This is a genomic window from Neobacillus pocheonensis, from assembly GCF_050477905.1.
Lineage (GTDB): Bacteria > Bacillota > Bacilli > Bacillales > Cytobacillaceae > Neobacillus > Neobacillus pocheonensis_A.
In genome coordinates, this window is record NZ_JBCNAD010000036.1 from 1 (window position 1) to 57,671 (window position 57,671).

A 57,671-nucleotide genomic window follows, 5' to 3' on the forward strand; every position below is an offset into this window, starting at 1 on the left:
GTCTTTTTCTCAAGAAGTCTTTCATAAAAGTTTCCCTTGCAGCAACTGATCGATTTGCCGAACTTTCCGTTCAGGACAATGGTTCTGGAATTGCCGAAGAAAATCTGCCTTTGATTTTCGACCGTTTTTATCGTGCTGATGTTTCCCGTGCAAGAAGGACTGGAGGAGCAGGACTCGGGTTATCGATCACCAAGTCGATTGTTGAAGCACATGGCGGAAGAATTGACGTTGAGAGTTAATTAGGAACCGGCTCGAACTTTATTGTCCACTTGCTGTTATTAAGTACAAAGCCATCAAGTTAATTTGCTCATTTTTCAATTTCATGATTGAGTGCTTTAAAATCCTTGAATCTCAATTCTGGTAAAAGCTAAACAATAATCTGAAAAACACATGGGATCACACTTCCCATGTGTTTTCCTTATTAATCATTTTCCTCCAAAGTGCCTTTCGTTTCGATAAAAAAGATTTCCTTTATGAAAATAAAATTCTTAAGAAGTTCACTTTCATTGATTGATATACTTTTCGATAAATCTTTCGTTCTCAATACAAACTCTTTAACCCCAATAAATTCTGATTCTGCAATCAAGTAAAATTGTGTTCCTTTTTTATATTCATTGAATTGCTTTTTAAGTGTATATAACTTCATTGATTACCTCTATTGTAAAAATCAAATGATTTTGTTTCTGTTATTTTATTATAAAGAGAATTATACCATTTAATAATAGCGGTGGAATTGTAAACCTTCCTTCAACTAATCTGCCCTGTTAGCCCAATAACAAAAAAGGATTTCCGAGCAATCACTGTTCTTCAACTCTAGAACCTGTTTAATAGGAAGTAAGTTACTCATTGACGCATAATTTTCTCCATCTGTTTAACATCTTTATGTCAATTTTTGTGGCAAAATTTACTTTGTAATTTTCAACCAGAGCTATATAATTAAGGTATTAAACGAGAGGAGAATAAAAATGAAACAAGTTGCTCTCCATCAATGGCATAAAGAACATAATAAACGAATAGCAGAATTTCATAAGAACCACGAAATGAAAATACAACGTGGTGAAGATAGAAACGGTTTGTTAGCTAAATGGGAAAGTTTTTTTTATAACAATGTCATTTCCCCTCTTAAAAAATAAAACACTAATTAAATGAACTGTATAGTACAGTTCATTTTTTTTCGCATTTTGAGTCAAAAATACGCATTAAACGTTTTTTCTTCTTCAACCAAACTGCCGGGTTAGTGGAAGAAGAAAAGGGGTTGCCGCAACAACCCCCTTGATCGACTAACGCACCTGTTAACTTAATAACACCTCTGTATATTTAATTAATGTTTCATTAAAAAATTCACCATTTTGCTAAATGCTTTTTGTGCTGATTTTTCATTATATTGTGGAGAGTAAGGGTCACTGAATCCGTGTTTTCCGTTAAATTTATGTATTTCTATATTTTCTAAAGTTGAAATTAACTCGTCCACATTAAATGATTTTTCTTCTTGCGGGAGGAATAGCATTGTAGGACATTGTGGTGTTAATTCCACATAATTCCTAATACGTGAACCATAGTATCCAACTACCCCATCGACACATTCTTCGTCACTACACAACCAAGCAACAGTTGCCCCTACACTAAATCCGATGATAAATATTTTTTCGTATTCATCTTTAACATCTGATAATATATCTTTTATTTTATCCATAGCGTAAGCGAATCCAACGTTCTCCATAAAATTACGATAAGCAACTTCCTCTTGAAAATAATCGAAAGGTGTATCTCGTTCTAATAAATTTGGGCAAATGACATCAAAACTTTGTTTTGATAATAATTTACAAAAACACTGCATATGTTGGTTAATTCCATAAATTTCGTGTATTACAATAATTACAGTACCAGACTTTTTGTGTATTTGAATCATTTTGTACCTCCTTGAACAGCTACTCCTTTATACAAATTAATACCATATTATATCATTTCTTGTTCAACTAACCTTCGTTAGCGCAAAAAAGGAGTTGCCGCAGCAACTCCTTGTTCAGTTCAAACCTCATTTCAACAATGATTCGGTACTTTATTCTATGCTAAAGGCACGTATTCCTTCTTCAACTTCAAGCCCCTCCAGCCTCTTCATTTCTCTATTAAACATCGTAAGGAAAGGTTATTCCTAGGATGAAATGAGTAGGTAGGTTCCTTTACTCCCCTTTGAATCGCGGGACCCTTTTTTCATTAAAAGCCCTAATTCCCTCTTTGGCATCCCAGCTTCTTAGCGCCTCCTGTGCAAATTCCCATTCCACTTTAAAGGCATCTTCCAAAGGTAAATTTTGCAAGCTGACCACTGCTTTTTTAGTTGATTGAACCGCTATGGGTCCATTTTGGATGATTAGATTGGCATATCTATTGACTTCCTCCATTAACGAGTCTAAAGGAACCACTTTATTTATCAAACCGGCCTTTTCCGCTTCTGCAGCGGTTAGTTGCCGGCCCGTTAATAAGATTTCCATTGCCCGGCAGTAAGGGATTTGCCTGACCAGCCTTGCCAGCGATCCACCTGCAGCCATGATCGACCATCTTGGTTCGGGCAGACCGAAAACTGCATGATCAGCCGCAATTCTTATGTCGGTTGCTTGCAACAACTCTGTTCCACCCGCTAAACAATAACCATTTATCGCTGCAATAATCGGCTTGGTAATCGGATTAAATTTCATCATGGCATGATTGATACTTGACTCAAGCTGTTCGTCCCTCTGTTCTCCAAGTAATCGTGGAACCGTCATTTTTAAATCGGCACCAGAGCAAAAGGCCTTATCACCAGTTCCAGTAATAATCACAACCAATATGTCGGGGTCGTTTACGGCCCTTTGGAATGAATCACCTAAAAATTTCCATCCGTCCGGCGTTAAGGCATTATGGGCATCAGGCCGATTGATGGTTACAATCGCTCGATTCCCTTTTTTTCAAAGGTTAGTTCCTTTTCCATGATTCCTCCTTAACTTCGCCTCATTTTTTAATCGTAAAATTCAGACTAACTTAAGGGGTTCCATTCTGGAGAATAACTACCCATTATTCCTAACCTCCACCCCATTGAATTGCTCCCTCAAGCGGTATTTAAGAATTTTACCGCCCACCGTTTCAGGCAAACGATCGGTGAAGATGATCTTTTTCGGTGTCTCGTATCCGCCCAGTCTTTCACGGCAGAAATGAATCAACTCCTCATCCACTACACTTGCTCCGCTCTTAAGGACAACCACGCCCGTGACCATTTCCCCCCATTTCTCATGTGGTAAGGCGATAACCGCAACCTTTTCAACAGAAGGATGAAGCCTTAAAACGGCTTCCACTCTGATACTTGAGACGTTTTCACCTCCTGATTTGATGATATCCTTATAGCGGTCGACCATGATGGCTAAGCCATTTTCATCGTACATGCAGCTATCTCCTGAATGGAACCAGCCATATTTAAAGGCATTGCGGGTCGCTTCTTCATCCTTATAATATCCTGACATGATCGCAGGGGAGCGATAAACTGCTTCGCCAGGTATCCTTGACTCTGTAATCAGCTTCCCATTTTCATCCATGATGACAGAGGCCAAAAGAGGATTTGGCACCCCTACATAATTAACAGCTGGAGCTGTCTGTTCATGCAGTTCCGGCCATTTATCCGGCCAAAAACGAAAACAGGAGATGGCCTCTGTTTGACCAAAAATTTCAAAAGTCACCAAATCATAGCCGCAAATTTCCTTTAGCTTTTTCGTATAATCAGGGCTTAAAGCAGACCACCCATAGACAATGACTTTTAAACTTACAGGATCATATTTGTCGTTTTCCTTTATAAACAAATCAGTAAGCGCTGTCAAAAATGCCGGGGATCCTGACCAAAGGGCGGTTACCTTTTCATTTGTAATCGCATCAGCGATGTCAGTCGTATTCAGCGCCCTGCCGATAATAAATGTTCCCCCTGAAAGGAAGGGAGAAAAAGCGAAAATCTGATCTGCGACATGGAAGATAATTGGCAGAAAACTGCAAACCCTTAACTGATTTTCAAGCTGGTGTCCCCTGGTCAAGGACAAAGCGAAACTGTATGCAGCCATATAGGTATTTGTATGGGAAACCATCACGCATTTCGGCATCGTTGTGGTACCTGACGTGAACAGCATCTCCCAGATATCGTCCCCATGAATTTCCACGTCAGGTTCATCTATCGGCTGTCCCGCGTAGAACTCCTCAAATGACTGACTTCCGGGGACTACTTCTCCGCCAATCGGAATGGTAATATCAAGTTGAATATTATGGTTATTGAACACCGGCTCAATTTTTTTCCAATGTTCCGCGTCCGCAATATACAGTTTGGGTTCCACGAGATTAATTAAGTAGGATATGACATCGGGAGCCATCATCGTATTCATCGGTACGGCCACAAGCCCAGCCTTTGCAACTGCAATTTTGGCCAAAAATGCTTCTACCGAGTTATCGCAAAATAACAACACTTTATCGCCCTTATTTAAGCCCTTTTGCAAAAGAGCATGGGCAAATTGATTGGCCTTATTATCTGCTTGCAGATAGGTAAGTCTGGCATTGTCTGGATGGGAATACGCGCCCTCCCACCCGACCAAAGCTTCTTTATCTGGGAAACTGTACCTTAACCGTTCCAGCATATCCCCTACGCTGACCCGTTCCCATCTGTTTACTCTTCTTCTGTTATAAAGCGAAGTAACATCCAGTTTCATCCTCTTCACTCCCTAAAAAAGTGGGTCCTGCTTACGTTCTGATTACGATTCCTTGAATTCCTCTAATGAAAGGCCAAATCGTTATTTTTCAAAAAATCTTCCAATTGCTTCTCCGAATTCTTTACTCTTGAATCTTTCCGTTTGAATGATGGTTTCCAGATTTAATATTTGATCTAACGAGTAGTTCCTGTTTTTGATCAGTTGTTTAATATGCCTAAAGACTTGAGGAGCCATATTTTCGAATTGACTGGCATATTCAAACGTTTGTCGTTTCAAGTCCTCACCTTCCGCGACTTGATGAATTAATCCTATTTTTAAAGCCTCCTCACTAAGGATAGGCCTGCCCGTATATAGTACTTCTAAACTATTGGCTTCCCCAATGAGTAGAGGTAAGAAATAATGAGCACCCATATCTGGAATTAAACCAATTCGGGAAAAATTAAATTGGATGTTCGTTTGTTTGGCAGCTATTCTGATGTCGCATGCCAATGCAATGGAGGCACCCCCACCAGCGACTGCTCCATGTAAACTAGCAATTGTTGGAATTGGCAATTCATATAAAACTTTTGATAATCGTAGAAATTTAGAAATATAGTTTTCAATTGTACTATGATCTTTCTCGTAAATACCTAAAAATTCCTTTAAGTCCCCTCCACTACAAAAAGCACGGCCGGCGCCGGAAAAGATGATGGCATGATACTTATCCAATAAAGGGCCTCTAAGTTCACTTGTTAAATGAAAAAGTTCATCTATCATTAACATATTTAACGCATTGAGTTGTTTGGGCCGAGACAAAGTAACCTCTAATAATCCATCCTTCGGTTCCGTAATTAATAGGGTCTCATAATGATACAAACTATCACCTTCAATCAAATAATTACTTTGAAATTTAGTTTTCTATTTAATTAGGGTTTGATTACTAGAGTAGCTTTCACGAAGAATAAATTTTTGTATCTTTCCTGACTGTGTTCTTGGTAAGGTGGAGACAAAGTTAACATATTTGGGCTTCTTATAACTTCCTAAATTGGTGCGGCAATAATCAATTAATTCTTGTTCCGAAATTTCAGCGTTGTCTATTGGTTGGACAATGGCCATAATCGATTCACCCCAACGCTCATCGGGTACCCCAATAATGGCACAATCGTTAATACTCGGATGCTTTCTTAATGTCAGCTCTATTTCTTCCGGATAAATATTCATTCCGCCGCTGATAATCATGTCCTTTTTTCTTCCAACGATAAAAAGGAAATTTTCTTCATCCATTCTGCCGATATCTCCCGTATAGTACCAGCCATTTTTAAGGGCATTTTGAGTAGCTTCCGAATTGTTCCAGTATTCTTTTATTACTGCCGGTCCCTTTACGGCAATCTCACCCGGTTGTCCCGGTAGAACCGGCTGGCCATTTTCATCGACAATGGCAATCAAATTATGCAAAGTCGGCTTTCCGCATGACCCTATTTTCCTGATTGAATCTTTCTTCTTCAGTGCTGAAACAGTACCTCCTGCCTCGGTTGATCCATATACTTGGATAACATCGACATGTGGACAAACTTCCATTGTTTTCTCAATTAACGGAACAGGTACGGGAGCTCCCCCACACATGATCATTTTTAAACTCTTTAATTTTTCATTGAGGGAGCCGCTTCTTTGATGCATATCGTGTAACATGATTGGAACCAATAGAATCAAACTAATTTTATGTTTTTCGATATAATCGACTGTTTCATTTATTTCATAGTCGCCCATCCGCCGAATATGAACCGTTCCCCCCTGATGAAAAACGGACATGGTAAATTCATGACGACCCCCAATGTAGTTTAATCCGAGCAGAACATAGACACTATCTTCACTCGTTATGTTATAGTCCAAACTTTGCTGAATGGAATTCCAGAGAATCGTTCCGTGTGTCCAAACAGCTCCCTTAGGAAATCCCGTTGTTCCTGAAGTATAAATGATTTCGGCAGGATCATTGGCATCTACAGGAATATTAAGTGGTTCCGAATGAGCTCCAGCTAAAATAGAGTCATATTTTTTATAAGGAAGATCATTCACTTCACGTTTACCTAAATGAACGAGAATCGCATCCCTATATTCATTTAAACAACACTTAATATGATCAATATGGTCTTCCCCAAATACTATGACTTTAGGTTCTGCATGCTTTATTAAATGAGTAATTTCTTGTGGGGATAAACGGCTGTTTAGCGGGACAACAATAGCACCTGTTTCATAAATGGCAAAATTTATTTCCCAAAATTCTAAACAGTTTTTTGTTAGGACTACAACTCTATCCCCTTTACGAACTCCCAGATCATATAGCCCATTGGCAAATCTCATCGATCTTTCTTTCAATTCTTTGTAGGTTAAACTTTCTCCTTCGAACACAATGGCCTTTTTATCGAGGTCTAATCCTTCTCTTTTAATTAAGTAAGAAACATTCAAATGGTCAGTGAACCCCATGTCATTACCCCCAACCAATTTTATAGTTTAGTATGGAAAAAACGTGATTCCATGTCCTAAGGAGTTACCGCCATCAATGATAATATTTTCACCCGTGATATACCCACCTGCATGACTGGATAAAAAGGTTGCCAGCCACCCGAGTTCTTCAAGATTTCCTACTCGCTTTAAGGGCACAGCTTTTGTTGTATTATCAATAAAATGAGGGTCTGCAGCCGCCATCTCTTCTTGCATCCCCTCTGTAATGAATAATCCAGCCCCAATAGAATTAATCCGGATCTTGTATCTGGCCCACTCTAATGCCAGGTTTTTCATTAAACCATATACCCCGTTCCGGGCGGCAACCGAATGAGCTATACCAGGTGCCCCCCGGTGAAGGAAGGAAACGAGAATGTTTGTGATGGCTCCCCCATTCCCCTGTTTGATCATTTGTTTTCCCACTGCCTGGGTGACATAGAAGGTCCCATTTAAATTCGTCCGAATGACGGCATCCCAGCCGTTTTTCGAAAGTTCCTCGGCCCTTTTAGGAAATTGCCCGCCGGCATTGTTGATGAGGATATCGACCTTGCCAAAGCGATTGACTGTTTCCGCCACCAGGTTTTCGACTTGTTCCACTTCCCTGATATCAGTAGGAACGGATAACACATCAAATCCTTGGGAAACAAATTCTGCTTCCGTTGCTTTTAATACATGTTCCCTGCGTCCGGAAAGAACAATCTTTGCTCCCGCCTTTCCTAACTGATAGGCGATTTCTTTCCCGATTCCGGTTCCTCCTCCGGTAATTATTGCTACTTTGTCTTCTAATAGCGTTTTCGAAAAAATCTCTGAATTTGCCATTTCCCCACCCCCATTTTCATCCATTAAACCGGATGTACCGGACACTTTTTCTCTCCAAATGTAATGTCCTTTGATTCATAATAATCAAAATGGACAATCGCCTCGTCACGGAGCGAATTATACGGAATGACCTCATCAATAATGAGCTCCGAGCCAAGCGCGTAAATATTAATATCCTCTGAATATTCTTCTCGTAATCTCTGAATATAGGCCGGACGTTCTTCCTCTGGCAACGATTGAATTTTATTGTAATAGACGGCATTGATGGCAGCTTCCGGCCCCATGATGGCAATGGATGCTGACGGCAGTGCGATCACCTTTTCCGGATCATAAGCAGGGCCGCACATGGCATACAAGCCTGCCCCGTAACACTTTCTGACAATGACCGTTAGCTTAGGTACGGTAGCTTCGGACACGGCAGTAATAAATTTGGCGCCATGGCGGATAATTCCCTTTCTTTCCACCGATGTGCCGACCATGTATCCTGGAACATCCGCCAAAAATAGCAGCGGGATATTAAAGGCATTACATAGTGTCACAAATCTTGCTCCTTTGTCAGCCGTATCCACAAATAAGGTTCCGCCTTTGACTTTCGGTTGATTGGCGACAATTCCTACAACCCTGCCGCCTATGCGGGAAAAGCCAACAATCAGTTCTTGAGCAAACAGCTTTTTGATCTCAAACCAGCTGCCTTCATCAATGACACGGTCGATTAATTCATACATGTCATAAGGGCGGTTCATATCCTCTGGAATAATCTCTTTAATTGATCTCCCTTCCTTAGGTGAAATCGCTTCCACCATTTCAGGCGATTGTTTATAATTTTGCGGCATATACGAGAGATATTGTTTGATGATTTCGATGGCATCTTCATCATCCTTGGCTAAGACATCCCCAAGGCCGCTTGTGGAGCAATGCATTCTGGCCCCGCCCATTTCTTCCATCGTTGTTTTTTCGCCAATCACCATTTCTACCATTCTAGTAGAGCCTAAATAGGCACTTGCCTGTTTATCGACCATGATTACTAAATCAGAAAAGGCTGGGATATAAGCAGAACCGGCTGGGGAAGGACCGAAATTAATACAGATCTGTGGAACCATTCCTGACATTTTCACCTGATTGTAGAAAATTTTTCCGCTATGGCGGCGCCCTGGAAAAATTTCAATTTGATCCGTGATTCTGCCTCCAGCAGAATCAAGCATATAGATCATTGGAATTTTTAATTTCATCGCTAATTCCTGGATCCGAATCATTTTTTCGACTGATTTCAGCCCCCACGACCCAGCTTTTACGGTAGGATCGGCCGCTAAAAAGGCCACTTTGCACCCGTTGATTTTTCCGATCCCTGTCACCATAGCGTCTGCAGCCAAATCTGGCTTTAGTGCTTCTGCTAATAAACCCTCTTCACGAAAAGAGCCTGGATCTAACAGAAGTGCCAACCTTTCACGCACAAATAACTTGTTTTGTTCCTTGACACGGTTACGGTATTTTTCAGCCCCTCCTTGTTTGATTCGCTCTTTTTCCGCTTCGATTCTGTCCTCTTTTTGCTGATTTGTCAGCCTAAACGTCTCATTATAGGTCTTTTGCATTTGATTTCCTCCTTTATACCGTGACAATCTCTACGGTTACATCTTTTTCAATCACATCCCGGTCAATCAGGCATGAATACATTCCTAATAGCTGCCGCGGCTTTCCTCCTTTACCAAGGCCACCACCCCCGAATGGCGGTCCGTTGACTGCCAATGGCGACAATAATTTTCCAAACCTTAACACATCCGTTTTTTCCTTTGTCCGAATCGCAAAATATAAATAAATTTCATTCAATAAATCGGAATCCACCTTATGGGCAAGTGGTCCATGCAGTGAATTATAGCCAATGTAGCTGGTATGAATTTCTTCTGTTTTAATTTCAAGCCTCTCCATTTGTTTTCGGAGAATTTCCTCTGCTTTTTTTGCTTTTTCCAAGGCATGAGGCCATGAATACCCCATCATTCCATCACCGGCCCAGCCATTTTCGTATCCCATTAACACCTTTAAGGTTGGTGGTGCTGGTTTTCCCTTTACGTTGGAAACGCGAACTTGATCGGGTCCTACATCCTCAAAAACGGCGGATGTAAAATCGACTACCACATCAGGAGTAATATAAGAGCGCGGATCATGGATTTCATATAAGAATTGTTCCTTTACCGTATCTACACAAACTTTTCCGCCTGTTCCTGCTGTTTTTGTCAGAATGAAGGAACCATCGGCATCCACTTCTGCGATTGGATAACCAATCTTATCTAAATCCTCAATCTCCCACCAAGCTCCTGTATGATTTCCGCCGGTCACTTGACCCGAGCATTCCATTAGATGTCCTAATAAAACAGCCGATGCGATACGGTCCCAGTCATCGTATGACCAGTTAAATTCATAGATTAATGGAGCGGCAAATTGGGCAGAATCAGTTGTCCTTCCAGTAATAACCACATCAGCCCCCTGCTTTAATGCTTCTACAATCGGCTGTGCTCCCAGATACACCGAGGCAAATAATAGACGCTCCTGATAGTGCTCCCATGATTCTTCCTCGCTTTTATTCAAAAAATAGGGACTGACCTCAGGTAACCGGTCAAAGATGTTATCCCCTTTTACGAGACCAATTTTTAAATCGGCGTACCCTAGTTCCCCGGCAATTCTTTTCACTTCTGCAACCGCCCCATCAGGGTTGATCCCTCCGGCATTGGTGATTAACTTAATTCCTTTTGGATAGCATTCAGGCAGCAATAAATTCATCGTCTGGGTAATATCTTTTGTATAGCCCTTTGTAGGATCCTTTTTTCGATCCTTTTCTAAAATGGCCATTGTTAACTCAGCGAGATCATCGAAGCAAATGTATTGAACATTTCCGTTTCTGGCAATATCGAGGGCAGGCAGTACAGAATCACCATAATATCCCATCCCCGCGCCAATTCTAACTTTTTTCGGCATTCCATTCCCTCCAAACCTACTCATTTAGTAACAAGATTCATAGTGTAAAAGTTATCTGCCTTTCCAATTCGGCTGTCTTTTTTCCAGAAAGGCCTGTGCCCCTTCCTTAAGGTCATCGCTAAGGAAGGAAATCACACGTAATGTGTTGGCATAATCCAGCTTCTTGTTCCATTCCATATCCCGCGTTTTCACAAAACAGTCCATGCCGATTTTTAGTGCTAATGGACTGGCGGAGGCCAGCTGCCCGGCAAACTCTATCGCCGTTTCCATAACCTGCTCAGGCGGGACCACTTTATTGACTAATCCATATTCCATCGCTTTTTCAGCTTTAAAAATTTCCCCCGTAAAGCTAATTTCAAGTGCCTTTTTACTGCCCATTGCCTCAATCAAGACAGGAAGGATGACAAGTGGGAATAATCCCAATTTAATTTCCGTCGTTCCGAGTTTTGCATTAGCGGAGGCAATTGAATAATGACACGCGGCCACTAACCCCAAGCCGCCACCTAATGCATGACCATTGATCGCACCAATGACTGGTTTTCGCAGGCTTGATAGCGTTTGAAACAGCTGGGTGGTCGCCTCTCCTTCTTGATGAATTTCACTGGCCAGTTTTTCTTGATACCCTGCAAATTCCTTAATATTTCCTCCGGCACAAAATGAATTACCTGCACCGGTCAGAACGATTACATGGGCCGACTCATTTGCTTCCGCCGCTTTCAGGGTATCAATCAAGGTTAAACACATTTCCTTGGACAGAGAATTTCTGCTCTCAGGGTCATTTAATTCGACAATGCCAATATGTTCTTCATTATGAAAACGGACTAGTTCACCCATGTTATCCTCCTAAAAAATCGAATAGATTTGCGGTCCTTTTATTTCGATCCCCGCCAGAATGTAATCAGGAACTTCCACTTCCATTCGGAGCAAAGCTGCACTTAGAGATTTCCCTAAATTATCCATCCGAAGAGAGGAAGCCGACCCGCCGCCAAGCGCGTCATGTAACACAAATTTTAAAGCGAGCACATTGGGCACTTCATAGCGTTCAACATTACCTGTACATAAACCGGCAAAATGTTCCTTTACCCTCTCAGGAGTGACCTCTCTTTTTAATAGCTCATAGACTTCGAGATTTTTGGCAAACAAAGAAATATCAGAAATATTTCCTTTGTCCCCGGATCTCGACAACGCGATTTGATCAAGCTTAATCCTGCTCATCTTTATACCTCCTTCCCATTTCTATCCTTGCAGTCTGACTACCGTTTCATCCTCTTGAACAAAGTCACCTTCATTTTTTAAAATCGCCTCGACAACCCCGGATGCTTCGGAAACAATCGGAATTTCCATTTTCATTGATTCTAAAATGGCTACTTCCTGTCCTTCTTCTACCTGATCACCCACATTCACTAAAACCTTCCATAAACTTCCGCTCATATTTGACCTGATATTCATATCATTCCACTCCTACTCTATTAGTTTTTGTTTGCGCTTTTTTCACGCATTTTTTTTACAAGATTGGTAGAATAAAATCCATTATTAAATTCTTCATTCTCTAATACTTCCAACAAAAAGGGAATATTTGTTTTGATTCCTTCGATTTGTGTGGTCTCCAATGCGGTCTTCATCCTTACAATCGCCTCTTCCCTGTTGGAACCCTTGGAAACAATTTTGGCAATCATCGGATCATAGAAAGGTGTAATCGTTGAGTCACTGGCAATTCCGGTATCGATTCTAATCCCATCAGGCCAAACAAGCCGGCTGATGGTTCCTGGCGATGGAAAAAATCGGACAGAATCTTCTGCATAAATCCTGCACTCGATAGCGTGCGTTTCTCTTTTTATCGCTTCCTGCTTGAGTGGTAACGGTTTTTGATTGGCGATATCAATTTGCCACTCGACCAAATCCAAGCCGGTTGTTTCTTCCGTTACCGGATGTTCCACCTGAAGCCTTGTATTCATTTCTAAAAAGTAAAAATTTCCTTGTTCATCAAAAATAAATTCCATTGTTCCGAGATTGCGGTAGCCAATTCCTTGTGCTCCCTTTAAGGCCGCCTGAATTAAGTTCTCTAATTGTAAAGGCAGAATCGAAGGAGACGGACTTTCTTCGATGACCTTCTGATGCCGGCGTTGAACCGAGCATTCTCTTTCAAATAGATGAACGGCATTCCCAAAATGATCAATCGCAATTTGCATCTCAATATGTCTTGGATTCTCGATGTATTTTTCAATGAAAATTAAGGAATCTCCAAAGAATTTTTCGGAACGGCTTTTCGTCGAGAAAAACGCTTTCTTAAGCTCTTCTTCCGAATAAACTAATTCCATGCCAATTCCGCCTCCGCCTGCACTTGCCTTTAGCATGACGGGGTATCCAATCGAACCGGCTATTTGCAATGCCTCTTCTACCGAATCAATGGCATGGCTGCTCCCGGGAACAATGGGGACATCAAGCTCCTTCATTTTCTTTCTTGCTTCGATCTTACTGCCCATCATTTTAATGACCTCACTGGATGGACCAATAAAGGTGATTCCTTCTTTTTCACATCTATCCACGAAATCACTATTTTCGGAAAGAAACCCATACCCGGGGTGAATGGCGTCCGCTCCTGATTGTAAGGCAACTTTTATGATTTCATTCATCTTTAAATAGCTTTGAAATGCCGGCGGCGGGCCAATTAAGTAGGCTTCATCCGCTTCTTCCACATAGGGCATTTGTTCATCGGCTTCTGAATAAATCGCAACCGTTTTAATTCCAAGCCTCCTGCAGGTTTTGATAATTCTGCTGGCAATCTCTCCACGGTTTGCTATCAGTAGTTTTTTTATCGTCATACATATCCTCCAATCACCCGTCATTTCAACTATCAGTTACGCAGCTTGTTTTGGGATTTCATCTTTATTACTTGCAATAATCGTGCCAAGGCCCGAAGGCGAACCAAGAAACAAAAATGAGTTCCTTTGGCCCTTTCGTGTGTAATCATTATGAGCATTTGCGTCAAAGAGATGAACAACTGTTAAATATATTTACAGCCCTGTGAATGCCGATTACGATTCCAACACCATTTTACTTTTTGCAATATTGTATAATTTCTGAATTTCGTTATAATATTAGACAACCTGTTAAACTTTTTAACATGAGAGGTGATTTGCCATTAAAGTGATGAAGGAGTTAAATATCAAGGATTATTGCTCTCCCCCATTAAAGCTGGGAGAAGACCATCCAATTTCTGAAGTAATCAGAGGATTTATAAATCAAAAAATTGATGTGGCCTGCATCGTCGATGACCTCGATTTTCCGCTTGGAATTGTAAGCAAATATTCTGTTTACCGGTCGATTTTAGAGGGGATGGAAATAAATGCACCATTGAAGGAAATCCTTCAAAGAGAAGTCCTGACCGTCAACGAACATGATACATTTATGAAAGTAAAGAATGTATTACTGCAGCATAATGTTGCCCATGGGATTGTTCTTAATGAACAGAATAAAGTAGCGGGGGTTATCAGTAAGTCGGATATCATCCGTGGGTTTTTACATGAAACAGAAATTCTTGTCAATCAATTATCCGGCTTAATTGAAAATCTAGAGGATATCGTCATCTCGATTGATCAAAATCGAAATATTGTCGCCTTTAATGGGGCGGCGGAGAGCGTTTCTTTTCGTAAGGAAGACGTCATTGGGAAAAGAATTGAGAAATACTTTCCGGAGATTTCCAATTACCTCGTGACAGCGCTAGATGATCATATGACGATTAAACAAAAAAAGGTAACCTTTGGCCCGATAAGCGGGATTGGCACCTTTATTCCGATTACATATAAAGAGAATACAAGTGGTGCTATTGCGATTATTCAAAACATGACCACATTAGAGGAATTCGCCCAAGAACTAGAAACCACCAAAAAGCTTCAACAAACTCTTCAACAGGCCATCGCCTTATCTTACGACGCTATCATTATTACAGATTTGGATGGCAGGATTACCCTTACAAATCAAGCATTTTTGGACTTATTTGAACAAACAGAGAAGAATATCATCTATCAGCCGCTTCATACAGCCCTTCCACAGCTTGGAAAATTTTCTACCGACCCAAACCTGAAAAAAGAAATTATGACCATCCATAATAAAACAGGAATATTAACGAAGGAATACATCGTTCATGCCGGAAAACAAGTGGGAATGATCATTAAAATCATCTCCAATCAGCTGGACCAATGGAAAGAATTGTTTTATCAAATTGATAAACTGGAAAGTGAATTAAATTATTACCGAAGTGAATACGAAAAATTAACCCAAAATTCCTCTTTTGATACTATTAAATCAAATAACCGAAATATGGCCAATCTCAAGCATCAGGCACTCTTAGCCGCTAAAAATAATTCGACTGTCCTGATAACTGGGGAAAGTGGAACTGGTAAGGAGCTATTTGCCGAGGCCATACATAAAGAATCAGGCAGAAAAGGCCATTTTATTCGAGTAAACTGTGCTGCCATTCCTGCTGAATTGCTGGAGTCCGAATTCTTTGGATATGCAGATGGCGCCTTTACCGGGGCGAGACGTGGGGGAAAAATAGGAAAATTTGAATTAGCTGACCGCGGAACGCTTTTTTTGGATGAAATTGGTGATATGCCTATACAGCTTCAATCCAAATTGCTGCGCGTTTTACAGGAAAGAAATTTTGAAAGAATTGGTGACCATCATACACGGACGGTTGATGTTCGAATTATTGCCGCAACCAACAAGGATTTACATCAAATGGTACTGGCAGGTACGTTTAGAGAGGATTTTTACTATCGGATTAATGTCGTAACCATCCCGATTCCTTCTCTAAGAGAACGAGCGGATGACATTCCGTTACTCTGTAATCACTTGATCCACAAACTAAATCAAAAATTAACTAAAGAAGTGATTGGCATCAGTCCTGATGCATTGATGACTCTGAAACAATATTCTTGGCCTGGAAACATTCGTCAATTGGAAAATATCTTAGAAAGAGCCATGAACTTTGATGTGAAAAACTGGATTGATGTCATTCATTTACCAACGCACTTAGTAGAAAAAAAAGTGCCGGAAAGAAAGATAGCAAACGAAGCATTCACTCCTTCTATACCTGTCAGACAGGATTCAGTAAATGAAATTGTTTCCTTAAAAGACTCAGAAAAATCGATGATCATGGAAACATTAGAGTCTGTCCAAGGAAATCGCTCAAAGGCTGCCGAACTGCTTGGCATAAGTCGGACCACCCTTTACAATAAATTGAAAAAGTATAACATTGAAACTAGCATTTCCTTCCAATTGAAATAATGAAACAGGAGACTGGGAATCCAGTCTCCTTTCTTCTATTCTATTGATTTATTTTTTCATTAGCATACAGGTTGATAAAATGATTCCGCAATACATGTTTTTGAATTTTCCCAGACGAAGTCATTGGGAATTCTTTTACAGTTACCACCCTTTTCGGAATCTTAAATCCTCCTAAAACACTCTTACATAATTGAATAATTTCTTCTTCTGGTATGTCCTGATCGTCTTTAGCAATCACAAAAGCAGTAAGTGCTTCTGTCCAGTGATCATGAGGCAGACCCACCACAGCTACATTTTGAACATTAGGATGTTTAAAGATCGTCTTTTCCACTTCAATAGAAGAGACATTGACTCCGCCTGTTTTAATCATATCTTTTTTCCGGTCAGCAAACCAGAGAATGGAATCTTCATCGAAATAGCCATAATCTCCGCTATGGAACCAGCCATGCGCAAAAGCTTCTTGCGTTTTCTTGGGGTCGTTTAAATACCCTTCCATTGTTTGCGGGCTCCGATAAACAATTTCGCCAATTTCTCCTTTTGGCAGAAATTCCCCCTGGTTGTTCATAATCTCTACTTCCACATTTACTGCCGGGGTTCCAACTGCTCCTGGTTTTATCAGCTGATGCTCAGGACGGAAAACAGTGGCAACTGGTGCCATTTCTGTTTGACCAAAAAGAAGGGCAAAATCACATTGAAATACTTCATGGGCTCTCTTAAGTTCTGTATCCGGCATGGGCGCCATGGCATATACACAAAGCCTTAATGAAGTTAAGTTATAATCGGTCCGCTTTGAATGATCCAGCAATGCACGATACATCATGGGCAAACCAAAAATTTGCGTAGCTTTTTCCTGCTCAATCAGTGACATTAGTTGCTCTGGTTCAAATTTTTTCATAATGACTGTTGTGCCGCCAGCAAGAAATACCGGGGTTGTGATGGCATTTAATTGGGCAACATGATAAATCGGTAGCATGGCAATCGAAACATCCTGCTCTGTAAACTTCAAATCATAGGCCGTTCCTAACGTATTAAAATAAACGGCAACATGACTGCTCATTACCCCTTTTGGATTTGAGGTGGTGCCGCTCGTATATAAACATTGCATCAAATCCCTGTCGGTTACCTCACAATAAACCTCAGAATCATCCTGCGCCCTCCATAAGGATTCCCAATCGTGAATACCTTTTGTTTCTGTTTGTAAAGAGATGGAATTTGGCTCCCCCTGGATGATAATCATTTCTTTAAGTGAATCTATTCCTTTACTCAGTCTTACTAAATCAAGAAATTGGGTCTCTACCACTACGGCTGTTGAGTCGGAATCTTTGAGGATATATTCCACTTCATTCGCTGTTAAACTAGTATTAATCGGAACGATCGTGATGCCTGCTTTAGCACATGCAAAATAGACGAGCAGGAATTCAATAGAATTACTGGATAGTAACGAAAGACGATCGCCCTTATTTAATCCAACTGATTGGAACCCGCGAGCCACCTTGTTCACCATTTTATTAAACTCGAAATAACTGAATCTCCGATCCCCTTCTACAACGGCTGTTTTGTTTGGGTACCTTTTCGCGCTTCTTTTTAAAATATCTCCCAAATTAACACGGTGAACCAGGTTATAATCTAACGACATGTGCATCCCCCTGCTTTTTGAAAATTTTTCCGAATATCAAAAACAGCCTTAAGATTTACGATTAAAATGTTTTAACTCCCAGAAGTTCTCTTGCAATAATTAACCGGCGTACTTCTGATGTCCCTGCACCAATTTCATAGAGTTTGGCATCTCGTAGATAACGATTTACTGGATAATCCAGCATATATCCATAACCACCATGAATCTGAACTGCCTCTAATGCTACTTTGGTAGCTGTTTCTGCCGTAAAAAGAATCGCGGAAGCTGCCTTTAAGGTTACCTTCTTCCCTTTTGCGGCCTCAGAGGCAGCATCGTAGGTTAGTAATCTTGCAGCCTGTAATGTGGTATACATATCAGCAATTTTGGCCTGAATTAATTGAAAGGTAGCAATCTCTTTGCCAAATTGACTTCGTTCCTTTGAATATTTCACAGACTCCCTAAACGCACCTTCGCCAATGCCTAAGGACAGGGCAGAAACCATGACTCTTTCAATGTCCAAACCAGACATCATAACTTTGATTCCTTTATTTTCTTCACCAAGGATATTCTCAGCAGGTACACGGCAATCGTCGAATATTAACTCTCCCGTTACTGACCCCCGATTCCCCATTTTCTCAAGCCGTTTGGATACGGAGAATCCTGGAAATCCTTTTTCAACCAGAAATGCCGTGATTCCATGAGCTCCCTTTTCTTTGTCTGTTTTGGCATACACAATCAGAACATCCGCTATAGGACCATTGGTAATAAACGTTTTACTTCCATTAAGGATATAATAATCCCCTTCACGCTTCGCCGTTGTACTCATCCCAACAGCATCAGAACCTGACCCTGGTTCTGTCAACCCTAGGGCACCGATTAAATTCCCGCTGCACAGACCAGGAAGATATTTTTCACGCAAATTTTCGTTGGCATTGTGATAAAGGTTGTGGGCACATAAATTAGAATGGGCAACATAGGATACAGCTACTGCTGCACTGTACTTTGCAATTTCTTCTGTAACAATGGCCTGTTCGACAGCTCCAAGACCTGAACCACCATATTGCTCGGGAATGGTTACACCCAGGATCCCAAGTTCCCCAAGCTTGTTCCAGATCCAGTTTGGAAATTCATCGGTTTTATCCATTTCCTCTGCAATCGGAGCAATTTCCTTTTGCACAAAACTTGAAACTGTTTTTCGTAAAATTTCTAACTCTTCTGAATATTCCACTTAAAATTCCTCCCTTTTGTCACTTCGGCTCATTTAGGATTCTTGATTTTTCCATACACTGGTCACTTTTATACTTGCAAAAATCATGCCAAAAAAAATTAGGAGATTCCCTTACATCCTAATGGGGAGGATATTAACAGTGTCCAATTATTAAACAAAGTCGTTAAATTATTGGACACCAGTTTAAAATACAAACCAGTATAAAACAAAACTAAAAATCTCGGGGAATCTCCATTGCTTTTACGAGTCTTTTGATTGTCTTCTTACTTAATTCTACAAATAAACCAATTACCCTTTACTTTTTTATGGGGCCATGGTTTAAAGCCAAAAATATAACTAACAATTTGTTAAAATAGAGTTATCGGTCCACAATTGCTTTTATTTTCTATAATCACATGGACTAGATAATCTAGTTACTCTACAACATACCATTCATAACTAAAATAAAAATGATTGAAAGAGGGATGGAATATGGGTGATATCAGAAACATTTATTGTGTTGGTCGAAATTATGTAGCACATGCAAAAGAATTAAACAATGAGGTGCCAAGCTCCCCTTTTCTATTTTCAAAGCCTACTCATGCCTTTGTGGAAGCCAACGGTCAGGAGATTCATCTGCCTGGAAATCGTGGTTCGATCCATTATGAAACAGAACTGGTCATTAGGATTGGAAGCAAACATGAAAAGGGCATGAAAGCAGATGAAGTCATAGACCGGATGGGGATTGGCATCGATTTTACTTTGCGCGATGTTCAATCTGAACTAAAGAAAAAAGGACATCCATGGCTGCTTGCCAAAGGGTTTCCTAATTCAGCAGTTGTAAGTAAATTCATTGAATTTCCTGGAATAAACGAAATAAAAGAAAAGGACTTTTCGCTTATTAGAAATGGCGAGATGGTTCAAGTAGGAAATAGTAAAAATATGATTTTTGATTTGCAGACAATCGTTGATTTCACTTCTCTTCACTTTGGTTTGGATGAAGGGGACATCATCTTTACTGGGACACCAGAAGGAGTCGGACAAATTTTTGATAGAGATCATTTGTCATTAAAATGGGATAACAAAATTATCGGTGATTGTTTTATTAAATTCACTTGAGGTCACATCGGGGTGGTTCTGCTGGCTTTTCTTAGTAAACAATATACAAATTTAAACCATTTAAATATTAAAACTCCATGTTCTTTTATTGCACCTTGAATAAAGAACAAATGTTCGTATATAATATAAAATATCACCTGTGCAGCTGTTAATTGCAGCGTCATGGCAAAACTATTTTAATAACAAAGGAGAAAGAGAAATGATTAAACCCTATTTAATGTTTAACAGAGAATGCGAAGAAGCGTTTAAATGGTATCAAAAAGCTTTTGATGGAGAAATGATTTTGATGCAAAAGTACGGTGAGATGTCGTCAGATCCTAATTTTCCGATTGCTGAAAGTGATAAAAATCTAGTATTGCATGCACAATTGAAATTAACAGATTCAGGAATTATTATGGGGTCGGATGGAAATCGTGATTTCCCAGATAGTCAGAAAGTGGTCATCAGTGTCGAGCTTAACTCTGAAGAGCGTGCGAAAAATGCATGGAATGTACTCGCAGATGGCGGAACCATCCTAATGGATCTTCAACCAACATTCTTTGCCAAGTTGCATGGTTCCGTAAAGGACAAATATGGAGTTAGTTGGATGTTTACAGTAGAGTAGATACTTTAATTCTAGGCTATGTTTTAAAATAGTGTTTTAAATTTACCGATTTTTAAGGGAAGCCCTTGAGTTTCCCTTAATTTCCTTTTAAGAATAATGCGTTATTATAGTTCTTTTTGACATTTTACCATTAAGAATTTAAATGGAGGTTTATTTTCCATATTCTTATGGGGCTCAACAATTTCCGAAAGTTCTATCAGCCCATATTTTCCAAATTCTTGTTTTATCGAATCAGAATCATAAAAAAACATTTTTACCCCTTCCATTATCTCGAAGTAGTCTTTACCTAGTTGTTTGCCTTTGCCAAACATGGGGGCTTCTTTTGAAATAGTAGTAAAAATCATATATCCGTTTGGCTTTAACTGATCATAGCAATCTTTTATAAACTTTTCTCTATCATGATTATTCAATAAGTGAATTAGTGCATAACAAAATATTCCATCATAAAGTTTATTATCAAAAGGCATATCGGTTACTGAACCATGAAAAATGTGACCATTAAGCCCATTTTGCCTTGCCAATTCAATCGCTGTTTTTGAAATCTCAATACCTGTTACATTGATTCCGTTGTCAATAAAAACCTTTGCATTTCTACCATATCCAAAACCAGGAATCAATATATCCTTAACTTTCTTTTCAAGGAAAAAGTCCTTTGTCACGATTGCGGAGTCTGAAGCTTCAAATCCCCACATCATTTGATTTTCTATAAAACTGGACTCCCAGAATTCTGTCATACCTCAATCACCTTTCTTTTAGTAACAAATCTTTGGTAAATCACACCTAATTTGTTGTGTTTAACAATAAATCCTTTTATTATTTTATAATAAGAAGGATTCAACCGAATCCACCTCTACTCTATTTTTCACCTTAATTATACTATCAACCCCAAAAAACTAACTATTTTTAAGCCATTTTGACTATCATGGTTGTAAAATATATAGTGGAAATAGGTGTTTGAGGAACTTGTTTGAACGAATATTTTTTATTTTTGGAGGAAACAAATTGGAAGTGTTTGCAAAGTATTTAACTGGTATCGATAACCTCGACCACCGCGACCGAACAGAGGAAGTTTTGGCGTGGGTTGCTAATAAATTCCCAAATTTGGAACAGCAAATCAAATGGAATACGCCAATGTTTTCCGATCACGGCACCTTTATCATCGGCTTTTCCACAGCGAAGCATCATTTGAGCGTTTCACCCGAAGAAGCAGGCATTGCGCACTTTGCCGATGCCATTGAACAAGCTGGATACAGCGCTACCAAAGGCTTGTTTCGAATTCCGTGGAATGGGCCGGTAAATTACGATTTGCTAGAGAAAATGATTGAATTTAATATTCAGGATAAAGCAGAATTTACGAATTTTTGGCGGAAATAAAACCTTAGAACATCTTTGGGTCTTCCAAAGGCCTCTGAGAGGTTAAAAAAAATAGTTAGGAGATTTAGCAATGACTACATTTGAAAAGTTAAAGCCTATTATTTCAGACCAACTGGGTGTCAAAATGGAGAATATTACTAAGGAGGCATCATTTAAAGATGACTTCGCAGCAGATTCTCTTGATATGGTAAACCTGACGATGGAAATTGAAGATGAATTCGCAATCGAAATTACTGACAAAGTTGCAGCGACGCTTCAAACGGTCGGTGATGTCGTAAACTACATAGAAAAACGTTAACAAAGTGCGTTGGGGACGGATCTGCTGGCTATTTTTTGTAAGCATTTTCCGAATTTATACCATGAGAACCGTCCCTTCGGCTTTCTAATAACCGGGATACCTATTCCACCATTCAGAGGTATCTTGATGCCCCTTAAGTAAATCATCTGCAATTTGAATGATGATTTCATTCATTTCAACATTCTTTACCCAGCTTTCAGGAATATTACTCACTCCTAAATAGGCTCCAAGAATATTTCCGGTTATGGCGCCAGTACTATCACTATCCCCACTATGGTTAACTGCTGCTACTAATGCTTTCATAAAATCATCCTGATGTTTCAAAGCACAATAGACAGAAATTGCTAAGGCTTCTTCACCCACCCAGCCTTCACCAATTTGAGTAATCGCCTCTATATCAGGAAGTTCACTATTTAAAAGTTCTATCGCTTTCTCTAAACTTCGTGTGCATTCCTCATGCTTGTCTTGGGCTTTCAGTTTCGTAATTGTTGTTTGAACGGCTGTTTCAAGGTCCATTCCTTCCATAATAGAAGTAATCAAATTCGCAAGTGCTCCTGCTGATAAATATCCTGAAGGATGCCCATGAGTAATAGCTGCAAAATCAACCGCCATATCAAATACATTTTCTTTGCCGTAAAATAGTCCAGCTGGTGCCACTCTCATGACGCCGCCACAGCCTTTGCTATTATTAATTGGTTCTTCTACGGTGCCTAGTTTTCTGCTGGATAGAGCTGATAAGCAAGAGTTACCAGGCGCTCGCCTTGCATGGAGCTCTCTAACATCAAGTAACCATCCATCATAAATCCATTCGTATTCTTCAATTTTTTGGTAACCTTGTGTCAACATCCACCTTTGATATGCAAAGAATACAACTGACGGTGGATGACAGATTCCTTTTCGATTGCCTCTGGTTTCCGCTCTTAAGATACCCTCAGCGGTGAAAAGAGTCATTTGCGTGTCATCAGTTATTTCAGCTTTTCCCGAAGAAGATATTTGCAAATCTTGAATACCTTTAGGTCCATATCGATGAGCAATTTGTTCATAGGTATTAAATTCAACAGGCCAGCCCAAAGCGTCACCTATTGCTCCCCCAAGAAGACAACCTCTAAAAAACTCTTGAGACCTTTTCAACAGGTGTTCCTCCTTTCTTAATGCTCTTACACACCGGATACAATTAGTTTCAAACTCTATGGAGTATAGGCTCCAAGAAAATTCCCTGTAAGGAAACTAGTACGATCACTGTCCTCACTTTAGTTTGCTATTTGCTCTTTACCTTAGTAACTAAAAGCGTGTTCCACATATTCTACTACCGTACCATCTGGTTGTTGTACAATCATGCTGAAGCCTGAAAAGTCTTTCGTAATATCTTGTCGTATTACGGCACCATTATCCAACAACCAAGTCTTATAAGCATGAATATCATCTACTAAGAAACAGATGGCTGAATCTCGTACATTTGCCAAAGCTTCATCAGTCCCACTAACAAGCAGAAAGTCTCCTATCGCGGCAATATCCAATCCTTTACTCCAATAGTTGAATCTTGTTGCTTTAGTCTGAAACAGTCCTTCGTAAAACTGGACAGCTTTTTCCAGGTCGGTCACATAAATCCTATTCAAGATTTTTTGATATTCATATCTCTCAATGTCCTTTCTCACGTTAATATCTTAGAAAAATATGATTTTATTAGTCAATCGCTTCAAAACTAACTCAGGTTTTGAGAGAATTATACAACTCCGCTTTCTAAAAGCTTGAAGGTCTTCTGCTCACAATCAATCTCGGCCAATGCTCCATATGGCAAAATAAATTTCGGTTCGGTATGACCAAAATTTAAGTTATAAATAATCGGCAAATCCTCTAAATTAAATTCCTTCATGACTTTTTGAATTTCGTCTTTATACTCATCATAATACTTCTCATCTTGCGGTTTACCAAAAATGATTCCCTTTGTTTTATGTAAAATGCCTTGTGCCGCATAATTTCGCAGCCAATACTTAATAAAGCGTGGTTCCGGCTTTTCTTCAGATGTTTCAAAGAAAATAATACTATCATTCCAATATTTCTTTTCAGGCCAAAGTTCTGTTCCTTTCGCAAACTCTAGTACTTCCAAACACCCTCCAATCAAATGTCCGCGTGTTACCCCTGTTCCTTGAAGTACGTCGTAACCTGAATTTAGTTGCATTGTCCGTCGGCGCTTCTTATTCTCTTCTATCCATTCTAATCGCTCACTTGTCCATTCTTTAGCCGGTTGAATTTCACCGATTACCTCATTTGAAAAGAGCGTTCGATTGATTGATTCAATCGTATATGGATCCATTTCAACGTTTTCAGCAAAATCAGTTAAAATGGCTGGACCGTAAAAAGAAGAAATTCCTGCTTTGTGACAAAATAAATGTGAAACTGTTACATCAGAGTAACCCATAAATATTTTCGGGTTTTCACGTATTACATCAAAATCAATATAAGGAAGTATACGAATACTATCTTCCCCGCCAATATTTGCAAAGATTCCTTTAATGCTTTCATCCTTAAAGGCTGTCATCAAATCTTCTGCACGGGCTTGTGGATTTTTATAAAGATAGTCACTCCCTTTCAAACTATTCGGCATGGGAATAACTTCTAGTCCAAAAACTTCTTCCAATCTCTTTACACCTTGTTCATACCGCCATCTAAGTTTTGGATCACCTGCGCCTCCCCAAGAAGGACTTACTGTTGCAACACGATCTCCCGGCTGCAATTTCTTTGGCTTTATTAACACGTTAACTCCCACCTTTATGTAAATCGATTAGCTTCCTCAAAGCTGAAGCACCCTAAATATGAATATAATTTATACAACTTGAACAAATTTACCTCCTGTTAATGAAACGATTATCCGTTTCGATAAAATCTTGGGTCGTAAACTCACCTTATTAGAGCATAATAGAACAATTTCGATATATACAATTGCATCTGTTTGTTAAAAAACAAAAGCTGCCAAAATGACAGCTCTTGTCTTCAACTCTTGCATACTCCTGGGGGTCCTTTTTATTTACCAACAATCTTTAGAGGAAGATTCTTCACTCCATGTACAATAAAACCGCTCGCCATTTCCAGAGGTTCATCATTTATCCGTTCGAATTTTGAAATTCTAGATAACAGCAACGAAAGGGCAATTTTGGCTTCCATTCGAGCTAATGGTGCACCCAAGCAAAAATGGATTCCATGACCAAATGCAATATGCGGATTCGGAGTTCGATTCATATCAAATTGTTCCGGATTGGCAAACTTATCGGGATCACGATTAGCTGAACCAATCCAAGCGATGATTCGACTTCCTTCTGGAATTGTTGTACCGCTTATTTCGATATCCTGCTTCGCAAAGCGGAACATGGCTTGCACAGGAGAACGATAACGCAGCGTCTCTTCAATTGCAGAAGGTAAAAGTTCCATGTTGTTGCGAAGGCGTTCGAACTCACTCGGATGTTCCAATAAGGTAAGGACCGTATTGCTAATTAGATTTGTTGTGGTTTCGTTACCGGCAACCAGTAAGAGCCAGCAAAATGATAGTATATCTTCCTCGCTTAAATGATTATGATCCTCTTCAGCCTGGATTAAGGCGCTAATAAGATCGTCTTGTGGGTTCTCTTTTCGTTTCATTATAATCTTTCGGAAATACTCATTCATTTCTTGGTGTACTTTTGTCGAGTCAGCACCCGTTCCACCAATTGCTTGATCTGCTGAGGCAACGACAACATCTGACCAATACTTAAATTGTTCACGGTCATCACTTGGAATTCCGAGCATTTCGGCAATAATGATAACTGGCAGAGGATAAGAGAGATCTTGTACAAGATCAAACTCTTCTTTGTCTGCAATTCGATCAATCAGTTCATTGGTAATGGCATAAATCCGTGGCTCAAGTGCTTCAATAGCTCTCGGAGTAAATGCCCGGCTGACGAGGGAACGCAATTTTGTGTGTCGTGGTGGATCACTCGTTATCAGACTAGAGTTCATTCTTGTTTGCATGGAGGCACTTGCTTGAGGCAAGTTTTTATCAACGTATTGAGATGAAAATCGAGTATGATCTGATAGGACTGATTTAACATCATCATAGCGAAACACAGACCAGATGTTATATGGTTCAAAATATAATACCGGTTGTGTCTCACGCATCATTTTGTACATTAGATAAGGATTTCGGCGAATTTCTGGTGAAAAGAATGAGTCCATCGAATCAACCCCATTTATCAATGATATTAAAGTCTACAAATATAAATATAACCCAATCTCATTATAAATGACTAATTTGACTGAAAAGTTAGAACAAATTAGTTCACGAAGTTTCATATCAAAAATAAAGTGTGCTGAAATAAATAGTTGTATAAAAAATCATTTTGATGTATATTTATTAAAAGTTTACTATATTTCGACAGTTTCATATTAATATAAAAAGCCATTTTATTATCCTGGGGGATTTTTGATGTTAATTCGAAAAGCGGTTATGAGTGATTCAGAGGGGATCTATAAATTAATTTCACATTATGCCAAAGAAGGAAAACTGTTAGCGCGAACCTATTCTTCCATATACGAAAATCTGCAAAGTTTCGTTGTTGCAGTTATAAATAACGAAGTTGTTGGGATTTGCAGTTTGACGATCCTTGACCGGAATTTGGCAGAGGTAAGGTCATTAGCCGTAAACCCTGCTTATGTCGGAAAAGGAATCGGGAAAGCACTCGTTCAGCAAATCATTAAAGAAACAGAAGACATACAAATTAATAAACTTATTTCTTTAACCTATCAAATTACATTTTTTTCGAAATTAGGATTTAATCAGGTAGACAAAAATGAATTACCTCAAAAAATGTGGAAAGATTGCATAAACTGTCCTAAACTCCATTCTTGTGATGAAACAGCGATGTTAATGAATGTTTTTTGATTAATAAGATTCTCCTAGCAAGGAGAATCTTATTATTATACATTAAATTTATTAATTGAAAATTAATCACGAAAAGATTTTTTGTTAAATTGATCCGCTAGATATACTCCCTCCATTTATCTTTGTAAAAAAGATAAAAACTCCGCCCTGGCGGCTGATTGATCAGCAAATACACCACGAACAGCGGAGGTGATAGTAGAGGCACTCGACTTCTTCACCCCTCTTCCACACATACACATATGTTTTGCCTCAATGACCACCATCGTTCCTCTTGGCTGGAGAATTTCCTCTATTGCATCTGAAATTTCGTTCGTGAGACGTTCCTGAACCTGAAATCTCTTTGCATATCCCTCAACTAGGCGTGCAATTTTGGACAGACCTGTTATTTTTTCATCTGGCAGATAACCTACATGGGCAACACCGAAAAATGGTGCGAAATGGTGCTCACACATCGAATGGAATTCAATGTCTTTCACCAAAATGAGTTCCTTATGAAATACATCGAACGTTTTCTCTAAATGGGTTTTAGGGTCTTCTCGGTATCCTTCCGTATACTCAAGAAAGGCTTTTAACACCCGATATGGTGTCTCTTGCAGGCCATCTCGATCAGGGGTATCTCCGCATAATTCAATCAGATCTCTAAGGGCAAATAAAATATTATTAACTTGACCCGGTTTTTGATTGGCCCCGGAGGAATGGTCATGAAAAATTCCTGGGAATTTATTAGAAATGGCCTCAAATTCTTTTATAAACATTTTTTCTCCTCTTTTGTTTTTAATGAAGTTATGATTCTATTAGGTTTACTTAATCCCATCGAATTTAGATATCCTTCCCTTTCGCTAATAGTATTCCTCTCTGAATCAGTTCCGGGTATTCCGGATGTAGCTTTTGGATGTTATCCAACTGTTGGAGAAGGACATTTTTCCAAGAAGATAACACCCTTTGTTGTTCCATGAGCTCAAGGATTTCCACTCGAAGCAGCCAATCCTCTGGAAAGTAAGCGGAAAGCTTTTCGAGGACCCTTTTCAGTCCTTCTTCTAACTCTTCACGGTTCACGACCGTCTCTCTAAATGCCCTTACCTTGCTGTATAGCTTTTCAAGTGGGGTTGCTTCCTCGTGCGTCAATGGCTTCTGTTGCAATTCAGCCATATCGGCGAAAAACTGTTCGGAGTCTGCCGCGCCGGCAAAAACAGAAGTAATCGACTCTCCTACGATTAAGTCAAAAATACCCCATTCAGGATGAAATAGGATTTCACCATTAAAAGAAATCGTACAATTCTCGAAAGAAATAACCAGAAGCTTTTCATTTTCACGGAGGAATTGGTGAACGATTCCGGACAAGGTCAAACCACTTTCATATTGAAGGGTATACTCTTTTCCAATCACCATCTCTTCTAGCGCGCAAGTCAACTCTTTCAATCTTCCAATCGGGGCACCGAATCCATCACTATGTGTTCCCCTCCCGTGACTAGGCAGTTCTTTATTATTAAAGGCTAAAGCAGATGGTCCCACGGTTCGAATATAAACCGCCTCACCATTCGCATCCTTTAAGATGGTGCTTAATGTACCCGAAAGCTGAACACCGGAATTATATTGGATTGTCGCCGTATGCTTAGAGCGGAGTGCCTTTTCGAGACTTTCTGTCCCGCCTTTATGGAATGCCATCGTGCTGGCAATTTCCTTAACCGCCTCAATTAACTGCTCAAAGCTTTCACATACAAATAATTGGGGCTGAGGTTTTGTAATATCAAAGCCCGTTTCAATCACACTTTGTAAATAAAATGGCCGCTTTTCTACCGATTCCGTTAGACTGCTTCTCCCTTCAGCCACGGATGATAGGAGGCCAGCACCGTAAATCTTGGGATCCTCCATGGTACCAATCAATCCGTATTCGACCGTCCACCAGTACAACCTGGAAATTTGCTCTGCCTCTGACAGTTCAGTGACACTGGTTTGTTTTTCTTCAAAAAGGGCTTTTGCTGCTGCAATCTCTTCTTGTGTCGCTGTACCGGATTCTAACAGATTCGAGTATGCTCTGGTCGCCTCAAACAATCCATGTTCTTCGCTTGTTGCAAGTGCCTTTGAGCCAATGCTTCCAAATAGTTTTACATATTCCGAGAATTTCTCATCTACCAGTATTGGCGCATGTCCTGCCGCTTCATGAATGATATCGGGAGCGGGAGTATATTGGATGTTCTCCAGCTTCCGAATGTCTGAAGCTATCGGTAATATGCCATGTGCTTGAAAATCGAAGAAAACAACTCCGGGAATGAAGCCATCTATGTTGGCTGCGCTCCAGCCGAAAGGTGAAAGTGACTCGTTCATTTCATGTACATTTGGAATTTTTTCAATGGAAATACCGGAGGATTTTAAGCCACCCGTGTATGCTGGATGAGCAGATTTTTTTAAGAAATGATGGTTTTGTCTCATCACATAACGCCAAACAGCCTGGTCAATCGCGGTGTATTTTTCATATTGCTGATCCACTACGTATTTTTGTAAATGCTTTGGAATTTTTGTTAAAGTTGCTTCCATTTGCTATCACTCCTTGTTGAAAAATAAAAAAGAGAGTCCTCTATCCCACATAAGGGACGAAGAAACTCTCCGCGGTACCACCCTTTTTGACCCGCCTTCATTAACATACAGGTCCACTCATAAAAATTGCCCATTTTGGTGCATGTGTAATTCATACATCTTCTTCCCTGGTCTTTCACCACCCGACCAGTCTCTATTTGCTGTTAAGAAGGTACTACTAAAATGCTAGGCTGCTATGTTTGCTATTTTACTTAAACGCTTAAACGCTTTTAGGTATTAAAGTATATTTATAAAATACTAGGATATTTATTTCTTGTCAAATGTTTTTTTGCAATAACTTTATTGCTTAAAAATTCCGACATAATCGGTTTTATGTCAGCTTCCATAAGCAAAATTTCTTAAATACGACTAATCTCCCAGAATGCTTTCTTTGTGTTCCTTTCTTACTATTCGAATATGCTATTTTTTTTCGAAACCATATATACAATCAATTTTTACCCGGGTTTAGATATTTTCTTCATCTAATAAATCGTTTACAGTTATCATTTTTACATTCAAATACTAACATTAGGAAAAATATTTATGAAAACAGCTTTTACCTTTTTATGTTGACTGTATTCAAGTTCCAAAATGATTGATGCTTTTTAATCGGAGTTTTTTATTAATATCCAATGGGACTTTATGGAATAATAATGGAAACAAGAATCCCTAATGCAATATCTATACAGGAACAAAGGAAGGTTTTTCAGATGAAGCAAATTGAACTATATGGCACGGTATTTTTTGAACCTGCGACAAATGAATGGACAGGATCAGGTACAGGCTGGTGGATTGAAAAGACGGATAAGAATATTGCCAAGATCACGTTTGAGGAACCGATGACCTTTGATCCACGGACACCGTCCAAAACAAAGAACTATAGTTTATCCATTAGTAATATCAATGACAATGGGGATGCCGAGTCCTATAATGTCGACGAAGACGGCTTTATTTTGAGCTGGAAGAATTACTCGAATGAAACCTGCATGGCTTCCTTTCATGTCATCGGAACGCAAGTCTGTTTCGTTCCCAATGACAGGGCTCTTGGAACGGATGAAAGCGTTGCCGACGTCTATGCTGCCGAGCTTTTATTCAGTTATGAAGCGAAATATGGTGTCATTTCATTAATGGGTTCTGGCACCATTTCCTGCAAAGAAATTGCCGAGGAGAAATTAGATATCCTTAACAGCCATGCAAAAAAGTTGCAGGCAGATATCGAAATGGAAAAAGACCTCTTCTGCATGGGACTGCTCCAGGACAAATTGGAAAGAACAAAGCTTCGAATTGAACGACAAAATAGAATTGTAGAAAAAAGTGCAAAATATTGGGATTCTGCCTACAAGTTCGGGGAATTATGGGGACACTATTCTGCCAACGAACAGGAAAAGGCACTGGGTGGCTGTTATGTGCCGCTTTGTACTGGCGGCGGACCGGGAATTATGCGGGCGGCAGCTCAAGGGGCAAGAAGCCAGCACGCCCATGTAATTGGGATTGACTGTCAGTTTGGTGTAGATAATTTTTTTAATTTAAAGGATACCTACTCTGTCCATTCCAATCAGCGGTTAAGGATGAACAACTTTTCGATTAGAGAGGGAGTTCTGATTAATTACTCACATGTCATCCTGTTTTGGCCAGGAGGTTTTGGTACTGCCTGGGAAGTTTACGAAACCCTTTCAAAAATTCAAACCAATCACCTGCGAAGACATCGAACAAAGGCTATTTTTGTCCATCCCGAATATTGGGAGCCACTGTTTAAATGTATCGACAATATGCGTGAACATGGGGCCATTAATAGCTATGGTGATCGGATTAAGATACCCGGTGTAGATGATCAATTACCCGATGAAGCCTATCTTGCCGAAGTGGCAGCCGGCCCAGAGGAAGCATTTGAAAAAACAAGGGCTTTTGTCGAACAATTATCCCGGAAAAATCAATTAACATTAAAGGTCTAAATTGGTTTAGTTTAATTTTTTTCTTCTCATCCATTGTGTTGCCGCCCACTTATCTCCAATGATAACTGGTGCTCCGCCATGTAAAGTTAACTCGTTTATCGTATGATCATTATAGAAATATTCAAAGTAAACAGCCATCCCTTTTTGTGGAGAGACTGAAAAATTAAGTTTTGGAAAATAAGTTTCCCCACCCTGCTCTACATCATTTAGGTACATGACGAGTGTGCTAATTCTGGGATTGTTACCTACTTTGGAAGGTGAAAAAAAATCAAAATGAGCTTTATACTCTTGACCAATTTTATAATTAAGAACTTGAAGACCTTCTCCATGTTCAACAGGTATATTCATGATATAGGATATTCTTTTTTCAATTCTAGCAACAAGATCATTTTCGCCTTGCTGAAAAAACATACTGCTGCTTGTTCTGAGTTCATTTTCTTCACGTGTATTTCCAATTTTTGAACGCTGAAGTTTATCTTTAGAGAACTTGATTAACGCATCACTTTCTTCATCACTTAAAACATTTGCTAAAACAACGATTAGTGGTTCTTCTAATCTGGCAATTATGTTAATTTCTCTATCTTCTGTTTTGATTTTATTTCCAATGTGATTAAAAATAGTTTGTTCTTTAATGGTTAATTCTTTGATATCCAATGTCAACTGCCATCACCCCTTTAATTATTTTAATTTTCAAAATAATTATATCAGGAGTCTGTTGAAGAAAGCGCCTTTTCCCAAGGATTTCTTAATTTTTTTAGAAAAAGGATTGTATTGATATCCTAATGAAAGCAACCGAAAAAAGGAGGAACCCGTCATGTTAATTGAAATGTGGACTGATTTTGCTTGACCATTTTGCTATATTGGCAAAAAGCGTCTGGATGACGCTATTCAGAAAATGGATTTTCCTGTGGAAGTCGTGTATCGCTGCTTTGAATTAGATCCATCAACAGAACGAGATGTTCCCTATAATGTCTATGAAAGTTTGTCAAAAAAATATGGAATGAATATCGATCAGGCACAGGCGAGCTGCCGTAACACGGAACGCATGGCTCGTGACGTTGGATTGGAGTATAACTTTAATTCAGTCATTTTAACTAATACCTTTGATGCACATCGACTAACGATGTTTGCTAAAAGGTATGGGTTGATGAAGGAAATGACCGAACGACTCCTGCGTGCGTATTTCACCCATGGCAAGCACATAGGTGACCATGCCACTCTCGTACAGCTGGCTGAAGAAATTGGAATGGAGGGCTCGGCCGTAAGAGAGATGCTGGCAGGCAAGGAAATGAGTGATGCCGTTTACGCAGACGAAGTTCAAGCGCAGCAATACGGGATTCGAAGCGTACCATTCTTCCTTATCAACAAAAAATATTCGCTCACCGGGGCCCAGCCTCTCGAAACATTTGTCCAAGCTCTTAATCAAGTCATGCAACAGGATGGCCCATTCACAAACTTGGGTGGACAAAGTGGCGCCAGCTGTGATGACGACGGCTGCGAGATCCCGAAAAAATAAACGCAGAAAACTGAAAAGCGCCTCCATCAGGCGCTTTCATTTTTTGGCATGCCGCTTCGTACCTTTGAAGAAATCGAGAATGTTTCAGCTATCCAAAGTTTATCGTAAGTTATTAATAATTTTACAGATAAAAAGCATAAGTATCATTCACAAGGAGGAAACAAGTGAATCAAGAAAAGCTATCTATATGACAGAACTGTTTATTCACTCATTCATCCTTTTGGTGAACAAACACTTCCTTATCTATTCTTCACCTTTTTCTTCGATATATCTGCGTTCACCGTTTTTCGGATTCACATAAACGCGTTTAATTACCTTTGATACGGGATCAATAGAAACTTCCTGGGTAGGCTCAAAATCTTGTGATAAATCATCATTATTTTCTTTATAACGTCTATCTTTACGTTTAGAAAAAACCCAAAAGAAAAGTATTAAACAAATTTGAAATACCAGGTAATACAAAACCCATTTCATATTTATTCAACCTTTTCAACTACTACAGCTGTCCCGTAAGCTACTATTTCACTCATGTTTTGCCCAATTTCTCCTGAATCAAATCGAAACATCACAACTGCATTAGCACCCATTGCATGAGCGTTTTGTGTTAATCGGTCCATTGCTTGTTTTCTAGCATCCTCAAGCATTTCTGTATATTCATGTATTTCTCCGCCTACAAGTGACCTAAACGCAGCAGTAACTTGTCCAGCAAAACCACGACTTCTTACAACCAGACCAAAACAAGCCCCTTTTATTTCTTTAATTTTATAGCCATCAATCTGTTCTTTCGTTACAACTAACATAAACACTCCCCTTTTTAATAAATAATACAAAAGTCTTATTGCAACCGTACTAATCTACTGTTCATTATAAAGGGAATATTTACAATTGTCGCTAAATATTTACAATTAAATCATATGGATCATTAAAAGAAAAATATGATCAATACTACTGTCATTTTTAGTTAAATTAAACACCAAACAAGATTCATCTCTTCAACTGGTCTTTATATTTGTTCTTTGCATATTCCAAGTACATAAGCTGGTGAATAAACCAACAACCGTTATTGTTAGGCCAGATAAGAAAAAGGTTTCCTTAGAGATTAACAATCCGCCAAGACAAACCACCAATGCATCGAAAATAAATATCATAATCCCAACATTGATTTTAAAAATCTTGGATAAAAATTGTGCTAATAGATCTGTTCCCCCTGTGCTTGTTTCATGCCGGAGCATGATACCAATACCTAATCCAACGAATATCCCTCCCAAAATAGAACTAAAAACAGGCGGGATTTGAATTTCTGGTAAAATGGATCGTGAAGGAGCCAATAGGTCAATAACAAACGAAGAAAACAACATCCCATGAATACTATTATAAAAGTAGCTTTTGTTGTGAAACCAGGCCAGTGCAAATATAGGTACACTTAAAAAAACAATAGCTAGTCCAGGTTTCATTCCAGTTAAATACTTAATAATCAACCCCATACCAATTAATCCACCATCAAGTAATTCAAATGGGACTAAAAAGAAATTAATGCCAATTGATAACAAAATACTGCCCACCAATATGACACACGTTTTCTTAAAAATATACATAGTCTCATCACTCCCTATTAACATGGGTCGAATTAATAGATGTCAAACATTAATACGCCTACTATTAAAATTATTTTTGCTATTCGTTCTTTAATCTCACAATAGGTGAACTTCCAATTAGCTCTACAATATTATCGTAGGCCACTCGAATAGAAACACCAATCATCAACAATCCAATAATAATTGTGAAAACTCCATCTAAATGATGTAAATTTGTAATCGAGGTTATTACTACTGCAATTAAAGCTAACAACGCACTTGTAACCGACACAAGATCTTCGTAGAAGACAAATCTTGTTGGAGGAGTTGCTCTGCCTACATTTTTAAATGATTCAAGGGCAATTCTGAGCCCTTTTACTGTTACCCCAGCTTCCTGACTTATTTCTTTCATAGCTTTAATTAAAACAGTTCCATCAATAACCAGGTTTAGAATTAAGATAAAAACGTTCATCATTATGCCTATACCTGGTTCAACAGGATGCTTAATTAAATGACATCCCTCACGGATCGTTTCATATGCCATCGTTAAGACAACTAATGCCGCTATTATGCTAAAAATATGGTTCAAACGTTCAAAACCATTTGGAAACCGTTTTGACGGTTGTTTTTGGGATATAACACTTCCAATAAAAATGAATCCTTGGTTCACTGCATCTCCTAAAGAGTGCATAGCCGCCGCAAACATGACTCCACTTCCACTAATTGCTCCTGCTATAAACTCAGTAACCGCAATAACCGTATTACCTATCATGGCTAATGCAGAAGATTTGTTACCTTGTTTAATTAGACTCAAAAAATTTTCAATCACTTGCTTAATCTCCACATCCTAACCTCCCCCATCTCTTTTCTCTTTCTAGTGTTCCAATGGGAATGGGAAATATTGATAAAAATGATTTTTTATTATTTTTTTTATAATCAAATATTTGAAAAAAGTTTAAAAGCAGAGAGTTTCAATATAATAGATGTGTATTTAAACGAAAAGAAAAGTCAGCTTCCAAATCTCGGAAGCTGACTTTTTATTTTATTATCTTAATATTTCCTCTATCGATCCATTTTCGAAATGAATTTTTCATAAAGAATTTAACTAGCTTTCTTGTGGGCCGAAAAAGCATTAGCAATCCAAATAAATCCGTGATAAATCCTGGAGTCAAAAGTAGTGTACCGCCAATTAGAATACAAATCCCATCTAAAACAGATTCACTAGGAATTTGTCCGTAACGCAGTTCCTCCTGTGCCCTGCGAATCGTTTGCAGTCCCTCTCTTTTCGCTAAATAGGCTCCAATTATTCCTGTTAAAATAATAAAAATCAATGTCGGCCAAACACCAATTGTTTTACCAGAAAACAACAAAACACCTATATCCATTGCAGGAATAATAATGATTAATAAAAATAAAAAGCGCATGTTTGTCCACCTTTCAATTGAATTGAATATAGTATTATGCCTTTATTCCATCTTGCATTTCTGAATATCGTATTTCGAGCCAATGGACTCTCTGTAATAAAGTTTATCTTTACATACGATTAAAAACGGGAAAGGTTTCGACGTATTTTTTAATATAAGAAGCCACTTAAACCTAACTTTGAAATCAAAAAAGCTTGGCACGTTGTAAGATGTGTCCAAGCTCAGTATTTTTATTTTTATATTTGATTTATTCACAACATTCGTTGTGACGAAAAACAGAACATATCTATTGTATTAAAACCGTTATATTCTTATTTAAAATGAGCCATAAGAACCGTCCCCACGGTCCTACTTTAATTTAATGCCAATAAATTTCAGTTCCGTCATTTCTTCTATAGCATATTTAATTCCTTCTCTGCCTACACCACTTTGTTTTACACCGCCGTAAGGCAGATTATCCTGCCGATAGGTAGAGATATCGTTAATCCAAACACCTCCTATTTCTAATTGGTCTGCTACCCTGATTGCTCGGTCAATATCCTGGGTGAAGACACCCGCTTGCAAACCGTAAATGGAGTCATTGGCATATCCGATGACTTCCACCTTCTGTATCAAACGGAATGACTGATACGATCGGTGCAAAAACCTCTTCTGCGATAATTTTCACATTACGATTAACATTGGTCATGTTGGTCGGGGAAAGAATTTGATCTTATTAATTAATTAGCAAATTGAATTAATCTATCCCTACACTCTTGGCTTTTTTAAAGGCTTGAATAATGAGAAAAAATATAAACAATATTGGTATATAAAAATATAGGAAGCTGGAGGCGACAATTGTCAAGAAGCCCCCTATTTCCTCAACATCCATTTTACTTTTGACATTAATAACCATGAAATGAACGATAATAATTGATATCCATAATGACATTCTAGATTTAAATTTAAACGATTCTTTCAAAACTCGAATCGCCCCCCACAATGCCATACAACAAGGGGGAAGAATCACTAAGAGCCATAAAAAAATATAGATATATTCAAATCTTTCGATAAATGGAAAGCGGATAATTTTTGACATCATGAGGGTTGGCCAAGTACCATGTTCAAGCTGCCCCTGACTAAAATATACAAATGATATGACTGTAATAAATAAATATAAAATGGTTGTATACGCTTGTGAAATGTGGGCCCATTTTTGAGAAATTTGATTATTTTTAATAAAAGGAAAATATATAAGTAAAAATTCTGGTCCTGAGTACATAAGGATACTTTCTTTTGCAGATACAAAATAGTCACTTAAGCTGTGATTAAAAACGGGTAATAAATTCGTCCAGTAAGCATATTGGATTGGAAAATATAGCGTAAACAGAAGGAGCGAAGGGATTAGCATCCCCCAAAAACAAATACCGGTAATAACCCTGAAGCCTCCAATAACCAAATATGAAATAACAAAAATCATAATAAGTGATAAATACCAGATAGGGGTATAAGGAAAAACCCAAGTAACCAGAACTGATAAATAGGACCTAATTATAGTTGAAACAATTAAAATCAAGTATCCATAAAAAAAAATATTTAATGCGTTTCCTAGCCATCTCCCGAATAATTGTTGATGTAAAGACATAATATCTCCATTATTTGATTTCTTTAATAAGAAATACAGTAGCCAAATAATGAGATGAAAACTGATTCCAACCAATACAATTGAAACCCATGCATCCTGTTCTGCTCCCTTTATTATTTTACTTTGAAAATTCAACAAGCCTACACCGGTTTGGGTACTGTGAATAAGGAAAAATAAAAAAAAGGGAGATACTGTGAAACTTTCATTTAATTGTTTACTCACGGTCAATCACCCTTTCCTTTTACTCGCCAATCCCTGCATGAGATAGTTCTATTTTTAAATTTATATCCAATGCAATAGTTGGGTACACCTTTTCATAAAACTCCTTTTCGTTCCATTTTTTTGAATACGCCCTTGCTAAATCACCTATACCTAAAGGATCGACTTGATGTTTTTGAAGTTTTACGAATAGGTCTTCGAAATCCTTTTTCATTTGTTTTTCCAATTGCTTTTTTAATAATATGTTATTTTGTTTTTTCCTTAAATCTAGCCAGTCTGGAAAATCCTTTACCATACCGTTTACTGTTATATTGAATGTCACCTTTGATTTCGATCCTTTGTTAATAATTGATTTTTTGTTTTTTCCATATAAAATAATTAATATTGCTGAATCCTCCAACTGCCCCTTATGTATGTTAAATTCTGTTTGCCCTCTAATAACTCTTCCTCTTAATATTTTATATAAAAAGCTTTCTTTTTGATTTAAGATAAGTCTCAATCTGTCATTTTTTAACACTGCTAGCCCGTTTACCTCAATGTTTCCCTTTTGATTTATCTTTAAATAAGGTATGGAGGGGTCTCTTCCCGCTCCATAGAAATCAAATAAAAAACTTTGCAAAGTTGGAATCGGAACATTTTGATTTTTATAATTTTGTTCAATCAATTTATAAGGATAGTCGCTGCTTTTATCTTTATTTTTCATTAAAAATTCTCCTGCTGGTTCTTCTGAAACCGCTATTAACATATTGCTTCCAATCAAAGGATCCCTGCAAACGGTCTTAACAAAATAAGACACCCCATTTTCAGCTAGTTTTTTTCCAAAGATTACAAGGTTCAACTTTCCAATTTCTATCGGTTTAGGAGATTGTGCATTTAAAGATTGTTTTATTAACTGGGATTTCCTTGCTTTCCCTTGTAAAATAGTGCTCCCACCTTTTTTTTCGTCTCCCGTATAATCAGAATAAAGTACAGTTCCAACATACTGGTTATCAACTTTGTCAAAACCTAATACTTTAGGAAGTTGCACATCATCGATAATTTTTTGCCGTGGAAAAGAGCAACCAGGAATAATCAAAATGAGAGGCAAAAGAGCACAAAAATACCTTATATTTTTTCGCTTTTGACTATTCATTATTAATATCATCCTTATCTTGATTTGGTGTATATCTTTTTAGTGAAAGAGGTCTTAAAAATCTGCTTCGTGTAGTTGTAAACTTATATGATGATCGAATAAAACTGTCGCGAAAGTTCTTTATTCTAAGAGGAAATAGAGGGACCATATATGGATTCCCCAAGGATTTAAGCTTTAATAAATGTCCTAACAGAAGAACGAACCCTATGATAATTCCAAAGCCGCCCAAAAATGCTGCAAATAAAATAAGAGGAAACCGTACGAGACGAATTGCATTTGACATTTTAAAGATAGGAGTTGTGAAAGAAGCAAGTGCAGACAATGAAACAATAATAAGTAAAACATTACTTGTTAGAGCAGCTTGGACAGATGCCTGACCGATTACAATACCACCTACAATACCCAGTGTTTGTCCAATTTTTGTCGGCAAGCGTGCCCCCGCCTCTCTCAACAATTCAATGGTAATTTCCAAAAAAATAGCTTCCAATACCGGAGGAAATGGAACATGAGCTCTTGAACTAATAAGGGGTTCCAATAAATCATCAGGTACAACTTCATAATGAAAGGTTAATATTGCAACATATATTGGTGTAGCAAACAACGAGAAAATAACACTAATAATGCGAATGATTCGAAAAAACGAGCCAAGTACCCAATTAAGATAATAATCTTCGGGAGAAATGAAAAAATCTAAGATCGTTGTTGGCCCAGTAATAATGTAAGGGGATCCATTCGTTAAGATCGCAACTTGCCCTAATACCATCGCATATATAACCCTGTCAATCCGCTCAGTAGATAAAAAAATAGGAAAGGGAGTATTTGAGTTGTCTGAAATAATTTGATCAATTTGGGAATTATCGAAAATAACATCAAAATCGATATTCTTCAATCGCTGTCGAACAGTTTGAATATATTCCGGATTGGTAATACCATCCAAATACGCAATAACTACTTCTGTTTTGGACATTGTACCTATTGTTATTTCCTCAAATACTAACTCTGGAACAGCTAATTGCATTCTTAACAGATGAAGATTAATACCAATATTTTCTACAAACCCAACTTTTGGTCCAATAACACTAAATTCATTTTCAGTATCATTATTTTCTCGATAACCAAGATTCGTATTTTCTATATTTATCGTCAAAAAATCTTCACTTAAATCCTTGAATTGAAGAATAACATAGCCTTTGATTAGCCTTTTCTCAATATCTAGAGGATTACTTGTAACTTGAACGTCCTCAAACGGAATAAATTTTTTTATATCATTAATTTTACTGATTTTCTTTATATGTTCTTGAATTGACGGAAGAAGGAGGTTATTTATTTTTTTGGGATCTACCATACTTTTATAGTAACTAATTGTAATATCCTGTTCTTCAGATAATGAAAATTGATGGAAATCACTCGATTTAGCAGCTTGTTGAAAAATAGTTTTTATTGACTTTGTTTCGTTCTCAGACTTTTGACTATTTAAAAACCGATCTATAAACTTGAAAGACATTCGAATCACCAAATGGATTTGTATTTTCAATTAAATGTAAGCTTTCTCTATAAGAGACTCTTTAATTAACACACCAGTAGTTGGGGGAAAGTTCAGACTCTTTTCAAGCTGTTATCTTTTTTTCAAAAGGGATACTATTCATCGGTCATGTGAACCGTCCCCACGGTCCTACTTTAATTTAATGCCAATAAATTTCAGTTCCGTCATTTCTTCTATAGCATATTTAATTCCTTCTCTGCCTACACCACTTTGTTTTACACCGCCGTAAGGAAGATTATCCTGCCGGTAGGTAGAGATATCATTAATCCAAACACCGCCTATTTCTAATTGGTTTGCTACCCTGATGGCTCGGTCAATATCCTGGGTGAAGACACCAGCTTGCAAACCGTAAATCGAGTCATTGGCATATCCGATGACTTCCTCTTCTGTATCAAACGGAATGACTGATACGATCGGTGCAAAAACCTCTTCTGCGATTATTTTCATATTACGATCAACATTGGTCATGATGGTCGGGGAAAGAATGGTTCCGTTTCGTTCACCGCCCACTTCTATTTTTGCACCATTTCTTACCGCGTCATCAATCCAAAGCTTAGCTCGTTCTGCTTCTTTCTCAGTGATCATGGGCCCGATATCGGTGGCTTGCTCCATTGGATCCCCAATTTTCAATGCCCTTGTTTCATTGATAAACTGATCCAAAAATGACTGATAAACATTTCTTTGTACAAAGATTCGTTGAGCATGGATACAAACTTGTCCTGAAAATGAAAAAGCTCCAGTTACTAATCTTGTTACAGCCGTTTGTAAGTCTCCATCTTCGAAAATGATATTAGGGGAATTGGAGCCTAATTCAAGGGTTACTTTTTTAAAGCCGGCAGTTTCACGAATTTTCTTTCCGACTGCTAAGCTTCCTGTAAACGAAATTTTATGGACTTTTTCATGTGTGACAAGAGGTGCCCCTACCTCTCCCGTTCCCATTAACAAGTTTAATGCCCCATTCGGAAGGCCCGCTTCCTGAAATAACTTGACTAATTTATAACCCGACACAGGTGTTTTCTCGGCAGGTTTGAAAACAATCGTATTACCTGCAGCAATCGCTGGTGCAATTTTATGCAAGGACAGATTCAGCGGAAAGTTAAAGGGAGTAATGGCTCCCACCACACCTAATGGGATTCGTTTCACAAGCCCCATTCGATTTTCCCCGCCTATAGCTGCATCCATTGCCAGAACTTCTCCTGTAATATTTTTGGCAAGTTCCGAAGCAAACCGGAGGACTTGAACGGAACGATCGATCTCATCTTTGCTATATTTGATAGGTTTACCAGCCTCTCGGACAATTGTGTCTATAAAATCCTCCGGCTTTTCCTCTAATAGGTCGGCAGCTTTTCGTAAAATATCACTTCGTTGATGAGCAGGCATCTTCTTCATCGTAGAATGAAAAGTTTCAAAGGCATTTTCTACTGCCTCATTCAGATCGGTTTCCGTCGCTAAAGCTAATTCCGCTACTTTTTCTTGGTTGTAGGGATTTTTTACTTCAAGTGTTTCCCGATTAGGTTCATTTCTTTCTTGACCATTAATAATCGAACCGAGCCGCATGTTGACCCTCCCCTTCTTAACATTGAAGATGACTTAATTTCTCGGTTAATTTCATGTTTTCACTATAATCAACTGGGCAATCAATAAAGACAGGTTTATTCATGGCAATGGCTTTTTCCAATGCAGGTTTAAGTTCCTCTGCCCTGTTAATTTGCAAAGCTTCAAATCCGTAGGACGAGGCAAGCTGCACAAAGTCAGGATTTCCAAATTTAATATGGGAAGGACGGTTAAACTTTTTCAACTGATGCCATTCGATTAAGCCATATCCTTCATCTCTCCATAATAAAACAATAATTGGGAGATTCAGTCGTTTGGCTGTTTCTAACTCAGCGCCGGTCATTTGAAAAGAACCATCCCCGCAAACCGCTACAACGGTACGATTCGGCTCGGCAAGTTTCGCCCCTATTGCTCCAGGGACAGCGATCCCCATTGATGCCAGGCCATTAGAAATAAGACAAGTATTCGGTTGATAGGTATGGAACATTCTCCCGATCCATACTTTATGCGCCCCCACATCTGAAATCACAATATCCTCTTCCTTTAAAACAGCCCGTAAATCGGAAATAATTTTCTGAGGTTTGAGAGGGAAGCTTGTATCGTCACTAAATTGCTTCAGCTCAGTCAGTGCCTTATTCCGAACGTTCAATACCCATGAATTATTCCTTTCTCTTGGGGAAAGAACCTTATGTAATTTTTCTAAATTCTGTTTGATATCTCCTACTACATTTATTTTTACAGGATAATTTTGATCGGTCTCTGCTTCTTCTGTATCAATGTGTAAAATGGAGGTGGCTCCATCAGGATTCCATTTAGAAGGAGCATATTCTGCAATATCATAACCAATCGCGATAATTAAATCGGAATGATTAAATCCACAAGTAATGTAATCATTCCCGCCAATGCCTGCTGTAAGTAAACTTAAGTCATGGTTCCAGGGAAGAGCGCCTTTTCCCATGAAAGTATGGACGACTGGGATATTGATCTTTTCCACTAGAGCCCGTAATTGATCAGCAGCATTTCCTCTAGTTATTCCGTTACCAGCTAAAATTATAGGGTGCTCTGCCTGTTGAATAAGTTGGGCTGCCACTTTAATGACCTGATCCCCTGCTTCTGTTAAAGTATGGTCTGTTCCCTTTAATGGAGTTCCCTGAACCTCCATTCCAGCAACATCATTTGGGAGATCGATGTGGGCAGCACCTGGTTTATCTTGAGTCGATACTTGAAATGCTTTACGAACTGCCTCAGGTATGATTTCTCCCTTTTTTATTTGAGCATTCCATTTTGTTACAGGTTCATAGATATGAATTAAATCATAATACTGATGACTAATTTTATGCTGCCGGTCTAAACTAGCTTGGCCGGTAATCGCCACAATTGGATTCAAATCCATGTTGGCATTTGCCACACCTGTTAACAGATTTGTTGCGCCTGGCCCTAAGGTAGCTAAGCACACACCCGGTTTTCCCGTTAACCTTCCATAGGTCCCTGCCATAAAAGCAGCGCTCGTTTCATGTCGGGTTACAATAAATTTAATCGTTGAATCCAGCATAGCATCCATTAGGTCGATATTTTCCTCGCCTGGTATCCCAAAGATATATTCTACGCCCTCTTCCTCTAAACACTTAACTAATAATTCAGCTGCCTTCACTATTAAACACCCTTTACAATGGATTGATACACTTCTTCTAATGTATAAACATGATCTCTTTCGTCTTTGTAAACGATATGTTCTGGTTTAAAATGCACTGGGGAATCCAAACCAGCTGCGGCAGCCAGACGGAACAACCCTTTACGCATACTGATTAAATAATTGGCCGTACGATACTTTTTCTCATCAATGACAAGAGCCTTTTGTAAATCGGGATCGGTTGTGGCTACACCGACCGGGCAAGCATTTGATTGGCATTTTAAGGCTTGGATACAGCCTACTGTAATCATAAATGCCCGTGCAATATTGACGAGATCTGCCCCCATCGCAAGAGCAATCGCGATTCGATCTGGTGAAAAAAGTTTGCCTGAGGCAATGATTTTCACTCGATCACGGACGTCATATTTTATGAGGCCATTGTTTACTAATGGCAGAGCAGCTTTGATAGGTAATCCAACACTGTCAGCCAGTTCCTGATAAGAAGCACCTGTACCGCCTTCACCACCGTCTACGGTGATAAAATCGGGGCCTTTTCCGGTTTCTTTTATGGCTTTTGCCAATTCATCGGCTTCATGCATACTTCCAATAACGCATTTCATTCCAACCGGTTTTCCTGTTTCCTCTCTAATCCGTTCCATAAAATTAAATAAGGATGGGAAATCACTAAATTCTTTAAAACGATTAGGGCTATCGATGGATTTAAATGGTTCTACCATCCGGATTCTTGCGATTTCCTCTGTTACTTTTTCGCCATCAATATGGCCGCCGCGTGTCTTTGCCCCTTGAGCTAATTTAATCTCAAATGCTTTTATTTCAGGGATTTGACTTTTCTCCTTTAATGCTTCCCAGCTGAAATTTCCCTCTCTATCTCTTACCCCAAATAATCCGGGACCAATTTGCATAATGATATCTACTCCGCCTCTTAAATGATATTCTGAAAGCCCGCCTTCACCTGTATTCATCCATGCCCCCTTAGCAATTGCTAAGCCTTTAGAGAGTGCGGTAATGGCATGATCACCTAAAGAACCATAACTCATTGCGGACATCCCAATTTGCCCTTTTACAATGAAGGGGTGCTTTAAATTTTTTCCAATCACGATCGCATCCTTATCGTCTAATAAATAGGCGGATGATTCATTTTCCTCTAACGCTTCTTTTTTCTGTGTAAATAAAGGTTCTTTTAACAAGAGGTAACGATTCGTCGTTACTTTTGTCTCTTGGTCCATTTTTAATTCCTCTGTTAATTTAGGAAACATGGAATTCCGAATATAAAAACCAGATTCTTCAAAATCCCGTTGTGAACCATATCCAATCACATTACGTTTATACTTTGCTTGTTTTACAATATGTTGAAAATCGATGCGAGAAAAAGGTTTTCCATCTTTGTTACTATCAAATAAGTACTGACGAAGCTCTGGTCCAATTGTCTCCAAAAAGTATCTTGCACGTCCTAAAAGTGGATAATTGCGAAGAATTGGATGCTGTTTTTGCGTTCGGTCGATAAATAATAAATACAATCCAACCACTAAAAAGACCAATACAAACAAAGCTAATAAAACAAATAGAATGATGATCAAAACGTCGGCAATATTCATTATCATTTCCTCCATAAATAAACACTTAATTTACTACCATAAAAATAGGATTATATAAATAAGATTCTCTTTATGGGGAAATTTATCCAAAGGGTACTCGACCAGTTAAGAAAAATAAGAGCTATTTGTAAAGTGCCTGACCCCCAGATTGGTAACGTATTCAAACACCAGAGTTCAAGCACCAATTAACCTATTTAGCTTTTATACGAAACCATCCATTTCCTATTATTACGCTGAGAACTACGGCTGTGGGAGCTACTTAATCTTTCTGTCTTTTCCATTCATACATGATTGGAATGACCAATCTAGGGAATAGGTTTGATAAGTAATCAAGAATCCAGAATAACCTAGAAAACGATTTGAATGTACCTGTAACCCGACTTGATCAGATAGATTGAGACGATGAAGGATTCTAAAGCTATAAATACTACAGAGCACAAATCCAGAAAATTATAGAAGGGGTCTAATTATTGAGCCCCACATTTTTTCAACATGTAGAAATCGATCTTATAAATTTGCATTGTTCACTTCTTCAGACCGACAACTCCCTATAGGAATTTCCTCATTTCGCTCGTCTCATCTACATCTGCACACAAATAAAAATAAAAGACCTTTAAGGTCTTTTTTAAAAGTAGATACCGGTTTTGTCTATCATTGAAACCCCTTTTCAATTTTGCTTTTCTTAAATATTTTCAATACCTTTTTTTACAACCGTTATATTCTTGGTTAAATACGCCCAATTTTGAGGTGCTGGCAAACTGATCTGCCAAAAAGTTGTGCCAACTAAATCGTAAATATCAATAAGTTTATTCTTCTCCATATAGCTTCGAATGTCTTCAAACCAAACAACATGCTCATTTGTGCCGCTCCAATAACGATACCATGGTGATTTAGCCGTAGTATCAAATTGAATAGGTGCTCCATTTATAATCGCTTGATTTTGTGCGGCAAGCACGGATAATCCCTTCGTTTCATTCGAAGTGGCCACTTTATCATACCCATACAGCGCCATGGCGATTAACATTTTTTGTGGATTAAGTTTAGTTAAAGCGTAGAGAATTACTTGTTCTACCCATCCTATGGGTGCGGTCGGTTCGGGCGGGCCGCCCGGATAGCCATAATCGATCGTCATGATCGCCATCAAATCAACCGCATTGCCAATTGCCGCATAGTCATAAGCTCCGACAATCCGATTCGTCGGCAAATCCTCCGCTTTGGCGTGAACGTTTACTTGTAAAATGAGTCCGCCTAATTGTGTCTTTAATTCTTTTAAGAACAAATTAAAATCGTTACGATTTACCGGAGGAATAAATTCAAGGTCAAGGCTCACACCGCCAAACCCTCTAGTGGTAGTAAGATTGACAATGCTTGCCACTAAATTTTGACGATAGGTTGAATTTCCCAGAACCCTTCCTGCGAGCTCGGAACTAAACCCCTTGGCCGTAAAATTTCGGAGCATTAATAAAGGTGTAATGTTTACTTGATTGCATTTCGTAATAATGGCGGAATCATCTATTTCCATAAAAGCGAAACCCTCATCAGTGAATGAGTAGTTTACGATCGCTAAATAGGTTAATTGACTGGATAATGAATCTAAAATAGAAAGTGTTGTCGTTCCAGCAGAAGGAACTAAAAACCCAAGAGTAGTAATTTCCAATTTAAATGTTGAAGGAATGTTAATAACCTGGCCAATTCGGAGGTGATTCATGTCTATTTCCGGATTAGCAGCACTTATCAATGAAAGATTAGAGTTATATTGTTGGGCTATTTTCCAAGAGTAATCACCCGCTTTTATACGGTAAGCACGGATTGGCAGCGTATCGTCTGGAATTAAAAGAGCAAGACCAGGAACAAGTGCTGTGGTAGATGGTAACCCGTTTACACTAACAATTGAACTCATTGAAACATTATACAGCTTAGAAATAGACCACAAATTCTCACCAATACCTACGACATGAACAGTCATCCCTCTCACCCCTTCTATAAACATATATTGGCTAGCGGTAATAATATTCTTTTTGAATGTGAAGTGTATGATTCAGATAGAAAAATGTACGTTTAAGTCAGTAAATTATCCCTGGCAGGAATCCCTAGGCAGCCTCATATACAACAAGTTCATTTAGCTATTTAACCGGCCTTATTGCTGAGGGCACATTTAATAAATGGTATAGGGTTGAAGGGATAACGTTTAACTAAAAAATTATAGAAAAAAAGTAAGGGAGGATGCCTCAAGAGACACCCTGCCTTACTTCAAATACGAAATCACTTAAAATGGTGTTTTTAACAGATTGTTAGTAATATTCTTTGATTAGTCTTTATTTTCAACTCTAGTACAGGAGTTGTACCAAATTATTGCTTGATTAATATATTATAGTAATAGTAAGAATTATTAGACTAAATGGGAGTGATGATTTTGGAACCTCAATGGCTGGATTGGGCAAAACAGCTTCAGTCCATTGCTCAGGCGGGATTAATGTATTCAAAAGATATATATGACTTGGAGAGATTTGAATTAATTAGAAATATTAGTGTAGACATTTTAGCACATTACACAAATATAGAAAGGCAAGTAATTAAAGATTTATTCGCTACTGATAAAGGTTATGCAACGCCTAAGGTCGATATTAGGGCTGTAGTCTTTAAGGATAATAAAATACTAATGGTTCAGGAAAAAACAGATGGTTATTGGGCATTACCTGGGGGGTGGGCAGACATTGGATTAACCGTAAGTGAAGTCGCTGCTAAAGAAGTGAAAGAAGAATCGGGATATGATGTAAAAGCAATCAAATTATTAGCTGTAACCGATAATAAATGCCATCCACATCCGCCTTCAGCTTATCATATTTATAAAATATTTATCCTTTGTGAAATAATAGGCGGGCAACCCGCCACGGGCGTTGAAACAAGTGCAGTAAAGTTCTTTGATGAAAACGAACTCCCTTCTCTCTCAACAGCTCGGAATACAAAATCACAAATTGAAATGGCTTTTAAATACTTAAAAAATCCACTAGAAAACGTTTATTTTGATTAAATACTTTTTTTAACATTACGTCCCCTTTTCTAATCTCTCATGGTTGAAGGCCAAGGTATAGTTTGAAAACAATCAAAATACATCTTGGCTTTTTATATTCTATCATTTCTTTTTTCAAAAAAAAATTACCGATAGATTTAGAATCTCCGGTTTTCACATAAATTGTATCATGATCCCCGCCTTATCATCTTGACGAAGATTATTCTTTTTCTCAAAGTGTCCTAATTCATTGGAATAACTATTAATACCCGATTTAAGTATCTTTTTAAAAGATTCTTCGATTGAAAATTGGGGGTGAAAGAGCCCATCTGTCATCATTAATAATGTTTTTATTTCACTTATATTTACTTGACCATGCTGAATGTAGTTTACAACTTCTTCTTTGCCATTAGCTACAGTGTATCCATCTTGCTTATTAGCTAATGATCGATTAAAGATAAGCTGTTGAGTAATATCTTGAAAATACTCCTCATCTGCTATTTTAACCCCTTGTTTTCGTTGGTCCTCTCGCCATTCCTTTGCTCTTTTACTTATATCTTTTACTGTATCCCTTGTTAAGGCTTTTATCATTCCGTTTTGATACTCTGCCATTATCATGCAATCACCTAGCTGAGCAAAAGAAATCTTCCCGTTGTTCTCAATTTTTATCATGGCAACACATGTTGACCAAAGATTTTCAGATTTTTCCTGATTCACATTGTATTTTTTCATATAGTCTCTCAGCATTCTATTAGCAACCATGATTCCTTCAACTAATGAAAGGTTACTTCGGTAAAGTTTTAAGAAATAATCTTTAAATATATTAGCTGCTAAATATGCACCGTTCATTCCGTTTTCATCTCTGAATGGATGTAATGGTGTTGCCCCATCAAAAACCCCATAAACGTTTAACTTTTCATTTAATAAAACTGAATCTTCACTTACACTTTTATGTGGGGCAGCACTAAAAAAAGACTCAACCTTCATTGGTTGTCCACCTCTTTTTTATCAAACTAAACATAAAAACAGTTAATAGATAAAACATTATATGATTTAATTTGAATCTTTAGAGGTACTATTTTTACTCAATAGGAATTATCTTTTACATCATATCCATTATTTTTCAACACTTTTTTTAATGTCTCAATATGATCATGATTTTTCGTCTCTAACGATAGCTCAAGTTGGGCATATCCTGGATAAATGTGCTCCCCAGCATGATGGAGAATGACAGATTGAATATTCGCGTCTAATTCGGTAATGGAGTTCAGCACTTTTTGTAGTTCACCTGGCTTATCTTTTAAGATAATAAATAAATTCGCATATCTTCCTGACTCCACCATGCCACGTTCAATGATGCGTGAAATAAAATTCACATCCACATTCCCGCCACTTAAAACAGCAACTACTTTCTTCTCTTTTATATTTACTTTTTTATACAATAGCGATGCTAATGCACTGGCCCCGGAGCCTTCCACTAACAGCTTATTACGTTCCAACACCATTAGCATCGTTCTCGCTATTTCCATTTCATCTACACAAAAAATATCATCTACATATTTTTGAACAAGTTCAAATGTTTTCTCACCTGGTTTCTTTACGGCAATCCCATCTGCCATCGTAGGAGTAGACTCCACCATAACAGGCTTTTTTTCTGCTAATGACTGTTTCATACTCGGACATGAAAGGGCTTGTACCCCATAAACACGAATGCTTGGGTTTTTCTGTTTTACTGCCAGTGCAAGACCCGCAATTAGTCCTCCTCCCCCGACAGGACACAAAATGGCTTCTACATCAGGTAATTGGTCTAAAATCTCTAAACCTACTGTACCTTGACCTGCAATAACGGCCTCGTCATCAAAAGCATGAACAAAGGTAGCTCCCATTCGATCCTTTAGTTCCAACGCATAAGCTAATGCATCATCAAACACATTTCCTTGAAGCTGCACCTCTGCTCCATATTGCTTTGTAGCTAGCACCTTACTGAGTGGAGCTCCCTTAGGCATGACAATGGTGCAAGGAATTCCTAACATTTGGCTAGAATAGGCAACACCTTGAGCATGATTTCCAGCAGAAGCTGCAACTACGCCTTTTTTCAGGTCCGTATCGGACAATGAAATCAACTTATTATAAGACCCCCTTACCTTAAAGGAACCGGTTTTCTGCAAATTTTCAAGCTTTAAATACACTTCATTTTGAGAAGTTAGTTTACTGAAGGTTTTTGAATAATCAAGCGGTGTGGTGTGAACAATTCCCTTCATTTTTTCACGGGCAATTATTACATCATCTAGAGTTAACACATTAAATCCTCCTACAACACTTCTTTCAAATTTAAAGCTGTATGTCAAAGTATTTGGCTAAAATATCATTTTTCAATGTTTTTACACTGTTATTAAATAGTGTTTTTTCTTTATTACTTAATTCCAGTTCAATAACGTCTTGAATTCCTTTTCTATTAACCACACACGGTACACCTATGTAAACATCTTTCGTATCATATTGTCCATCTAAGTATGCTGAAACTGGAAGGATGGCATTTTCATTGCGGAAAATTGCTTTTGTAATACGTAATAACCCCATAGCTATTCCATAATAAGTTGCCCCTTTACCTTCAATTATTTTGTATGCTGCATCTCTTGTATCAATAAAAATGGCATCTAAGTCTTCAAATGAATATTCATTATTATTATCAATCAACTTAAGTACATTTGTGTTTGCTACACTTGCTGTACTATAAACGGGTAATTCACTATCACCATGTTCTCCAATGATATAAGCATGAACATTGTTAGGTGAAACATTAAAGTATTGTCCAAGGTTATATCGCAATCGTGCTGTGTCAAGAATTGTTCCAGAACCGATTACTCTTTCTTTAGGAAGCCCACTGTATTTCCAAACAGCATAAGAAAGAATATCTACAGGATTGGTTGCAACCAGAAAGATTCCATCAAATCCACTTTCCATCACACTATCAACAATTCCTTTGAAGATTTTTATGTTCTTATCCACAAGGTCTAAACGGGTTTCCCCTGGTTTTTGAGCAGCACCTGCACAAATTACAACTAAATCAACGTCATGGCAATCCTTATAGGATCCACTTTTAACATCAGTGGGATAGGGTGCAGCTATCATCCCATGATTCATATCAATTGCATCTGCTTCCGCTTTTTCCTTATTAAGGTCAATTAAAATAAGTTCATCGACAATTCCTTGATTAATTAAGGCAAAGGCATAACTTGAACCTACAGCACCTGTTCCAATTAAAGCTACCCGATTAATTTTTGCCATACATATCCCCCTACAGTCTTTTTAAAATTGATATAAAAGTAGTATTTACCGTGAACTGGAAATTTACCCTTGGCTCCATTTACACTTAAATGAAACTTGAGTCTTTCCAATTATAAAAGGCGATTACAGTTCTATTTTCAATTGTTAAAAATGCTTTTAAAAAAAAGACATCCAAATTTGGAAGTCCTTTAAGCATCATCACATATTTATTTTCTTAGAATTTATATTTCCAACCATTAAGTTCCGTAATGAAGCGAGTCCGTCCGATTTAATAAAAAGTCTGACATGTCTTTTCCGTATAAGTATAATCGATGCATCGGTCTAGTCATCGATACGTATAATAATTTGATGTCCAGGTCAACTGGCGAGTATGGTTCCTCCAAGCTTACAATTAAAACGGCATCAAACTCCAACCCTTTTGATAAATAAGAAGGTAGTATCACAATATGCCCCTTCTTCATTTCTTCTTTTTCCTCTAATAACTGAATCGGAAGATCACTACTTTCAAAAAGCTGATGAATTCGTTGACATTCTTTTTCGGTCCGTCCAATGATTGCGATGGAGTGCAACTCTTCTTCTTTAAGTGAGGATATATCTTGTTCCAACTGCCGCCTCACTACTTCCAGATTCTTAGTGTCTATTGTTATATAACTTGGTTTTTGACCATGACGTATGACTGGTTCGACCTTTGGCAAGTCTTGGTCAAGCAGCATAAGGACATCGTTTGCTAAATTCATGATTTCGACAGTGGTTCGGTAGCTTTTTTGTAAGGTTTGATAGTTCGCATTAGGGAAAATATCTTTCAAAACCGGTGTCCAGCTATTCAAGCCACGATAGGAATGAATCCCTTGTGCTAAATCTCCAACAATGGTAAACAAGTCTGTATCAAAGCCTTCTTTTAATGCGGCAAATTGGAAATAGCTGTAATCCTGCGCTTCATCAATGAAAATACTGCGCATTTTATATTTTTCATCGATGCCTTCCAATTTTGCCTTCATATAAAATATCGGAGCTAAATCTTCAAGTTCATAGGCACCTCGATCGAAGATCCGCATACAATATTTGCTCAGGACCTTACATTCTTTATCAGTAAGAGTGGTTGAATGTTTTTTAATCCATTTTGGAGAAGACATTAGCTCTTTATACAAGGTAAAAATATCTTTCATGATAAAGGCGTCCATATATTTCTTGACAGCTACCTTTGACTCCTGCACGATCCTCTTTTGTCTTTGTTCCTTCTTATCCATTAAGGTAACCACAAGTTGCTTCCTTTTTTCTGGCTCCATCCTTCTGTTATATATAGCCTTTTCGAGTGTTTCTTCAAATTTCTTGTTCAGATTCCTTAACATAATGGTTTTCTTCTTTTTTACATCATCTTCTAATAAGTTTTTTATTTTTCCAAGCCTTTTATAGATTGGTAAGTAGGTATATTCTTTTAAAAATAGAGTTTCAAGTTTTTGGCCCTTCATCAAAATGGAATTTTCAACGACAAAATCCTCTCGTGGGGCCAGATTAGATTCCAATTCCATTACATATCGATCGATTAAATCCCTAAATTCGAGTGAACCCTTAAAGCTGGAAACCCATTGAATCGATTTATTTTTTCCGTTATCTTCAAGGAGCTTCATCAGCTTGGAATTTGGGGAAAATAGTTTTATTTTCTGTCCCAAACAGCTTTTCATAAAATCGATATAGGTGGTTTGATTAATCTTGTTGACCCCGAGTTCCGGTAAGACAGCAGATATATAATCAATAAATAGTCGGTTTGGTGCGAGAATCATTAATTTTTCTGGAGGAAATTGATAACCTAAGGAATAGAGAAAGTAGGATATTCTATGGAGTGCGATCGTTGTTTTCCCGCTTCCGGCAGCCCCTTGAACGATAATGGGGTGTTTCAGAGATGCCCGAATCACTTCATTTTGCTCATTTTGAATGGTCGCCACGATTTCGGTTAATCGATTGTCTGCTTTGCCTGACAAAGATTTCTGCAAAAGTTCATCGTGGGTGGTTAAATCGATATCACTGATTTCTTTTAATAATCCATCGACGATCTCATACTGCCTTTTTAATGATAAGTAACCGGTTTGTGTCTCCCCATAGGCTTCATAAGACACTTCGCCTAGCCGGCCGTCATAGTAGACATTGGCAATCGGTGACCTCCAATCCACGATAATCGGCTGCTGCGAGACACGGTCAAACAAAGATACCTTGCCTATGTACAAAATTTCTTCCAAATTCGTACTATTGCTCGTAAAATCAATCCTTGAAAAATATGGTTTGCCAATCACGCTTTCAAGCCTTTTCAATTCACTTTCCGCTAATTCAAGATAACTTGCATTCGCAAGGAGATCCGTGTAGCTCGTACTACTATCCTTTGAATTCAGGTCGGCAAACGCTTGTTTCATATTTTCAATGAAATATTCTTTATTCCCCTTAGAAATGTCTAAAACGGTTCGTATATATTCCTTTGTAAACTCTAAGCGCTCCACTTCTGCTTGATAATCTTTATGGGCACGAACAGACACTTGATCTTTGGCACTCATCCTATTCTCTAACCACCTCTCTATGCATTTTTGAAAGCATGGAATAATAAGATTAAACTAAATCTTTTATACTAGTCAAGTTTAACGACCATGGGATCGTACATTTCTCCGATTGTATCAAGGAACTGTGAAAAAAGGAAAACTGCTCTGAACAAAATAATCTATAATTTTCTGCAGAAAGGGTTGAAAAAATGATCATTCGTGAACGTGACCATAGCTATATCATGATTACTCAACATGACCACGCTAAAATATCAGGAGAAATTGTTCGAAATTGGAAAGAAAAATATTTTGAAGGTATAGACAGAAAAGAAGAAGTGGTTCTTGGCATTTTTGAACATGATCGAGGCTGGATTGAACCCGATGCGGCCCCTTTATGGAATCGTAACAAGCAAAAGCCGTACTCTTTTATGGATTTTCCTCTTGATTTAAAGGTGGAGTTTTACAAAAAAGGAATCAATGAAGTTGAAAAAATGAGCCTCTATGCAAGTCTTCTTTGTAGTTTACATTATGTTTCCTTTCTTCAATATGAAGAGGACCCGATCGGAACGAAATTTGTAGAGGAAGAAATCACCAGGCAGCTTCACTTATTAAAAATGTGTGGAATTTTAGGTAAAATGGGGAAGGAAAAGCAGTTACAATATCATCTAAGCATATTAAAATTCTGTGACAACCTCTCCCTATATATTTGCTTAAACGAACCAGGAGCTATAAAAGATAAAAAGCATCACTTTTTTCAGGATGGCATCTCCCCCTCCTTCACTTTTGCCAATAATAAGCCCATTCAGGTAAAATGGGCTGACCAAGAAACTGTCTCCCTCTCGGTGTTTCCTTTAAAGAAACAGGTAGAAGTGACGTTAAAATTTAAGGAAGTTAAAAAAGAGGCTATAAAGTCTCACGGGCTTATATCAGCCTATACAAAGACCCACTATTCCCATAAAAGTGTTACGATAAAATAAAACTGATTGAAGATAGAAAATTACTGAAAGAGGGTTTGAATATGAGTGAGATCAAAAATATTTATTGTGTTGGTCGAAATTACGTTGCTCATGCAAAAGAATTAAACAATGAGGTTCCTAATTCCCCTTTTCTATTTTCGAAGCCTACTCATGCCTTTGTGGAAGCCAATGGTCAGGAGATTTCTCTACCTGGAAATCGTGGATCTATCCATTATGAAACTGAGCTGGTTATCTGGATTGGAAGAAAACATGAAAAAGGCATGAAAGCAGATGAAGTTATAAAGCGTATGGGAATTGGTATCGATTTTACTTTACGAGATGTTCAAAATGAACTAAAGAAAAAAGGGTATCCATGGTTGCTTGCAAAAGGGTTTCCTCATTCGGCTGTTGTAAGTAAATTCATTGAGTTTCCTGGAATAAACGAAATAAAAGAAAAGGACTTCATTCTTATTAAAAATGGGGAGAAGGTACAACAAGAAGATAGTAAAAATATGATTTTTGATTTACAGACAATCGTTGATTTCACCTCGATTCACTTTGGCTTGGATGAAGGTGATATCATTTTTACTGGCACACCAGAAGGAGTCGGACAAGTTCTTGACGGAGATCATTTGTCATTAAAATGGGATAACAAAATTGTCGGTGATTGTTTTATTAGATTAACTTAAATCAGGATACCAAGGGACGGTTCTGCTGGCTTTGTAGGCAATACCCATGTTTCAATCATGAAAACCGTCCTTTTGCTTTCCGTTAACCTGGTACAAATAATATTCCTCTAACTAATTTATTCATTACTAATTTCCCCAACCATTGCCATCATCATATGGAGTACCATTAATTTCATTACACTGGTTTCCCTACATACCCTCTGAAAGTTCAGTCCTCCTGTTGCAGTTAGATTCCGACAGAATCACATTGGACGATTTCTTCAGATATTACGATGGTTACTTGCTCCATTACTGCCCGATTCGAGAATACCTCGTTTGTTCCTTTAACATTCAGACGAACTCCTCTAACTCCTAATCATTGGCATTCTAAATCACCTTTATTCATTGATAAATTCTTCTTCATAAAAGACCTTTACAATGAAATAACTTCAAATAAAAAGGGATGTGATTAATTTCACACCCCTGTAATCTCCCTACTACTATGTATTAACTTATTAAAACAGCAAGCCTTGTACCCACAAACTCGGTGGTCTCAAGCAGTTTAATTTAGGTTCATTTTTGTACCCAGGCGAATGATCCAGGATGGATCTTCTCCTAATTTGTCTTCTTTCTTTAACCCCTTAAGGATGGCAACCCATTTGCCTTGTTTCTGACCAGTTTCTACCTTTTGTTCATGAAGCTTACCTTTTTTTAGTACATATACATATGTCGATTTGCCAAAGCCCTTAATGCTCGTTTCTGGAACTGCTAGCAACTCCTTTGATTGCACTACAACGTCAAGCGTGGTAGTGTAGCCAGGATATAGGCCCTTTTGTGAATCAAGACTTGCTTTAAAAGTATAGGATGGAATTGGTTCTTGTTGTGGATCTTTCCCCTTATTTGCAGGTGTTTTATATGTAGGATTATCACTAACCTCCGAAATCTTTCCTTTCCATTTCTTATTAGCAACTACTTTAGAAGTTACGGTTATGGATTGGCCTGGTGTAATTTTTGCTTTTTCTGCTTCTGTTAGCTTTCCTTCAATTTGAAACGGATTATTCGAAGCGATTTGCATGATGGCTAGTTGCTGGTTATCTTTTGCTTGAAAACCTTGACCTACATTTTGGTTCAGATTTGTAATTACACCTGCAGTTAGGCTGCTGACAGTTAATGTTTCGAGCTCAGCTTTTAACTTTTCAGCCTCCAACGTATATTTTTCTACTTTTAGTTCTGATGCACGGAGCTCAGCTTTTGCTGAATTTAGTTCAGCTTGAAGTGACTGGATCGTGATCGCTTTAGTAGCTTGGTTAGCTGTATCAACTGCATCAGTAGTATTGGTTGTATCAGGTGTATCAGTAATATCAGGAGTTGTGGTTGATTCAGCTTCTCGTATATCCTGCTCCAATGAAGTGATTTGCTCTTTCAGCTGTGTAACACTTGTTTCTGCTAGTTTTTTATTTGCTTCTGCTTGC

Annotated in this window: 53 protein-coding genes and 1 pseudogene (1 of these 54 running past the window's edge); 13 read left to right on the plus strand and 41 right to left on the minus strand. The window is 38.3% G+C overall.

Annotated elements, in window-relative coordinates:
• Positions 1 to 239 (plus strand): sensor histidine kinase (locus tag ABES02_RS19805; protein ID WP_430138741.1); only part of this gene is annotated, 239 nt, incomplete at its 5' end.
• Positions 240 to 421: 182 nt separating this feature from the next.
• Here the strand turns inward: ABES02_RS19805 and ABES02_RS19810 are convergent.
• Positions 422 to 646 (minus strand): hypothetical protein, encoded by a 225-nt coding sequence (locus ABES02_RS19810; protein ID WP_430138744.1) that lies wholly within the window; start codon positions 644 to 646, stop codon positions 422 to 424.
• 319 nt (positions 647 to 965) lie between these two features.
• Here ABES02_RS19810 and ABES02_RS19815 point away from each other — a divergent pair, with 319 nt between their 5' ends.
• On the plus strand, positions 966 to 1,133 hold the full coding sequence (locus ABES02_RS19815; RefSeq protein ID WP_430138747.1) for a hypothetical protein: 168 nt from the start codon (positions 966 to 968) through the stop codon (positions 1,131 to 1,133).
• 188 nt (positions 1,134 to 1,321) lie between these two features.
• On the opposite strand, the gene ABES02_RS19820 is transcribed toward ABES02_RS19815, so the two are convergent.
• The 12 genes from ABES02_RS19820 to ABES02_RS19875 form a co-directional block, all read right to left on the minus strand.
• Positions 1,322 to 1,909: a dienelactone hydrolase family protein gene (locus ABES02_RS19820; protein ID WP_430138749.1), complete on the minus strand. Its 588-nt coding sequence runs from the start codon at positions 1,907 to 1,909 to the stop codon at positions 1,322 to 1,324.
• A 271-nt stretch (positions 1,910 to 2,180) separates the two neighbouring features.
• Positions 2,181 to 2,924 (minus strand): enoyl-CoA hydratase-related protein, encoded by a 744-nt coding sequence (locus tag ABES02_RS19825; RefSeq protein ID WP_430138894.1) that lies wholly within the window; start codon positions 2,922 to 2,924, stop codon positions 2,181 to 2,183.
• Positions 2,925 to 3,041: 117 nt separating this feature from the next.
• The gene (locus tag ABES02_RS19830; RefSeq protein WP_430138752.1) at positions 3,042 to 4,712 is read right to left on the minus strand and encodes a class I adenylate-forming enzyme family protein; all 1,671 of its coding nucleotides are present in this window, start codon (positions 4,710 to 4,712) and stop codon (positions 3,042 to 3,044) included.
• Positions 4,713 to 4,793: 81 nt separating this feature from the next.
• Complete coding sequence (locus tag ABES02_RS19835; RefSeq protein WP_430138755.1) at positions 4,794 to 5,567, minus strand: enoyl-CoA hydratase/isomerase family protein; 774 nt, start codon at positions 5,565 to 5,567, stop codon at positions 4,794 to 4,796.
• A gap of 42 nt (positions 5,568 to 5,609) precedes the next feature.
• Entirely contained in the window at positions 5,610 to 7,172 is a 1,563-nt protein-coding gene (locus ABES02_RS19840; protein WP_430138758.1) for a class I adenylate-forming enzyme family protein, read from the minus strand.
• 27 nt (positions 7,173 to 7,199) lie between these two features.
• Complete coding sequence (locus tag ABES02_RS19845) at positions 7,200 to 8,009, minus strand: SDR family oxidoreductase (protein WP_430138761.1); 810 nt, start codon at positions 8,007 to 8,009, stop codon at positions 7,200 to 7,202.
• Positions 8,010 to 8,032: 23 nt separating this feature from the next.
• A complete protein-coding gene (locus tag ABES02_RS19850) occupies positions 8,033 to 9,598 on the minus strand; it encodes an acyl-CoA carboxylase subunit beta (protein ID WP_430138764.1) in 1,566 nt (521 codons plus the stop codon).
• Between the two features lie 13 nt (positions 9,599 to 9,611).
• Positions 9,612 to 10,976 carry an acyclic terpene utilization AtuA family protein gene (locus tag ABES02_RS19855; RefSeq protein ID WP_430138767.1) on the minus strand — a complete coding sequence of 455 codons (1,365 nt, stop codon included), beginning with the start codon at positions 10,974 to 10,976 and terminating at the stop codon, positions 9,612 to 9,614.
• Between the two features lie 51 nt (positions 10,977 to 11,027).
• Positions 11,028 to 11,810, minus strand: a complete 783-nt coding sequence (locus tag ABES02_RS19860; protein WP_430138769.1) for an enoyl-CoA hydratase/isomerase family protein — start codon at positions 11,808 to 11,810, stop codon at positions 11,028 to 11,030.
• Positions 11,811 to 11,819: 9 nt separating this feature from the next.
• On the minus strand, positions 11,820 to 12,191 hold the full coding sequence (locus ABES02_RS19865) for an AtuA-related protein (RefSeq protein WP_430138770.1): 372 nt from the start codon (positions 12,189 to 12,191) through the stop codon (positions 11,820 to 11,822).
• 21 nt (positions 12,192 to 12,212) lie between these two features.
• Positions 12,213 to 12,425 carry an acetyl-CoA carboxylase biotin carboxyl carrier protein subunit gene (locus ABES02_RS19870; RefSeq protein WP_430138773.1) on the minus strand — a complete coding sequence of 71 codons (213 nt, stop codon included), beginning with the start codon at positions 12,423 to 12,425 and terminating at the stop codon, positions 12,213 to 12,215.
• 20 nt (positions 12,426 to 12,445) lie between these two features.
• The gene (locus tag ABES02_RS19875) at positions 12,446 to 13,798 is read right to left on the minus strand and encodes an acetyl-CoA carboxylase biotin carboxylase subunit (protein WP_430138775.1); all 1,353 of its coding nucleotides are present in this window, start codon (positions 13,796 to 13,798) and stop codon (positions 12,446 to 12,448) included.
• A 328-nt stretch (positions 13,799 to 14,126) separates the two neighbouring features.
• Here ABES02_RS19875 and ABES02_RS19880 point away from each other — a divergent pair, with 328 nt between their 5' ends.
• Complete coding sequence (locus ABES02_RS19880) at positions 14,127 to 16,265, plus strand: sigma 54-interacting transcriptional regulator (protein WP_430138897.1); 2,139 nt, start codon at positions 14,127 to 14,129, stop codon at positions 16,263 to 16,265.
• A 40-nt stretch (positions 16,266 to 16,305) separates the two neighbouring features.
• On the opposite strand, the gene ABES02_RS19885 is transcribed toward ABES02_RS19880, so the two are convergent.
• Both ABES02_RS19885 and ABES02_RS19890 read right to left on the minus strand, forming a co-directional pair.
• A complete protein-coding gene (locus ABES02_RS19885) occupies positions 16,306 to 17,901 on the minus strand; it encodes a long-chain-fatty-acid--CoA ligase (RefSeq protein ID WP_430138778.1) in 1,596 nt (531 codons plus the stop codon).
• Between the two features lie 61 nt (positions 17,902 to 17,962).
• Positions 17,963 to 19,108 (minus strand): acyl-CoA dehydrogenase family protein, encoded by a 1,146-nt coding sequence (locus tag ABES02_RS19890; RefSeq protein WP_430138781.1) that lies wholly within the window; start codon positions 19,106 to 19,108, stop codon positions 17,963 to 17,965.
• Positions 19,109 to 19,579: 471 nt separating this feature from the next.
• Here ABES02_RS19890 and ABES02_RS19895 point away from each other — a divergent pair, with 471 nt between their 5' ends.
• The gene (locus tag ABES02_RS19895; RefSeq protein WP_430138784.1) at positions 19,580 to 20,206 is read left to right on the plus strand and encodes a fumarylacetoacetate hydrolase family protein; all 627 of its coding nucleotides are present in this window, start codon (positions 19,580 to 19,582) and stop codon (positions 20,204 to 20,206) included.
• Positions 20,207 to 20,405: 199 nt separating this feature from the next.
• Positions 20,406 to 20,810, plus strand: coding sequence for a VOC family protein (locus ABES02_RS19900; protein WP_430138787.1), 405 nt, complete (start codon positions 20,406 to 20,408; stop codon positions 20,808 to 20,810).
• A gap of 104 nt (positions 20,811 to 20,914) precedes the next feature.
• On the opposite strand, the gene ABES02_RS19905 is transcribed toward ABES02_RS19900, so the two are convergent.
• The gene (locus ABES02_RS19905; RefSeq protein ID WP_430138790.1) at positions 20,915 to 21,544 is read right to left on the minus strand and encodes a class I SAM-dependent methyltransferase; all 630 of its coding nucleotides are present in this window, start codon (positions 21,542 to 21,544) and stop codon (positions 20,915 to 20,917) included.
• A 268-nt stretch (positions 21,545 to 21,812) separates the two neighbouring features.
• On the opposite strand from ABES02_RS19905, the gene ABES02_RS19910 reads away from it, so the two are divergent.
• On the plus strand, positions 21,813 to 22,184 hold the full coding sequence (locus tag ABES02_RS19910) for an iron chaperone (protein WP_430138793.1): 372 nt from the start codon (positions 21,813 to 21,815) through the stop codon (positions 22,182 to 22,184).
• 70 nt (positions 22,185 to 22,254) lie between these two features.
• Entirely contained in the window at positions 22,255 to 22,482 is a 228-nt protein-coding gene (gene acpP, locus ABES02_RS19915) for an acyl carrier protein (RefSeq protein WP_430138796.1), read from the plus strand.
• 84 nt (positions 22,483 to 22,566) lie between these two features.
• Here acpP and ABES02_RS19920 read toward each other — a convergent pair whose 3' ends face one another.
• From ABES02_RS19920 to ABES02_RS19935, 4 genes are all read right to left on the minus strand, one after another.
• Positions 22,567 to 23,613, minus strand: coding sequence for an ADP-ribosylglycohydrolase family protein (locus tag ABES02_RS19920; protein ID WP_430138799.1), 1,047 nt, complete (start codon positions 23,611 to 23,613; stop codon positions 22,567 to 22,569).
• A 143-nt stretch (positions 23,614 to 23,756) separates the two neighbouring features.
• Positions 23,757 to 24,137: a VOC family protein gene (locus ABES02_RS19925; protein WP_430138802.1), complete on the minus strand. Its 381-nt coding sequence runs from the start codon at positions 24,135 to 24,137 to the stop codon at positions 23,757 to 23,759.
• Positions 24,138 to 24,205: 68 nt separating this feature from the next.
• The gene (locus ABES02_RS19930) at positions 24,206 to 25,237 is read right to left on the minus strand and encodes a S66 family peptidase (protein WP_430138805.1); all 1,032 of its coding nucleotides are present in this window, start codon (positions 25,235 to 25,237) and stop codon (positions 24,206 to 24,208) included.
• A gap of 266 nt (positions 25,238 to 25,503) precedes the next feature.
• The gene (locus tag ABES02_RS19935; RefSeq protein WP_430138807.1) at positions 25,504 to 26,688 is read right to left on the minus strand and encodes a cytochrome P450; all 1,185 of its coding nucleotides are present in this window, start codon (positions 26,686 to 26,688) and stop codon (positions 25,504 to 25,506) included.
• A gap of 250 nt (positions 26,689 to 26,938) precedes the next feature.
• Here ABES02_RS19935 and ABES02_RS19940 point away from each other — a divergent pair, with 250 nt between their 5' ends.
• Positions 26,939 to 27,394, plus strand: coding sequence for an N-acetyltransferase (locus tag ABES02_RS19940; protein WP_430138810.1), 456 nt, complete (start codon positions 26,939 to 26,941; stop codon positions 27,392 to 27,394).
• 116 nt (positions 27,395 to 27,510) lie between these two features.
• On the opposite strand, the gene folE is transcribed toward ABES02_RS19940, so the two are convergent.
• Together folE and ABES02_RS19950 are read right to left on the minus strand one after the other, a co-directional pair.
• Positions 27,511 to 28,149 carry a GTP cyclohydrolase I FolE gene (gene folE / locus ABES02_RS19945; RefSeq protein ID WP_430138813.1) on the minus strand — a complete coding sequence of 213 codons (639 nt, stop codon included), beginning with the start codon at positions 28,147 to 28,149 and terminating at the stop codon, positions 27,511 to 27,513.
• Between the two features lie 64 nt (positions 28,150 to 28,213).
• Positions 28,214 to 29,929: an aromatic amino acid hydroxylase gene (locus tag ABES02_RS19950; protein WP_430138816.1), complete on the minus strand. Its 1,716-nt coding sequence runs from the start codon at positions 29,927 to 29,929 to the stop codon at positions 28,214 to 28,216.
• Positions 29,930 to 30,678: 749 nt separating this feature from the next.
• On the opposite strand from ABES02_RS19950, the gene ABES02_RS19955 reads away from it, so the two are divergent.
• Positions 30,679 to 31,920: an LOG family protein gene (locus ABES02_RS19955; protein ID WP_430138819.1), complete on the plus strand. Its 1,242-nt coding sequence runs from the start codon at positions 30,679 to 30,681 to the stop codon at positions 31,918 to 31,920.
• Between the two features lie 6 nt (positions 31,921 to 31,926).
• Here ABES02_RS19955 and ABES02_RS19960 read toward each other — a convergent pair whose 3' ends face one another.
• Entirely contained in the window at positions 31,927 to 32,580 is a 654-nt protein-coding gene (locus tag ABES02_RS19960) for a 2OG-Fe(II) oxygenase (protein ID WP_430138822.1), read from the minus strand.
• A gap of 199 nt (positions 32,581 to 32,779) precedes the next feature.
• Here ABES02_RS19960 and ABES02_RS19965 point away from each other — a divergent pair, with 199 nt between their 5' ends.
• Positions 32,780 to 33,436, plus strand: a complete 657-nt coding sequence (locus ABES02_RS19965) for a DsbA family oxidoreductase (protein WP_430138900.1) — start codon at positions 32,780 to 32,782, stop codon at positions 33,434 to 33,436.
• A 243-nt stretch (positions 33,437 to 33,679) separates the two neighbouring features.
• On the opposite strand, the gene ABES02_RS19970 is transcribed toward ABES02_RS19965, so the two are convergent.
• The 13 genes and pseudogenes from ABES02_RS19970 to ABES02_RS20030 form a co-directional block, all read right to left on the minus strand.
• Positions 33,680 to 33,910 (minus strand): hypothetical protein, encoded by a 231-nt coding sequence (locus ABES02_RS19970; protein ID WP_430138825.1) that lies wholly within the window; start codon positions 33,908 to 33,910, stop codon positions 33,680 to 33,682.
• A 2-nt stretch (positions 33,911 to 33,912) separates the two neighbouring features.
• Complete coding sequence (locus ABES02_RS19975; RefSeq protein ID WP_430138827.1) at positions 33,913 to 34,236, minus strand: heavy metal-binding domain-containing protein; 324 nt, start codon at positions 34,234 to 34,236, stop codon at positions 33,913 to 33,915.
• Between the two features lie 192 nt (positions 34,237 to 34,428).
• Positions 34,429 to 35,031 carry a YitT family protein gene (locus ABES02_RS19980; protein ID WP_430138829.1) on the minus strand — a complete coding sequence of 201 codons (603 nt, stop codon included), beginning with the start codon at positions 35,029 to 35,031 and terminating at the stop codon, positions 34,429 to 34,431.
• 79 nt (positions 35,032 to 35,110) lie between these two features.
• On the minus strand, positions 35,111 to 35,854 hold the full coding sequence (locus tag ABES02_RS19985) for a cation diffusion facilitator family transporter (RefSeq protein WP_430138832.1): 744 nt from the start codon (positions 35,852 to 35,854) through the stop codon (positions 35,111 to 35,113).
• Positions 35,855 to 36,047: 193 nt separating this feature from the next.
• Entirely contained in the window at positions 36,048 to 36,434 is a 387-nt protein-coding gene (locus tag ABES02_RS19990) for an FxsA family protein (protein WP_430138835.1), read from the minus strand.
• Between the two features lie 348 nt (positions 36,435 to 36,782).
• Positions 36,783 to 37,146 (minus strand): annotated as a pseudogene (locus tag ABES02_RS19995) (aldehyde dehydrogenase family protein); the annotation flags it as partial.
• 24 nt (positions 37,147 to 37,170) lie between these two features.
• Entirely contained in the window at positions 37,171 to 38,280 is a 1,110-nt protein-coding gene (locus tag ABES02_RS20000) for a GerAB/ArcD/ProY family transporter (RefSeq protein ID WP_430138838.1), read from the minus strand.
• 19 nt (positions 38,281 to 38,299) lie between these two features.
• Entirely contained in the window at positions 38,300 to 39,409 is a 1,110-nt protein-coding gene (locus ABES02_RS20005) for a Ger(x)C family spore germination protein (protein ID WP_430138841.1), read from the minus strand.
• On the minus strand, positions 39,402 to 40,913 hold the full coding sequence (locus tag ABES02_RS20010; RefSeq protein ID WP_430138903.1) for a spore germination protein: 1,512 nt from the start codon (positions 40,911 to 40,913) through the stop codon (positions 39,402 to 39,404). Before ABES02_RS20010 ends, ABES02_RS20005 begins: the two co-directional genes overlap by 8 nt.
• Positions 40,914 to 41,081: 168 nt before the next feature.
• Positions 41,082 to 42,509, minus strand: a complete 1,428-nt coding sequence (locus tag ABES02_RS20015) for an aldehyde dehydrogenase family protein (RefSeq protein WP_430138845.1) — start codon at positions 42,507 to 42,509, stop codon at positions 41,082 to 41,084.
• Between the two features lie 16 nt (positions 42,510 to 42,525).
• Entirely contained in the window at positions 42,526 to 44,157 is a 1,632-nt protein-coding gene (locus ABES02_RS20020) for an acetolactate synthase large subunit (RefSeq protein ID WP_430138847.1), read from the minus strand.
• A 2-nt stretch (positions 44,158 to 44,159) separates the two neighbouring features.
• Entirely contained in the window at positions 44,160 to 45,752 is a 1,593-nt protein-coding gene (locus ABES02_RS20025) for an FMN-binding glutamate synthase family protein (protein ID WP_430138850.1), read from the minus strand.
• A 682-nt stretch (positions 45,753 to 46,434) separates the two neighbouring features.
• Positions 46,435 to 47,718 carry a glycosyl hydrolase family 18 protein gene (locus tag ABES02_RS20030; RefSeq protein WP_430138852.1) on the minus strand — a complete coding sequence of 428 codons (1,284 nt, stop codon included), beginning with the start codon at positions 47,716 to 47,718 and terminating at the stop codon, positions 46,435 to 46,437.
• Positions 47,719 to 48,165: 447 nt separating this feature from the next.
• On the opposite strand from ABES02_RS20030, the gene ABES02_RS20035 reads away from it, so the two are divergent.
• Positions 48,166 to 48,783: an NUDIX hydrolase gene (locus ABES02_RS20035; RefSeq protein WP_430138855.1), complete on the plus strand. Its 618-nt coding sequence runs from the start codon at positions 48,166 to 48,168 to the stop codon at positions 48,781 to 48,783.
• A 153-nt stretch (positions 48,784 to 48,936) separates the two neighbouring features.
• On the opposite strand, the gene ABES02_RS20040 is transcribed toward ABES02_RS20035, so the two are convergent.
• The 4 genes from ABES02_RS20040 to helD all read right to left on the minus strand — a co-directional run bounded on the left by ABES02_RS20040 (position 48,937) and on the right by helD (position 54,593).
• Positions 48,937 to 49,749, minus strand: a complete 813-nt coding sequence (locus tag ABES02_RS20040) for a protein phosphatase 2C domain-containing protein (RefSeq protein ID WP_430138858.1) — start codon at positions 49,747 to 49,749, stop codon at positions 48,937 to 48,939.
• A gap of 98 nt (positions 49,750 to 49,847) precedes the next feature.
• A complete protein-coding gene (gene ilvA / locus ABES02_RS20045) occupies positions 49,848 to 51,023 on the minus strand; it encodes a threonine ammonia-lyase (protein ID WP_430138905.1) in 1,176 nt (391 codons plus the stop codon).
• Positions 51,024 to 51,093: 70 nt separating this feature from the next.
• Positions 51,094 to 52,050, minus strand: a complete 957-nt coding sequence (locus tag ABES02_RS20050; protein WP_430138861.1) for an L-lactate dehydrogenase — start codon at positions 52,048 to 52,050, stop codon at positions 51,094 to 51,096.
• Positions 52,051 to 52,286: 236 nt separating this feature from the next.
• Positions 52,287 to 54,593 (minus strand): RNA polymerase recycling motor HelD, encoded by a 2,307-nt coding sequence (gene helD, locus ABES02_RS20055; RefSeq protein WP_430138864.1) that lies wholly within the window; start codon positions 54,591 to 54,593, stop codon positions 52,287 to 52,289.
• A 191-nt stretch (positions 54,594 to 54,784) separates the two neighbouring features.
• Here helD and ABES02_RS20060 point away from each other — a divergent pair, with 191 nt between their 5' ends.
• A complete protein-coding gene (locus ABES02_RS20060) occupies positions 54,785 to 55,552 on the plus strand; it encodes a DUF3891 family protein (protein WP_430138866.1) in 768 nt (255 codons plus the stop codon).
• Between the two features lie 41 nt (positions 55,553 to 55,593).
• Entirely contained in the window at positions 55,594 to 56,220 is a 627-nt protein-coding gene (locus tag ABES02_RS20065) for a fumarylacetoacetate hydrolase family protein (RefSeq protein WP_430138869.1), read from the plus strand.
• A 541-nt stretch (positions 56,221 to 56,761) separates the two neighbouring features.
• Here ABES02_RS20065 and ABES02_RS20070 read toward each other — a convergent pair.
• Positions 56,762 to 57,671 carry the 3' portion of an efflux RND transporter periplasmic adaptor subunit gene (locus tag ABES02_RS20070; RefSeq protein WP_430138872.1) on the minus strand. Its footprint extends 356 nt past the window's final position, so only the last 910 of its 1,266 coding nucleotides appear in the window; its start codon lies beyond the right edge, outside the window — the gene reads right to left on this strand; its stop codon occupies positions 56,762 to 56,764.

Excerpts from the sequence above, each read along its gene's own strand:
- ABES02_RS19810 (WP_430138744.1), bottom strand. The coding sequence starts at position 646 with ATGAAGTTATATACACTTAAAAAGCAATTCAATGAATATAAAAAAGGA.
- ABES02_RS19815 (WP_430138747.1), top strand. The coding sequence starts at position 966 with ATGAAACAAGTTGCTCTCCATCAATGGCATAAAGAACATAATAAACGA.
- ABES02_RS19820 (WP_430138749.1), bottom strand. The coding sequence starts at position 1,909 with ATGATTCAAATACACAAAAAGTCTGGTACTGTAATTATTGTAATACAC.
- ABES02_RS19830 (WP_430138752.1), bottom strand. The coding sequence starts at position 4,712 with ATGAAACTGGATGTTACTTCGCTTTATAACAGAAGAAGAGTAAACAGA.
- ABES02_RS19840 (WP_430138758.1), bottom strand. The coding sequence starts at position 7,172 with ATGGGGTTCACTGACCATTTGAATGTTTCTTACTTAATTAAAAGAGAA.
- ABES02_RS19845 (WP_430138761.1), bottom strand. The coding sequence starts at position 8,009 with ATGGCAAATTCAGAGATTTTTTCGAAAACGCTATTAGAAGACAAAGTA.
- ABES02_RS19850 (WP_430138764.1), bottom strand. The coding sequence starts at position 9,598 with ATGCAAAAGACCTATAATGAGACGTTTAGGCTGACAAATCAGCAAAAA.
- ABES02_RS19855 (WP_430138767.1), bottom strand. The coding sequence starts at position 10,976 with ATGCCGAAAAAAGTTAGAATTGGCGCGGGGATGGGATATTATGGTGAT.
- ABES02_RS19860 (WP_430138769.1), bottom strand. The coding sequence starts at position 11,810 with ATGGGTGAACTAGTCCGTTTTCATAATGAAGAACATATTGGCATTGTC.
- ABES02_RS19865 (WP_430138770.1), bottom strand. The coding sequence starts at position 12,191 with ATGAGCAGGATTAAGCTTGATCAAATCGCGTTGTCGAGATCCGGGGAC.
- ABES02_RS19870 (WP_430138773.1), bottom strand. The coding sequence starts at position 12,425 with ATGAATATCAGGTCAAATATGAGCGGAAGTTTATGGAAGGTTTTAGTG.
- ABES02_RS19875 (WP_430138775.1), bottom strand. The coding sequence starts at position 13,798 with ATGACGATAAAAAAACTACTGATAGCAAACCGTGGAGAGATTGCCAGC.
- ABES02_RS19880 (WP_430138897.1), top strand. The coding sequence starts at position 14,127 with ATGAAGGAGTTAAATATCAAGGATTATTGCTCTCCCCCATTAAAGCTG.
- ABES02_RS19885 (WP_430138778.1), bottom strand. The coding sequence starts at position 17,901 with ATGTCGTTAGATTATAACCTGGTTCACCGTGTTAATTTGGGAGATATT.
- ABES02_RS19895 (WP_430138784.1), top strand. The coding sequence starts at position 19,580 with ATGGGTGATATCAGAAACATTTATTGTGTTGGTCGAAATTATGTAGCA.
- ABES02_RS19900 (WP_430138787.1), top strand. The coding sequence starts at position 20,406 with ATGATTAAACCCTATTTAATGTTTAACAGAGAATGCGAAGAAGCGTTT.
- ABES02_RS19905 (WP_430138790.1), bottom strand. The coding sequence starts at position 21,544 with ATGACAGAATTCTGGGAGTCCAGTTTTATAGAAAATCAAATGATGTGG.
- acpP (WP_430138796.1), top strand. The coding sequence starts at position 22,255 with ATGACTACATTTGAAAAGTTAAAGCCTATTATTTCAGACCAACTGGGT.
- ABES02_RS19935 (WP_430138807.1), bottom strand. The coding sequence starts at position 26,688 with ATGGACTCATTCTTTTCACCAGAAATTCGCCGAAATCCTTATCTAATG.
- ABES02_RS19940 (WP_430138810.1), top strand. The coding sequence starts at position 26,939 with ATGTTAATTCGAAAAGCGGTTATGAGTGATTCAGAGGGGATCTATAAA.
- folE (WP_430138813.1), bottom strand. The coding sequence starts at position 28,149 with ATGTTTATAAAAGAATTTGAGGCCATTTCTAATAAATTCCCAGGAATT.
- ABES02_RS19950 (WP_430138816.1), bottom strand. The coding sequence starts at position 29,929 with ATGGAAGCAACTTTAACAAAAATTCCAAAGCATTTACAAAAATACGTA.
- ABES02_RS19955 (WP_430138819.1), top strand. The coding sequence starts at position 30,679 with ATGAAGCAAATTGAACTATATGGCACGGTATTTTTTGAACCTGCGACA.
- ABES02_RS19970 (WP_430138825.1), bottom strand. The coding sequence starts at position 33,910 with ATGAAATGGGTTTTGTATTACCTGGTATTTCAAATTTGTTTAATACTT.
- ABES02_RS19975 (WP_430138827.1), bottom strand. The coding sequence starts at position 34,236 with ATGTTAGTTGTAACGAAAGAACAGATTGATGGCTATAAAATTAAAGAA.
- ABES02_RS19980 (WP_430138829.1), bottom strand. The coding sequence starts at position 35,031 with ATGTATATTTTTAAGAAAACGTGTGTCATATTGGTGGGCAGTATTTTG.
- ABES02_RS19990 (WP_430138835.1), bottom strand. The coding sequence starts at position 36,434 with ATGCGCTTTTTATTTTTATTAATCATTATTATTCCTGCAATGGATATA.
- ABES02_RS20005 (WP_430138841.1), bottom strand. The coding sequence starts at position 39,409 with ATGAATAGTCAAAAGCGAAAAAATATAAGGTATTTTTGTGCTCTTTTG.
- ABES02_RS20010 (WP_430138903.1), bottom strand. The coding sequence starts at position 40,913 with ATGTCTTTCAAGTTTATAGATCGGTTTTTAAATAGTCAAAAGTCTGAG.
- ABES02_RS20015 (WP_430138845.1), bottom strand. The coding sequence starts at position 42,509 with ATGCGGCTCGGTTCGATTATTAATGGTCAAGAAAGAAATGAACCTAAT.
- ABES02_RS20025 (WP_430138850.1), bottom strand. The coding sequence starts at position 45,752 with ATGAATATTGCCGACGTTTTGATCATCATTCTATTTGTTTTATTAGCT.
- ABES02_RS20030 (WP_430138852.1), bottom strand. The coding sequence starts at position 47,718 with ATGACTGTTCATGTCGTAGGTATTGGTGAGAATTTGTGGTCTATTTCT.
- ABES02_RS20040 (WP_430138858.1), bottom strand. The coding sequence starts at position 49,749 with ATGAAGGTTGAGTCTTTTTTTAGTGCTGCCCCACATAAAAGTGTAAGT.
- ilvA (WP_430138905.1), bottom strand. The coding sequence starts at position 51,023 with ATGAAGGGAATTGTTCACACCACACCGCTTGATTATTCAAAAACCTTC.
- ABES02_RS20050 (WP_430138861.1), bottom strand. The coding sequence starts at position 52,050 with ATGGCAAAAATTAATCGGGTAGCTTTAATTGGAACAGGTGCTGTAGGT.
- helD (WP_430138864.1), bottom strand. The coding sequence starts at position 54,593 with ATGAGTGCCAAAGATCAAGTGTCTGTTCGTGCCCATAAAGATTATCAA.
- ABES02_RS20060 (WP_430138866.1), top strand. The coding sequence starts at position 54,785 with ATGATCATTCGTGAACGTGACCATAGCTATATCATGATTACTCAACAT.
- ABES02_RS20065 (WP_430138869.1), top strand. The coding sequence starts at position 55,594 with ATGAGTGAGATCAAAAATATTTATTGTGTTGGTCGAAATTACGTTGCT.